Annotated in this window: 44 protein-coding genes and 3 tRNA genes; 29 read left to right on the plus strand and 18 right to left on the minus strand. The window is 63.5% G+C overall.

The genetic code is table 11. The annotated features are described in order from the left end of the window. Nucleotides 1-112 precede the first annotated feature (112 nt). Nucleotides 113-529, plus strand: a complete 417-nt coding sequence (locus ABNU97_RS03635) for a VOC family protein (protein ID WP_348765392.1) — start codon at nucleotides 113-115, stop codon at nucleotides 527-529. Nucleotides 530-560: 31 nt separating this feature from the next. Here the strand turns inward: ABNU97_RS03635 and pilB are convergent, their stop codons facing one another. Beyond that, the gene (gene pilB, locus ABNU97_RS03640; protein ID WP_348765393.1) at nucleotides 561-2,294 is read right to left on the minus strand and encodes a type IV-A pilus assembly ATPase PilB; all 1,734 of its coding nucleotides are present in this window, start codon (nucleotides 2,292-2,294) and stop codon (nucleotides 561-563) included. A gap of 154 nt (nucleotides 2,295-2,448) precedes the next feature. Between pilB and ABNU97_RS03645 the strand changes: the two genes are divergently transcribed. Next, nucleotides 2,449-2,892, plus strand: coding sequence for a hemerythrin domain-containing protein (locus ABNU97_RS03645; protein ID WP_348765394.1), 444 nt, complete (start codon nucleotides 2,449-2,451; stop codon nucleotides 2,890-2,892). A 149-nt stretch (nucleotides 2,893-3,041) separates the two neighbouring features. Here the strand turns inward: ABNU97_RS03645 and ABNU97_RS03650 are convergent. Both ABNU97_RS03650 and ABNU97_RS03655 read right to left on the minus strand, forming a co-directional pair. Beyond that, nucleotides 3,042-3,118, minus strand: a tRNA-Pro gene (locus ABNU97_RS03650). A 2-nt stretch (nucleotides 3,119-3,120) separates the two neighbouring features. Next, a complete protein-coding gene (locus ABNU97_RS03655) occupies nucleotides 3,121-4,089 on the minus strand; it encodes a polyprenyl synthetase family protein (protein ID WP_348765395.1) in 969 nt (322 codons plus the stop codon). 163 nt (nucleotides 4,090-4,252) lie between these two features. Between ABNU97_RS03655 and rplU the strand changes: the two genes are divergently transcribed. The 4 genes from rplU to proB all read left to right on the plus strand — a co-directional run bounded on the left by rplU (nucleotide 4,253) and on the right by proB (nucleotide 7,223). Then, nucleotides 4,253-4,567: a 50S ribosomal protein L21 gene (gene rplU / locus ABNU97_RS03660; protein ID WP_293626433.1), complete on the plus strand. Its 315-nt coding sequence runs from the start codon at nucleotides 4,253-4,255 to the stop codon at nucleotides 4,565-4,567. Between the two features lie 64 nt (nucleotides 4,568-4,631). After that, nucleotides 4,632-4,892, plus strand: a complete 261-nt coding sequence (gene rpmA / locus ABNU97_RS03665) for a 50S ribosomal protein L27 (RefSeq protein ID WP_293626432.1) — start codon at nucleotides 4,632-4,634, stop codon at nucleotides 4,890-4,892. A gap of 122 nt (nucleotides 4,893-5,014) precedes the next feature. Further along, nucleotides 5,015-6,100, plus strand: a complete 1,086-nt coding sequence (gene cgtA, locus ABNU97_RS03670; protein ID WP_348765396.1) for an Obg family GTPase CgtA — start codon at nucleotides 5,015-5,017, stop codon at nucleotides 6,098-6,100. Next, on the plus strand, nucleotides 6,084-7,223 hold the full coding sequence (proB, locus tag ABNU97_RS03675; RefSeq protein ID WP_348765397.1) for a glutamate 5-kinase: 1,140 nt from the start codon (nucleotides 6,084-6,086) through the stop codon (nucleotides 7,221-7,223). The genes cgtA and proB overlap by 17 nt, the downstream gene beginning before the upstream one ends. Before the next feature lie 113 nt (nucleotides 7,224-7,336). Here the strand turns inward: proB and rpsT are convergent, their stop codons facing one another. After that, complete coding sequence (rpsT, locus tag ABNU97_RS03680; RefSeq protein WP_293626427.1) at nucleotides 7,337-7,606, minus strand: 30S ribosomal protein S20; 270 nt, start codon at nucleotides 7,604-7,606, stop codon at nucleotides 7,337-7,339. A 240-nt stretch (nucleotides 7,607-7,846) separates the two neighbouring features. Here rpsT and murJ point away from each other — a divergent pair, with 240 nt between their 5' ends. Genes murJ through lspA form a run of 3 tightly spaced genes read left to right on the plus strand, consistent with a single transcriptional unit; the run spans nucleotide 7,847 to nucleotide 10,859 of the window. Next, entirely contained in the window at nucleotides 7,847-9,412 is a 1,566-nt protein-coding gene (gene murJ / locus ABNU97_RS03685) for a murein biosynthesis integral membrane protein MurJ (protein WP_348765398.1), read from the plus strand. Between the two features lie 2 nt (nucleotides 9,413-9,414). Beyond that, nucleotides 9,415-10,353, plus strand: a complete 939-nt coding sequence (locus ABNU97_RS03690; protein ID WP_348765399.1) for a bifunctional riboflavin kinase/FAD synthetase — start codon at nucleotides 9,415-9,417, stop codon at nucleotides 10,351-10,353. After that, entirely contained in the window at nucleotides 10,350-10,859 is a 510-nt protein-coding gene (gene lspA / locus ABNU97_RS03695; protein ID WP_348765400.1) for a signal peptidase II, read from the plus strand. Before ABNU97_RS03690 ends, lspA begins: the two co-directional genes overlap by 4 nt. A 416-nt stretch (nucleotides 10,860-11,275) precedes the next feature. Here the strand turns inward: lspA and ABNU97_RS03700 are convergent, their stop codons facing one another. The 8 genes from ABNU97_RS03700 to ABNU97_RS03735 form a co-directional block, all read right to left on the minus strand. Beyond that, nucleotides 11,276-11,689 carry a type IV pilin protein gene (locus tag ABNU97_RS03700; RefSeq protein ID WP_348765401.1) on the minus strand — a complete coding sequence of 138 codons (414 nt, stop codon included), beginning with the start codon at nucleotides 11,687-11,689 and terminating at the stop codon, nucleotides 11,276-11,278. A 14-nt stretch (nucleotides 11,690-11,703) separates the two neighbouring features. Further along, a complete protein-coding gene (locus ABNU97_RS03705; RefSeq protein WP_348765402.1) occupies nucleotides 11,704-15,417 on the minus strand; it encodes a PilC/PilY family type IV pilus protein in 3,714 nt (1,237 codons plus the stop codon). A gap of 14 nt (nucleotides 15,418-15,431) precedes the next feature. Continuing rightward, the gene (locus ABNU97_RS03710; protein ID WP_348765403.1) at nucleotides 15,432-16,049 is read right to left on the minus strand and encodes a PilX N-terminal domain-containing pilus assembly protein; all 618 of its coding nucleotides are present in this window, start codon (nucleotides 16,047-16,049) and stop codon (nucleotides 15,432-15,434) included. Next, entirely contained in the window at nucleotides 16,046-16,807 is a 762-nt protein-coding gene (locus ABNU97_RS03715) for a PilW family protein (protein WP_348765404.1), read from the minus strand. The genes ABNU97_RS03710 and ABNU97_RS03715 overlap by 4 nt, the downstream gene beginning before the upstream one ends. Next, the gene (gene pilV, locus ABNU97_RS03720) at nucleotides 16,804-17,316 is read right to left on the minus strand and encodes a type IV pilus modification protein PilV (protein WP_348765405.1); all 513 of its coding nucleotides are present in this window, start codon (nucleotides 17,314-17,316) and stop codon (nucleotides 16,804-16,806) included. The genes ABNU97_RS03715 and pilV overlap by 4 nt, the downstream gene beginning before the upstream one ends. Continuing rightward, nucleotides 17,316-17,846 (minus strand): GspH/FimT family protein, encoded by a 531-nt coding sequence (locus tag ABNU97_RS03725; RefSeq protein WP_348765406.1) that lies wholly within the window; start codon nucleotides 17,844-17,846, stop codon nucleotides 17,316-17,318. The genes pilV and ABNU97_RS03725 overlap by 1 nt, the downstream gene beginning before the upstream one ends. Nucleotides 17,847-18,013: 167 nt before the next feature. Then, nucleotides 18,014-18,089 (minus strand) — tRNA-Thr (locus tag ABNU97_RS03730). Nucleotides 18,090-18,235: 146 nt separating this feature from the next. After that, on the minus strand, nucleotides 18,236-20,008 hold the full coding sequence (locus tag ABNU97_RS03735) for an amidase family protein (RefSeq protein ID WP_348765407.1): 1,773 nt from the start codon (nucleotides 20,006-20,008) through the stop codon (nucleotides 18,236-18,238). 221 nt (nucleotides 20,009-20,229) lie between these two features. Here ABNU97_RS03735 and ABNU97_RS03740 point away from each other — a divergent pair. The 3 genes from ABNU97_RS03740 to ABNU97_RS03750 all read left to right on the plus strand — a co-directional run bounded on the left by ABNU97_RS03740 (nucleotide 20,230) and on the right by ABNU97_RS03750 (nucleotide 23,450). Next, a tRNA-Ser gene (locus ABNU97_RS03740) sits at nucleotides 20,230-20,319 on the plus strand. A gap of 212 nt (nucleotides 20,320-20,531) precedes the next feature. Beyond that, nucleotides 20,532-21,551, plus strand: a complete 1,020-nt coding sequence (locus tag ABNU97_RS03745; protein WP_348765408.1) for a class I fructose-bisphosphate aldolase — start codon at nucleotides 20,532-20,534, stop codon at nucleotides 21,549-21,551. A 78-nt stretch (nucleotides 21,552-21,629) separates the two neighbouring features. Further along, entirely contained in the window at nucleotides 21,630-23,450 is a 1,821-nt protein-coding gene (locus tag ABNU97_RS03750; RefSeq protein WP_348765409.1) for a patatin-like phospholipase family protein, read from the plus strand. Nucleotides 23,451-23,727: 277 nt separating this feature from the next. Here ABNU97_RS03750 and dapE read toward each other — a convergent pair whose 3' ends face one another. From dapE to map, 6 genes are all read right to left on the minus strand, one after another. Further along, the gene (gene dapE / locus ABNU97_RS03755; RefSeq protein WP_348765410.1) at nucleotides 23,728-24,861 is read right to left on the minus strand and encodes a succinyl-diaminopimelate desuccinylase; all 1,134 of its coding nucleotides are present in this window, start codon (nucleotides 24,859-24,861) and stop codon (nucleotides 23,728-23,730) included. Then, entirely contained in the window at nucleotides 24,861-25,211 is a 351-nt protein-coding gene (locus ABNU97_RS03760; RefSeq protein ID WP_348765411.1) for a Spx/MgsR family RNA polymerase-binding regulatory protein, read from the minus strand. The genes dapE and ABNU97_RS03760 overlap by 1 nt, the downstream gene beginning before the upstream one ends. A 5-nt stretch (nucleotides 25,212-25,216) precedes the next feature. Further along, nucleotides 25,217-26,038, minus strand: coding sequence for a 2,3,4,5-tetrahydropyridine-2,6-dicarboxylate N-succinyltransferase (gene dapD / locus ABNU97_RS03765; protein ID WP_348765412.1), 822 nt, complete (start codon nucleotides 26,036-26,038; stop codon nucleotides 25,217-25,219). Between the two features lie 66 nt (nucleotides 26,039-26,104). Continuing rightward, entirely contained in the window at nucleotides 26,105-27,310 is a 1,206-nt protein-coding gene (gene dapC, locus ABNU97_RS03770; RefSeq protein WP_348765413.1) for a succinyldiaminopimelate transaminase, read from the minus strand. Continuing rightward, on the minus strand, nucleotides 27,307-29,979 hold the full coding sequence (gene glnD, locus ABNU97_RS03775; protein ID WP_348765414.1) for a [protein-PII] uridylyltransferase: 2,673 nt from the start codon (nucleotides 29,977-29,979) through the stop codon (nucleotides 27,307-27,309). The genes dapC and glnD overlap by 4 nt, the downstream gene beginning before the upstream one ends. Beyond that, a complete protein-coding gene (gene map, locus ABNU97_RS03780; protein ID WP_348765415.1) occupies nucleotides 29,979-30,743 on the minus strand; it encodes a type I methionyl aminopeptidase in 765 nt (254 codons plus the stop codon). Before map ends, glnD begins: the two co-directional genes overlap by 1 nt. Nucleotides 30,744-31,000: 257 nt before the next feature. Between map and rpsB the strand changes: the two genes are divergently transcribed. The 17 genes from rpsB to tilS form a co-directional block, all read left to right on the plus strand. Beyond that, complete coding sequence (rpsB, locus tag ABNU97_RS03785) at nucleotides 31,001-31,915, plus strand: 30S ribosomal protein S2 (RefSeq protein WP_348765416.1); 915 nt, start codon at nucleotides 31,001-31,003, stop codon at nucleotides 31,913-31,915. 69 nt (nucleotides 31,916-31,984) lie between these two features. After that, a complete protein-coding gene (gene tsf, locus ABNU97_RS03790) occupies nucleotides 31,985-32,866 on the plus strand; it encodes a translation elongation factor Ts (RefSeq protein WP_348765417.1) in 882 nt (293 codons plus the stop codon). 125 nt (nucleotides 32,867-32,991) lie between these two features. Beyond that, a complete protein-coding gene (gene pyrH / locus ABNU97_RS03795) occupies nucleotides 32,992-33,735 on the plus strand; it encodes a UMP kinase (protein WP_348765418.1) in 744 nt (247 codons plus the stop codon). Further along, nucleotides 33,732-34,289 (plus strand): ribosome recycling factor, encoded by a 558-nt coding sequence (gene frr / locus ABNU97_RS03800; RefSeq protein WP_348765419.1) that lies wholly within the window; start codon nucleotides 33,732-33,734, stop codon nucleotides 34,287-34,289. The genes pyrH and frr overlap by 4 nt, the downstream gene beginning before the upstream one ends. Before the next feature lie 37 nt (nucleotides 34,290-34,326). Then, complete coding sequence (uppS, locus tag ABNU97_RS03805) at nucleotides 34,327-35,049, plus strand: polyprenyl diphosphate synthase (RefSeq protein ID WP_348765420.1); 723 nt, start codon at nucleotides 34,327-34,329, stop codon at nucleotides 35,047-35,049. A 5-nt stretch (nucleotides 35,050-35,054) separates the two neighbouring features. Beyond that, nucleotides 35,055-35,885, plus strand: coding sequence for a phosphatidate cytidylyltransferase (locus tag ABNU97_RS03810; protein ID WP_348765421.1), 831 nt, complete (start codon nucleotides 35,055-35,057; stop codon nucleotides 35,883-35,885). A gap of 129 nt (nucleotides 35,886-36,014) precedes the next feature. Next, complete coding sequence (rseP, locus tag ABNU97_RS03815) at nucleotides 36,015-37,376, plus strand: RIP metalloprotease RseP (protein ID WP_348765422.1); 1,362 nt, start codon at nucleotides 36,015-36,017, stop codon at nucleotides 37,374-37,376. 16 nt (nucleotides 37,377-37,392) lie between these two features. Continuing rightward, nucleotides 37,393-39,756 carry an outer membrane protein assembly factor BamA gene (gene bamA, locus ABNU97_RS03820; RefSeq protein ID WP_348765423.1) on the plus strand — a complete coding sequence of 788 codons (2,364 nt, stop codon included), beginning with the start codon at nucleotides 37,393-37,395 and terminating at the stop codon, nucleotides 39,754-39,756. Nucleotides 39,757-39,778: 22 nt separating this feature from the next. Continuing rightward, nucleotides 39,779-40,318 carry an OmpH family outer membrane protein gene (locus ABNU97_RS03825; protein WP_348765424.1) on the plus strand — a complete coding sequence of 180 codons (540 nt, stop codon included), beginning with the start codon at nucleotides 39,779-39,781 and terminating at the stop codon, nucleotides 40,316-40,318. A gap of 3 nt (nucleotides 40,319-40,321) precedes the next feature. Continuing rightward, complete coding sequence (gene lpxD / locus ABNU97_RS03830; protein ID WP_348765425.1) at nucleotides 40,322-41,371, plus strand: UDP-3-O-(3-hydroxymyristoyl)glucosamine N-acyltransferase; 1,050 nt, start codon at nucleotides 40,322-40,324, stop codon at nucleotides 41,369-41,371. Next, complete coding sequence (fabZ, locus tag ABNU97_RS03835; protein ID WP_348765426.1) at nucleotides 41,368-41,817, plus strand: 3-hydroxyacyl-ACP dehydratase FabZ; 450 nt, start codon at nucleotides 41,368-41,370, stop codon at nucleotides 41,815-41,817. Before lpxD ends, fabZ begins: the two co-directional genes overlap by 4 nt. After that, entirely contained in the window at nucleotides 41,807-42,580 is a 774-nt protein-coding gene (gene lpxA, locus ABNU97_RS03840; protein ID WP_348765427.1) for an acyl-ACP--UDP-N-acetylglucosamine O-acyltransferase, read from the plus strand. Before fabZ ends, lpxA begins: the two co-directional genes overlap by 11 nt. 3 nt (nucleotides 42,581-42,583) lie before the next feature. Beyond that, a complete protein-coding gene (lpxB, locus tag ABNU97_RS03845) occupies nucleotides 42,584-43,744 on the plus strand; it encodes a lipid-A-disaccharide synthase (RefSeq protein ID WP_348765428.1) in 1,161 nt (386 codons plus the stop codon). Continuing rightward, nucleotides 43,741-44,364, plus strand: a complete 624-nt coding sequence (gene rnhB, locus ABNU97_RS03850; RefSeq protein WP_348765429.1) for a ribonuclease HII — start codon at nucleotides 43,741-43,743, stop codon at nucleotides 44,362-44,364. Before lpxB ends, rnhB begins: the two co-directional genes overlap by 4 nt. 298 nt (nucleotides 44,365-44,662) lie before the next feature. Next, nucleotides 44,663-48,163: a DNA polymerase III subunit alpha gene (gene dnaE, locus ABNU97_RS03855; RefSeq protein ID WP_348765430.1), complete on the plus strand. Its 3,501-nt coding sequence runs from the start codon at nucleotides 44,663-44,665 to the stop codon at nucleotides 48,161-48,163. A 30-nt stretch (nucleotides 48,164-48,193) separates the two neighbouring features. Further along, nucleotides 48,194-49,165 carry an acetyl-CoA carboxylase carboxyltransferase subunit alpha gene (locus ABNU97_RS03860; RefSeq protein ID WP_348765431.1) on the plus strand — a complete coding sequence of 324 codons (972 nt, stop codon included), beginning with the start codon at nucleotides 48,194-48,196 and terminating at the stop codon, nucleotides 49,163-49,165. After that, nucleotides 49,162-50,313, plus strand: a 1,152-nt coding sequence (gene tilS / locus ABNU97_RS03865; protein ID WP_348765432.1) for a tRNA lysidine(34) synthetase TilS, incomplete at its 3' end; no start/stop codon positions are given. The genes ABNU97_RS03860 and tilS, both read left to right, overlap by 4 nt.

The raw sequence follows: 50,313 nt of genomic DNA on the forward strand, positions 1-50,313 counted from the left end.
GTTGCATGGCTGGATCATAGAGTGGCTATGACGCGGCGCCATGCGCCTTGTATCGTGGCCTTTTGGGACTCAAACGCGACCGTGGATGAATAGATCAGAGGTTCCCTAAGCCATGCCCAGACTCAACGGCGTACTTGAAACCGTTCTCTATACCCGCGACATGGCGGCCGCGCGCGAGTTTTTCGAATCCGTGATGGGGCTTTCCGCGCATACGGCCGATCATCGCTTTACCGCCTATGCGCTGGACTGGAACATGCTGCTGCTGTTTGCTGTCGGCGAAACCAGCGAGACGGTGCAGTTACCGGGCGATATGGGCACCATCCCGCCGCACGATGGCGCGGGCCGGCAGCATGTGGCCTTTGCCATTGAAGACGAGGCGCTGGCGGCCTGGGAGCAACATCTGGACGCGCGCGATATCGCCATCGAAGGCCGCACCCGCTGGCCAAAGGGCGCGGTGAGCCTTTATTTCCGCGATCCGGATGGCCATTTGCTCGAACTGGTCACCCGCGGCATATGGCCTAACTACTGACCCGAGCGCGACAGCGCGCCCGCGGGCGCCACTAGTCGACGGTGACGCGGTTGACTTCGGCGAGGCTGAGCACGCCGGCGCGCATTTTCTGCAGGCCGGCTTCGCGCAGGTCGATCACGCCATCGAGCTTGGCCCGGCGTTCGATATCGGCCGCGTTGCCACCTTCCATGATGATCTGTCCGATTTCGTCGGTCACGGGCATCACCTGATAGATGCCGATACGCCCCTTGTAGCCGTTGGTGCAGTTGTCGCAGCCGTCCGGGTTGGCTTCGTACAGCTCCAGCTGGTCGAGTTCGTCCTCGCGAAAACCTTCTGCGACGAGCTCTTCACGCGGGATCTGTGCCGGTTGCTTGCACTGGGGGCATAGCCGGCGCGCCAGACGTTGCGCAATGATCAAAGAAACCGAGGCGGCGATGTTGTAGGCCGGCACGCCCATGTTGACCAGACGGGTGAGGGTCTGCGGCGCATCGTTGGTATGCAGGGTGGACAGCACCATATGGCCTGTTTGCGCGGCCTTGATGGCGATTTCCGCGGTTTCGAGATCACGAATCTCGCCCACCATGATCACGTCCGGATCCTGGCGCAGGAAGGCGCGCAGGCAGCTCGCGAAGGTCAGCCCGACCTTGGGATGCACGTTGACCTGGTTGATGCCGGGAAGATTGATTTCGGCCGGGTCCTCGGCCGTCGAAATATTACGGTCGGCGGTGTTGAGCATGTTCAACGCCGTATACAGCGACACGGTCTTGCCGCTGCCGGTGGGGCCGGTCACCAGCACCATGCCGTAGGGGCGGTGAATGGTTTCCTCGAACAGCGCGCGCTGTTCGTTCTCGTAACCGAGGGCCTCGATACCCATCTGGGCGCTGGTGGGATCGAGAATACGCAGCACGATCTTTTCGCCGTGAAGGGTCGGGCAGGTCGAGACACGAAAATCGATGGCGCGATTCTTGGTCAGATTGAGCTTGATGCGGCCGTCCTGCGGCACCCGGCGTTCGGCCAGGTCCAGCCTTGCCATCACCTTCAGGCGGGCCGAAAGCCGCATGCCGAGACCTGCCGGCGGGGCGGCGACTTCGCGCAGCACCCCGTCCTGGCGCAGGCGTACGCGATAAGTCTTTTCATAGGGCTCGAAATGTATATCCGAGGCGCCCCGATTGATGGCGTCGAGCATCACTTTGTTGACGAAACGCACCACGGGCGCGTCGTCGGCATCCACCCGGCTGGCGTCGGTCTGCGCATCGGCGGTTTCGCCAGCGTCGTCGAACTGGATGCTGTCGAGGGAGACGTCGTCCAGGCCGGCCATCGCGCTGTCGATGGCGCTGAAAGCGTTGCCAATGGCCTTGGCCAGCTTGTCCTGCTCGACCAGGATCGGCTCGATATTCAGGCCAGTGCTGAACTTGAACTCGTCCAGCGCCTGCAGGTTGGTCGGGTCCGCCACGGCGACCATCAGATTACGGCCGCGCTGGTAGAGCGGCAGTACGCCATGCTTGCGGATCAGGTTCTCCGGCACCTTCTTGATCGGCATCTGGTCGACGTTGACCGCGCGCAGATCGAGCAGCGGCATCGAGAACTCTTCACAGGCGGCCTTGGCCAGTACCGCCGCCGACAGCACCCCGCTGTTGACCACGCGGGCCACGAAGGATTCGTCCTCCTGGTATGCCTGCTGCTGAATGTCGCGCGCCTTGTCGGCGTCGATCAGCCCATCCTCGACGAGCTGGCGAGCCAGGCCGCCCAGCGCCGGCGTGGCAAGCGTGTTCTTGTTTGTGGCCATAGGGTGTTCTCGAAATCGGTCGTATCCACCGTGCATGTTATCGGCAGGCGCGCGAATCGCGGCAGGGCGCCGTCACGGCAACAGGATTTTATGGCGTATGCCGCCAAGGTACCATCAACGCCGTGAAGACCACCGAGATAGATAAGGATCAATAGTGAAAAACATTTTCCAGGCCCTGCGTGAAAGCCACGACAAACAACGACGCCTGCTCGACGCGTTGACGGATACGCACGGGGATACCGACAAGCGCGAAGGCCTGTTCGCCGCGCTCAAGGCCGAACTGCATCACCATGCGGCCGCAGAAGAGCGTCACTTCTATGTGCCGCTGATGGAATACGACCAGACTCAGGAGAAGGCGCGTCACAGCGTGGCGGAACACCACGAAATCGACGAGCTCGTCGAAACGCTGGAGCAGACCGACTACAGCTCACCGGGCTGGCTGGCATCGGCCAAGAAACTGCAGCATTTGGTGACCCACCATCTTGAAGAGGAAGAGCAGGAAGTCTTCCAGGTGGCCGGTAAAGTGCTCAGCGACAGCGAGAAAACCGAGCTGGCCCGAACCTACGATGAGATGATGGAAGAACAGGCCGGCACGTAGAGCCACGCCTGCGAACCCGCTAGCACCGGGTGCCACGGCGCCCGGTGTTCATGCATGCCACGACCGACCATGCAGGGGCACGGGTCGAGACAGCGGCCGGACAGGCCGTAATTAACGCAGGGGCTGAATGCAGCGGGAATGACGAATAATGGTCGGAGTAGCAGGATTTGAACCTACGACCTCCACCTCCCGAAGGTGGCGCTCTACCAAGCTGAGCTATACTCCGAATCAGTGTCGTCGCTGGACCGAGAACCGGGCCAGCTCGACGAGTCCTTGCTTTGCTTCGGACTCTTCGAAAGCGGCGAGTGAGGCGATGGCCTTGTCGGCCTCCTCCGCGGCGCGGCGGCAAGTGTATTCCATCGCTTGAGTGGATTCAATCGCTTTCATGATTGAATTCATCGCATCGAGGTTGCCGTCGCGAAGTGCGGTACGAATCGGCGCGGCACGATCGGCGTCGAGACAGGCCAGGGCACGGATGACGGGCAGGGTGGCCTTGCCTTCGGCGAGGTCGTCGCCGACGTTCTTGCCGTAGCCGCCATCGCCGCGGCCGTAGTCCAGCGCGTCGTCGATAACCTGAAAGGCCACGCCGAGGTGGCGGCCGTAGTCGGCCATGGCCTGCTGCTGTTCGGCGCTGCAGCCGCCCAGCTGAGCGGCCAAACGACAGCCCGCCGAGAAAAGGCTGGCGGTCTTGCGATCCACCACTTCCAGATAGTCTGCTTCGGCGAGGTCGGGATTGTGGGCATGCATCAGCTGCATGACTTCACCCTCGGCGATACGGTTCGTGGCATCGGCCAGTACGCGCATCACGTCGAAGCTTTCCAGCTCGACCATCATCTGGAAGGCGCGCGAGTAGAGGAAGTCGCCCGTCAATACGCTGGCGTCGTTGCCCCATACGGTGTTTGCCGTTTCCTGACCGCGGCGCATGGTGGATTCATCCACCACGTCGTCGTGCAGAAGGGTGGCGGTATGGATGAACTCGATGATCGCGGCCAGCAGATGGTGCTTGTCGCCGGCATAGCCGCTGGCACGCGCGGCCAGGAGCACGAGAGCAGGCCGTAACCGCTTGCCGCCGCTGGAGATGATGTATTCGCCCAGCGTGTTGATGAGAATGACGTCGGAATTCAGGCGTGCGCGTATGAGCGCGTCGACCGCGCGCATATCTTCATCGACCGGCTTGAGAAGCGGCTGGATACTCATGGGGCAAGGGCTTGGAAAACAGCGGCAAACTTAGGCGCGCGCCCGTTTGCTGTCAAGAACAGCGATCGCTGTATTCAGTCGTTGACCGGGGGCGTTCGAAAACGTATCATTCGCGCTCTTCAAACGGGCATCAGCCCTTGTTTTTACGCGATGTGGAGTGGTCATGCACGCGGTTATACGCACCGGCGGTAAGCAGTACAGAGTTGCAGAAGGCGATATTCTGCGCGTCGAGAAGCTGGATGTTGAAGCCGGCAGCACCATCGATCTGAGCGACGTGCTTCTGATTTCGGACGGCGACAACGTCCAGATCGGCACGCCGGTACTCGATGGCAAGGCGGTTTCCGCCGAAGTGATGACGCATGCGCGCCATGACAAGATCCAGGTGATCAAGTTCAAGCGTCGCAAGAAGTATCGTCGTACCCACGGCCATCGCCAGCACTACACGCAGCTCAAGATCAAGTCGATCCCGGGCGCTTAAGCGCCGGTCGATTTGACAGCGCTTTCGCGCTAGGCTCACCCGATCAGGTTAGAGGACAGCACTCATGGCACATAAAAAGGCAGGCGGCAGTACCCGCAACGGTCGCGATTCCGAATCGAAACGCCTGGGCGTGAAGAAATTCGGCGGCCAGAAGGTCAAGGCCGGCAACATTATCGTGCGTCAGCGCGGCAACACTTTCCATGCCGGTGACGGCGTGGGTACGGGCCGTGATTTCACGTTGTATGCCAACGCTGATGGCATCGTGAATTTCGCCGTTAAAGGCCCGCGTAACCGCAAGTTCGTCTCGATTCAGGCTGTCGAGTAAGGACGCGCGCGTAAATCGCGAAAAAGGCCTCGCCGAGCGCGGGGCTTTTTTTTGTCCGACAATCGGGGTGTTGTGGTTGTAGCGCGCACGCCCTTTGCGGTCACCAGCCAAGAGAGAACGGCATGAAGTTCGTCGATGAAGCCAATCTGCGTGTCGAGGCAGGCGATGGAGGCCATGGCTGCCTGAGTTTCCGTCGGGAAAAATATGTCCCCCACGGCGGGCCGGACGGCGGCGACGGCGGCGACGGCGGCAGCGTGTACATGGTGGCCGATCACAACCTGAATACGCTCTACGACTACCGCGTCAGCCGCGTGTTCAAGGCTGAGCGCGGCGGCAACGGGGCGGGCAAGAACCGCACCGGCTCCAAGGGCGAGGACCGCTATCTGCCGGTTCCGGTGGGCACGCTGTGCTATGCGCGCGAAACCGGCGAACTGATCGGCGATCTCACCCACGACGGCGACACGCAGCTGGTGGCACAGGGCGGCTTTCACGGTCTGGGCAATGCGCGGTTCAAGTCGAGCACGAACCAGGCACCGCGCAAGACCACCGACGGCACGCCGGGCGAAATCCGGGAGCTGCGCCTCGAGCTCAAGCTGCTCGCCGACGTGGGTCTGGTGGGTATGCCCAATGCCGGCAAGTCCACGCTGTTGGCCGCGGTTTCCGGCGCGCGCCCGCGTATTGCCGATTATCCGTTCACGACCCTGAACCCGCAGGTAGGCGTGGTGAGCGTGGGCGCGCTGCGCAGCTTTACGCTGGTCGATCTGCCGGGTCTGATCGAAGGCGCGGCCGAAGGCGTCGGCCTGGGCCATCGCTTCCTGCGCCATATTCAGCGCACCCGCTTGCTGTTTCATGTCGTCGATCTGCTCGATTTCGATCAGGGCGACGTGGCCGAAAACGTGCGCATGATTGCCGACGAGCTGGCCCGGTTCAGCCCGCAGCTGGCCGAACGTCCGCGTTGGCTCGTACTCAACAAGATCGAAGTGCTCGACGCCCAAGAAGTCGCGTCGCTGCGCGATCGCATCGTGCAAACCCTGGGCTGGGACGGACCGGTGTATACCGTATCGGCGATCAAGCCCGACACGCTGCGCGTTCTGCTGGGCGATGCCATGGATCATCTTGATGCCGAGCAGGCGCGTCGTGAGTCCGAGCCGGAGGCAGCAAGCGACGCGAACGATAGCGACGGCGAAGGCGATGATTTCGACTCGTGAGGATCTGGCCGGCGCCCGGCGCTGGGTGGTCAAGATCGGCAGCGCGCTTCTGACCGCTGACGGTCGCGGGCTCGACCGCGAACGACTGGCCGGCTGGGCGGCTCAGATCGCCGCGCTGCAGAAATCCGGCTGTCAGGTCGTGCTGGTATCGTCCGGCGCGGTGGCCGAAGGGCTGGTACGGCTGGGCTGGCGTGAACGCCCATCGAGTCTGAGCGCGGTGCAGGCCGCTGCGTCGGTCGGCCAGGCCGGTCTGGCGGAAGCCTATGCCCGCTGTTTCGAAACCCACGGGCTGCGCACCGCGCAGGTGTTGCTCACCCACGAGGATGTCTCCGACCGGCGGCGTTATCTCAACGCGCGCAGTACGTTGATGACGTTGCTGGGGCTGGGCGTTGTGCCCATCGTCAACGAAAACGATGCGATCGCGACCGACGAAATCCGGGTGGGCGATAACGACACCATGGCCGCGCTGGCGGTGAACCTGCTCGACGCCGACGGGCTGATCATCCTCACCGATCAATCCGGCGTGTACGACGCCGACCCACGCCAGGTGCCGGATGCAAAGCGCATCGGCGAATGCGATGCCCACGACGCCGCGCTACTGGCGGCCGCTGCCGGCACCGGTGGCGCGCTGGGCCGCGGCGGTATGCGCACGAAAGTGCTCGCCGCGCGCCAGGCAGCCGATTCCGGCGCGGCGACGATCATCGCCGATGGCCTGGCGCCTGACGTGTTGGCACGCATCATGGGCGGAGAGTCGATCGGCACGCTTCTTACGCCCGGCCAGGGTGCCCGTCGTGCGGCGCGCAAGAACTGGATCGCCGGCCAGCGCCAGGTGCGTGGTTCGGTCCATCTCGATGCCGGCGCGGTCAAAGTTTTGCGCAGCGCCGGGCGTAGCTTGTTGCCGATCGGGATCACGGCGGTCGATGGCAACTTCCGGCGGGGGGATCTGGTCGCCTGTATTGGACCGGCCGGCGAAGAAATCGCCCAGGGGCTGGCCAATTACGATGCGAAAGAGGTGCGCCAGCTGGTCGGCCAATCCAGCGATCAGATCGAGGCGCTGCTGGGTTACGGCGGCGACGCGGAGTTCATCCACCGCAATAATCTCGTCCTGTCTCGCGAGGGTTAGCAGCGGCGATCGGCACGCTCAGCGCACGGCGGCCGCAATTCTCGCAGCCACAAAAAAGCCCGCGCTCGGCGGGCTTTTTCATTACGGGCCGAGTGGCGGCCCATAGGGTTCTATCAGGCGCTTGCCAAAGCCTTGATCTGCGCGTTCAGGCGCGACTTGTGGCGTGCGGCCTTGTTGCGATGGATCTGGCCCTTGCCGGCCATACGATCAATGATCGGGACCGCGGCCTGGAAAGCAGCACGGGCGTCGGCTTCGCTGCCGGCGGCGATGGCTTTCTGCACCTTCTTGATGTGGGTGCGCACGAGCGAGCGCTGCGCCATGTTGCGTTCACGACGGGTAACGGCCTGTTCGGCGCGCTTGCGGGCTTGCGGAGAGTTCGCCACTGAGCGGCTCCTCGAATTCGTTGAATGTAAGGTTGGCAGGCGCGCGATTATTGTGATTCTTGGCGCGTTTGTCAACTATTGCGGCGCGGGCCAAGAACAGGGCGGGACGGTTGCATGGCGACCACGGCCAATTCCCGCGTTTTGCCGGGCACAGCACGGCGCGGGCTGTGCAGGCCGCTTTCACAGCATTCGGCAATACCGCTATAGTGCGCCGCACTTTGGCGCATTCCTAGGATATCCATGGCTTCGTCGCTGGCGCGATCCACGAGTACGGTCGGTGTGATGACGCTGTTGTCGCGCGTGCTCGGGTTCCTGCGCGATGTGATTTTCGCGGTGATGTTCGGCGCGGGCGTGGGCATGGACGCGTTTCTCGTCGCCTTCAAGATCCCCAACTTCATGCGCCGGCTGTTTGCCGAAGGCGCCTTCGCGCAGTCGTTCGTGCCGGTACTGTCGGCGACCAAGAGCCGAGATACCGGTGCGGATGTCCAGCATCTCATCGATGTGGTCGCCGGCACGCTGGGGCTCATTCTTTTTGGCATTACCGTGGTGGGCGTTTTGGCCGCGCCGGCGTTGATCTATGTGTTCGCGCCGGGCTTTGCACAGCAGCCGGAACAGTTCGAGCTTGCCGTCGATCTGCTGCGATTCACTTTTCCCTATCTGCTGTTCATCTCGCTGACCGCGCTGGCGGGCGGGATTCTCAATACGTATGGGCGTTTCAGCGTGCCGGCGTTCACGCCGGTACTGCTTAACGTATGCCTGATCGGCGCGGCCATCGGTTTGGCGCCATATTTCGCGCGTCCCGAGATGGCGCTCGCCCTTGGCGTGCTCGTGGCGGGCGTGGTGCAGCTGGCGTTTCAGGTGCCGTTTCTGTTGCAGATCGATCGCTTGCCGCGCCCGCGCTGGGGTTGGTCGGAGCCGCAGGTACGACGCATTCTGTCTCTGATGCTGCCGATTCTGTTCGGTTCGTCGGTGGCCCAGCTCAATCTGCTGCTCGATACGGTCATTGCCTCGCTGCTGGCCGCCGGTAGCGTGAGCTGGCTCTATTACGCCGATCGATTGATGGAGTTTCCGCTCGGCGTTTTCTCTATCGCCATCGCCACCGTCATCCTGCCGAGCTTGTCGGCGCGTCATGCAAGCAAGTCGGCACGTGAATTTTCCGATACGCTGGACTGGGCGCTGCGGCTGCTGGCCGTGGTGGGGCTGCCGGCGATGGTGGGCATGTTCGTGCTTGCCGGGCCGCTGGTGACGACGTTGTTCAATTATCACTCGTTCGACGGGCACGACGCGCTGATGAGTCAGTATGCGTTGATGGCCTATGCGCTGGGATTCATGGGGTTTTCGTTGGTCAAGGTGCTGGTTACCGGATTTTTCTCGCGCGAGGACTCACGCACGCCGGTGCGCTGCGGAGTGATATCGCTCATCGGCGCCATGGTGATGAATCTGTCGTTCGTGGGATTGTTCACCTATATGGGCTGGCCGGCGCCGCATGCAGGACTGGCGCTGGCGACATCATTGGGCGCGTTCATCAACGCCGGGTTGCTCTACCGCTATTTGCGTCAGGCTGACGTCTACCAACCGAGTGCGGCCTGGGGCCGGCTGATACTGCAGGTCGGTGTCGGCTGTATCGCCATGGGCGGCGTGCTTTGGGTCGGCGCGGCGGATCTGTCCGTCTGGGTCGCGCGCGGCGCGCTGGCCCGGGTTGAATGGCTTCTGATATGGATTGGTGCCGGTATCGGCGTGTACTTCCTCGTACTCGCGTTGCTTGGGGTACGCCCGCGCCAGTTCATCATGCGGGAAACGGGTTAAGCATGCGTATTGTCCGTAACGTTCGCCGCATGAGCGCACTCGACCAGGGCTGCGCGCTCACGATCGGTAATTTCGATGGGTTGCATCGCGGTCATCAGGCGATCGTGCGTCAACTGCGCGAGCGCGCCCAGGCGCTGGGTGTACCGAGCGTGCTGATGAGCTTCGAGCCCATGCCGCGCGAATTTTTCGCCCCGGAGCGCGCGCCGGCGCGGCTGTCGTCGCCCCGCGAAAAGATGCGTATGGCTCAGGCACTGGGCGTGGATATCTTTGCCTGGGCACGTTTCGATGCCGAGTTTGCCGGCATGTCGCCGCACGCTTTTCTGGAAGACCTGCTCTCGGCGCGCCTGAATGCACACTATCTGTTGGTGGGCGAGGACTTTCGCTTTGGCCAGAAGCGCGCCGGCGATATCGAAACCCTGCGGGCATTCGCCCACGACCGCGAAATGGAGGTGGCACCGCTGCCGGACGTTCAGGTCGACGGTGCGCGCGTCAGCTCCACGCGGGTGCGCGATGCGCTCGCCGCCGGCGACGTGGCCCAGGCCAACCGTCTACTTGGCCACGCCTACTGGGTGAGTGGCCGGGTGGTTCAGGGCGAGCGGCTCGGGCGGACGCTGGGTTTTCCCACAGCCAATATTCGGCTCGCCCGTAAGCCTGCGCCGCGCTATGGGGTCTATGCGGTCTGGGTGTATATGGCCGACGGTGTGCGCCGGGCCGGGGCGGCGAGCTTTGGCATACGTCCGACCGTGAACGGCCGCGAGCCGCTGCTGGAGGTCTTCGTGCTCGATTTCGAGGGCGATTTATACGGCCAGCGGATTGACGTATCCTTCGAAGCGTTCATTCGTGCCGAAGAGCGCTATGATTCGCTCGACGCCTTGACCGCCCAGATGCATCGCGATGTCGCCCGCGTGCGGTCGCATCTGCAAGAGCCGGAATCCCCATGACGTTATCGACCGACAAGACGCGTACGTCCGACGAGCGCGGCTTCCAACTACAGAACGTGCACTGGCTGTGGCTATCGGCGGCGGTAATCGCCGTAGACCAGATCACCAAGCAATTGGTGGTGAACAACCTCGAGCTGTTCGACCGCATCCCGCTGTTCAGCTGGCTGAACCTCACCCTGATGCACAACACCGGCGCCGCATTCAGCATATTCGCCGGCGCCACACCGTGGTTCTTCGTGGGGTTGAGCGTCGTCGTGGCGGTCGGCATTCTCGTATGGATGCGCCGCCACCCCCACGGCGAGCGGCTGGTTGCCAGTGCGCTGGCCCTGATCATGGGCGGCGCGCTCGGTAATGCCATCGACCGCGCAGCGCGAGGCTATGTCGTCGACTTCGTCGATTTTCATATCTACGGCTGGCACTACCCGGCATTCAACGTGGCCGATAGCGCGATCGTGCTCGGTGCGATTCTGATGGGTATCGATATGCTGCGTCCCCGGCGGCATTAGAAGATCGCCAGGCATACGCCGCGCTGGCAGCCAGCGCGGCAGTCCGATAATTCCCGTCTTGCAGTGAGCCATGCCGACTTCGACAGCCGGTCGACAAGAGCGTTTGCTCGCTGGAAATCGTGGGCTCGGACGACGCTTGTGGCAGGCAAGCGTCGACCGCCGGGGCGCGTGGTCGCCTAACCATTGGGGCTGGGTGTTGTGTTTGCCTAAAGCCCCGACCGGTCGGTAGAAGTTAATGGCAACGGGCTAGGACTTCTTACAGGTCCCCCGCCTCACGACCGTTTGCTTGTTAGGCAAGCCGCAGCCGCGCCCCGCTGCACTTGGGCCTGATTGCTATCCCAGACTGCCTTGACCGCTCGCTGACGATGAACGATATCGTGCTGCTATAGCTTTGCGACAGGCGTCTGACTTCCCATTTACCAGCATTGTTGGCTGATCGCAGCGCCAACAGCGGCACCGTTCGCGGTTTTTTGCCCACGCTGGTTGATAGTCAGAGTTGTGCAGTCGTCGTTGGTTTGATCGTTCTGCGCGTTGGCGGATATCTGAAAGCCGTTCGCGTCGGCGCTGTCGATGTTGAGCGTATAAGCCTCATTCTCTGTTTCCGCGGCCATGCCGAGATCGGCGAGGTTCTGGGTATAGGTGTACTGGGTGGTGTAGAGGCGCTCCTGGCGATTCGCGGCTTGCAAGAGCGCGCTTTGCGCATCCGCCCGTCGCGATTTGCGCACCTGGTCGAGATAAGAGGGGTAGGCGATCGCGGCCAGAATGCCGACGATCGCCACCGTGATCATGAGCTCGATAAGCGTGAAGCCGTATGTTTTGCGTTGTCGCATGGTCTATCGCCTATCTATCGCCTGATCTCGCGCCAGCTGACGCGCTGGTTGGTGTTCTGGCCGGCATCCAGCAGCCAGGCGATATTGCCTCCGTCGCTGGTGTTGGAATTCACCTGCACAGTCCCGTCGTCGTTGAAGCTTAGCCCTAGGCCACCGACGGGCGACGACGTGCCGAGCACGATGCCGGAAGGGGCGACCTTATCGTTATCCCCGCCGATCAGATCGGCGCTATCGTGCTTTCGGTTTCCGTCCAGATCGAATATGGGACGTTCTGTCCGTCCGCCCGTATCGGCCCGCACGGCCATGATCGCGCCGGTCGCTTCCAAAGTGCACGTCTGCTCCGGCGGGACCAGGGTAGTGAACACTACCAGATCACCTACAAGCGTTGGCGTGTTGATCAGCAGCTCCCCGCTGCCGGAAGGCATGTCCATAAACCAGCCGCGCTGGCCGTCGCCGCCGCTGCTGCCGGTGTCGTAGCTGACCGGGTTATCGCTGACGACACGGTAGGTCGTGTCGCCGGATTTGACGTTTGTCACCGTCTGCTGCTGAAGGTTGGCGCGCGTGAAGTTGGCGGATGGGCTCGGCTTCTTTGCAGCGCTGCTTTCACGGTAGCTGAATACGTCGGCGTCCCAAACACCGTAGAAGGTGTTGTTTGCGTCGGCGTTGAACAGGGCGTCGGTTTTCTCCAGGTACTTGCCGGTGCCGAAGTACACCATCACGCCATAACCGGGGCCGTAGGGATGGACGCCGACCTGGGGTGCCATGGTGATGGGTTGTACGCTGCCGCCGGGGCCTCTGGCCGTGAACAGCTTTTTCACGGACCAATCGGAGGTGGATTTGGACGTCAGATCGAACCGCCACATGTTGCCGTACAGATCGCCCGCGTAGACGTAGTCGATAATGAAATCGTTATCGACATCGATCGGCGTGACCTCGCTCAGACCGTTCGGGTAGGCACTGGCCGCCGGCGCGGAATTTGTATCGATGGCGCTACGAATCGGTTCGCCATCGGCCATCCGTACGATATGCAGGGATGCGCTGCGGCCAGCGCTGTTGTAGCCGTTGCCGAACAGCGCGGCCCAGTCGCCGTTATGAAGACGCGAGATGGAGGGCTTGCCGTAGGTCTGGCCGAGTGCGCCGGACGCGGTGTACTCCCACAGAACCGTGCTTGAGGCGTTGGCTTCGCTGAAGTTGTCCGGATCGGTGATGTCTAGCGCATAAACCGCGTTGCCGCCGTTGTTCATGCCGCCGACGAGCACCGAGTGCCACTTGCCGCCGAAAAACGCGTCGCCGGTCGCAGGGGAACCGTCGACATAGTAGCGGTGCGTATAGTCCGGCTGGGTCAGCGCACCCACGTCGTCGAGCAGGGTGCCCGGCACATACGCCAGACGCTCCACGCCGCCGTCCACGCCGCTGCTTGCCTCGAATCCGTGCAGCATGCCGTCGTTGGCACCCACATAAACCATGGGTGTGCGATTGGCTTGTTGCTGGGCGAAGCCGTTGCCGCCCGGCTTGCTGTACGCGCTCCCGTTTTCAGGAAAACGGGCCGCGTTTCCTTCCAGGTGTTTGTCCTTCCAAACGGTCGGGTAGCGGACGAACTTCGGTTCGGCGACATAGGCCGGGGTGGATTGGACGATATCGCCCAGAACGTGGTCGCCGCGATTGCGAAACGGCCCGCCCTCGCTTCTTTCCTGAGTTCGGTCGCCGCGCAGATAGTTGATCTTGTCGGCGTTCAGATTGAGCGTGGCGTACAAGGATTCGAGTACGCTGGGACGAAATGCCTTGCCGGTGTATTTACCGCCGTTTGCGGTCGCGGTCAGTACGACGCGATTGCCGGGGCTGGGCATTTTTTCCGATGCCTTCCATACCGGCGTTTGTGCGACACCGCTGTTGGAAAGCCGGAACGCCCTGAGATCGCCTGACCAGTCGCTGCCCGAGTACGTGGCCTGAAAAGCCAGGCTCTCGGACGAAAGGCTGCGCGAATTAAGCGCAACGCCGCTGAACGAGCCGTCCTGGTTGAGAATTTCGTCCAGGGCGCCGGTAAAGGCGCTTGCGACCTCCACCGGCGTGCGCGCGTTGAGCAGCTTGCCGCGCGAATTGATGGTGGCGTGCCAAAGGTCGTCGATCTGCTCGCTGCCGAAGTTGTTCAGGCTGGGCAGGTCGGACCAGTTAGGCTTGTTGTCCCGATAAATCCGTTCGTCGGTGTAGTCCTGGCTGGGGTCGAACAGAACGCCGCGCTGGCCGAGGGTCACGCCGAGCGTGACCATATGCAGGTCGGTTTCGCAATCAAGCCAGGGGTCCGGACGGGCATCGCCACAACCGGCGGGCACCCGGAGTTGGTTGCGCTCAAAGCTGCCCACGCGGCCAAGGTTTTCGTAGTACTGCATCGCAACGTCGGCGATCGAGTTCGACTCATTGTCGCCAAAGGGCGCGCCGTAGCGGGCATTGGCACGACTGTTGAGGTCGGCATTGTCGACGCCGCTAACCGAAGAGTTGTTGTAACCGTCGGTGAACAGAATGGCGAAATTGCGCTGACAAGCGGATTGAATGATGTTCGAGTTGTTGCGCAGCTGTTCGCCCAGGTACTTCAACGCCGGCCGGTTCGGCGTACCGCGGGCCTGTGAAAAATCGGTATTGAAGATCTGGCTGTAGAAATCCGCGCGGCCATCCGGCTGAGAGCTGTTTTCGATACCCAGATTGCGCATGACCAGGTTGGCCGAGCTGTTCTGGTTGGCCTGGTTGATTGTGCAGGCACCGACATGCACGCCGCTGATCTCGTCGAACGCAGCGACTACGCCGGCTCGGGTTGCCAGATGACGCTTGCGGTAATAGGTATACCAGTTGGCGAAATTCTGGATGGCCTTGTTATAGGCCGCGGTGCTGACGAAATTGCCGGGTTTGATCTCGTAGCCTACAAGGGTCTTGTCGCCGTTGGGGGCATGGCCGACGCGGGTGGGCGAGCCGGATTTCCAGCCGAAAGAAGCAGGCAGAGGCGTGTTAGAAGGCAGGTAGAACGTCGCGGGAAAGTAGGAGATCGGGACAAGCTGGTTGTTGTTGAATGTCGCCGTGCTCGAGCTGGTCTTCCATTCGTAGCCGTATTCACGACAACTGAACAGGCCAAAACGCACGCAGACAACGTCCGCATATCGGACGTTGCCGAACGGGGTGTTGTTGAATACGGCGAAGGTATAGCCGTCGTCCGTGCGCTCCAACACCTGGGTCAGGTTGAGCCTGTGGCTGCCGGTGACGGGATCGGCCGGTGCGTTCGTGGGGCTACTATTCGGCTTGCCAAGCCACGGATCGTAAGTAGGCACCGACGGGTCAAAATAGGCGCTGTTGTAAGCCGGGGAGCGCGCGAACGCGAAGGCCGGAATGGGCGGCGCCGCGTAGTAGTTCGAATAGATACGACGGTCGCGATCGGAGCCGTTATAACCGTTCGGGAAAAGATAGGCGTAGGCGTTGTTGCTGCTCTGGACGAAGCCGCTGCCGGTCCAGGTCGAACTGCGGTTGCCATCCCAGTACAGCAGGCCGCTGTCAGTGGGAAACAGCGTTTCGAAATCCATCGAGCCCGAGTCGTCGACCGCGACCAGGATATTGGGGGGCACATTCACGCCGGACAGCAGTGGGCGATCCGCCAGATCGAGGTTCTGTGCAAACACGGTGCTCGTGCTGAGCGCGAATGCGATCGAGAAGAGGCCCAGGCAAAGGATGCGAGATTTGGTAAGCATGAGATCGCCTCGACTCAACGGGGGGTTCGTTCGTAGATGCTCTGGGTAACAGCGATGGCGGCCGGATTGGCGCCGCGCGCGAATGCCGTGATGCGGTAGCGAATCGAGCCGTCCCCATCAGCCCCCGCACATCGCTCGGGGTTCACGCTGTTTTCGCAGTCCTCGACGTCTTCGATGACGTAGCGCACCGTCGGCGCCGGTGTGGAACTGCCGCCCGCTGCGGCAGGCGGAGAATAGGTCTGGATCGCAGCAGAACCCGAATCCCATATCGCCGGGTCGAAGTAATCCGCCCCGCTGTTGCCATCGAATACGCGCGCCTGACAGACCACGAGCGTGTTCGGATTATTCGCGCTGTCGTTATTGCCGCTGTTGGCATCGAAAGAGCAGGCGCGCGTCTGCAGGTCGGGCGTCACTGCGGGCGACAGCCGGAGTTCGGCGGCGCGTAGGGCCGCATCCGCCGCCTGACGGGCCTGCGATTTTTCGCGCAGGTTGGAGGCCATGCGCTCCTGCAACGTCGAAGAGCTGATCGCCGAAACGGCGAGCAGGGTAATGACCACTAGAAAGATCAGGCTCGTCACGAGCACGAAGCCGTTTTCGGTGCGGGGTTTCGGTAGCTTGATCGTATGTTTCATGGGATCGCGTTGCGTAGAGCGACGACCTGGTCGACCAGCTGGTATGCGTGACGGTTGGTCGCGCTGAAATTGTTGCCGTAGGCGAAAGCGAAGTTGTGACTCGTCGCGGTGGGCGTGATGTTGTCCTCGCTTTCCAGCAACAGCTGCAGACGAACGCTCACCACGTTGTCGGCATTGGCGCCGCCCACCGAGTTGGCGTAGGTATTGACCGAACCATCCCGGTCGGTATCTATGCCATAGGTCACCTTGAATCGGGCCACGTTCTCTACGATCGGCTGCGGCACCGAGCCGGACGAACGATCACGGCACAGAAGGCTGTTCTGGTCGTTCACGTACAGCTCCAGGTCGGCCATCCTCAGGTTGCTGAGTGGCAATTCGGCCACGCCCGCGTCCGGACCGTTACAGCCGTCGTGGCTGGAGCCCGCCTGGAAGCGCAGACGCAGCGAGTCATTCCCGTCCGCGCCGCCGCTGGTAGAGCTTACGAATGCAAGGTTGGCGAATGGTGAACTGGCGCGGAACAGGTCGCGGGTGTCGATCTCCACGCGATAACCGGCGTGTGCCACCACGTTTTCGATCACAAACGACGCCAGCCGAGCGTTTTCCTGCAGGCCGGCCATATCGCGCTGAAAGCTGAAGCTGTTGCGGTTGCTTAAAAGAATCTGCAGCACGCCGGCGAGCAGCACGAGCGAGACGACGAGGGCCACCATCAGCTCGACCAGGCTGAAGCCCGCGCTGCGGTTGGGTTGCAAGGGCTTCATGGGCGCACCTCCGTTACGAAGGAGCGGCTCGTCGGCGCAGTAGAGCCGCTGGTGTCGTCGCGCTCCTGCCAGGTGATGGTGACCTGGTAGCGCAGGCATGCGGTGCCGTCGTTCTGTACACAGTTGATCGCGCCGCGCCCGTCCGGTAGCAGGCCCTGTCCGCTTGCGCTCTGATCGCCCAGCGATCGGTCCCAGACATAAGCGTCGTAAGTGGCCATTTGCGTGGGCGTGCAGGCGGTGCCGTTTTCACAGAGTGTTGGTGGCGAGCCAGCCGAGGGATTGTTCACGTTGTTATATGCATTGGCAGCAACCCCGGCCCGGTTCGCGCGCATGCGGTCGGCGATATTATCGGCGGCGAAAGTGGCCTGGGTTCGGGCCGAAGACACCTGGGTATTGACGATGCTCACCGTCTGCAGGCCGAGCAGGCCAAGCAGGCCTATGGAAACGATCACGATCGTGACCAAGGCTTCCAGCAGGGTGAATCCGGCGTTATGAATAGGATGATTCATCACGAGCCCCGGGCTTCCAGACGTTCGATACGTCCGCTGGTCGCGATACGGATTTGCGTGCTGTCGCTGGTGTCGTTGGAGGTGACGGTGAAAGTGCCGTTGCTGGTACGGGCGAAGCCGTTGGCGTCGAAGACCACGGGTGTGCCGGTGCCGCGGCTGAAGCCCACGTTGATGGTGCCGTCCAGGCGGCCGTGCACGCGAAGAATGTTGTCGTTCGTGGGCGCTGTTGTGCCCGCAGCGGGTGCGAAGATGATCCAGCCCTCATCCCAGTTGCCGCCGCCGCAGCTCGTCTGATTGGAACTTGCGCAAACATTGACCGGCTGTCCGCGGGTCACGGCTTCGCTACGGGCGTAGTTGAAGTCGCCCACCAGGTCGTTCGCGTTGGCCGCGATCGTATTTCGCTGCACCATGCCCAGATAGGAGGGGATGGCGATCGCCAGCAAAATGGCGGCCACGGCGATGGTCACCAGCAGTTCCAGCAGGGTGAAGCCGCGGTTTGAGGTCGGAGCAGACGAACGCAGATTACGCATGATTGCAGTATCGGCGTTCCGAAGAGGTTTATTGCGGATGCGCCGACCGGCGTAAAAGAGGGGCCGATGAACGGCAGCGGCTGTCGCTGGCAAATCTCAGGTCGGTCGGCCATGGGTCGGTTTCGACCGGCCCGTCAACGCATGGGGAATGCGTCATGAGAGGCCGATGGTGCCGGGGAGAGGAATCGAACCTCCGACCTACTAATTACGAATCAGTTGCTCTACCGACTGAGCTACCCCGGCTCCGAATTCGGCAAGGCGCGGATTATAGAGAAAGGTTTGCCCGCAAACAATGCTTGCTTTGACTGCAGGCGGTGCAGCACCGTCTACAACTGCAACGGATGGCGGCCCGCCGTCATGGCGGGCCGTCTTTATCGAACGAGGCAGGGCTAGTCGTCGTTAGCCGCAAGTTCCGGCGTGAACGTCGGTGCACTACGCGGCCGCACTGTCTGCTGATAGCCGTAGGCAATGCGAATGAGCATCGGCTCATCGAACTCGCGGGCCAGAAGCTCCATACCTACCGGCAGGGCCGGGGCGCTGTCGTTACCGGCGGGCTGCACCATACCGGCCGGCATGCTCAGCGCCGGAAAGCCGGAGAACGGGCTCAGTCGATTATTGCGACCCGTCGTCGGCGAGGCGCCCAACCTGGGTGCGAGGCTGAGTACCGAAGGGTAGAGCAAGACGTCGTAGGGGGCGCCGAGGGCGTTGGCGTTGGGGCCGTCTCCGTCGCGATTGTCGAGGATGCGCATCAAGCCGCTACGTACGATCGTCGGGCGCTGTTCGAGGTTGCGTTGATAGTCCTGTCGATACGCCACGGCCTGGGCGCTGGTATCGCTTTCGTCTTCTATCGCGCGGCCGATCTGACCATAGGATGCGAATGTGCCGGTATGACGCGCCTCGTAGCCGCCGCTGGCCTCCACCGCATCGAAACTGCGCAGGTGCCCGTCCAGATTCGACGGCCAGCTCATCAGGTAGGCGGTGAGATCGTTGCGGAACTCGAAGCGCGAATTGCTGGCAAAGCCGGTGAGATTGTCGAGCGCAACGCTGCGCGCGGTCAGGTCGTCGGCCGTGAGCACGTCCACGGTCGCGCCGGCCGCGCGCATGGCGTCGATGGCCTCGCGGATCTTGGCCTGGACCTGGACATTCTCGTCGGTGTTATCGCCGAACAGCGGTTGGAGCGCTGCGATGCGTACGCCCTCGAGACCGTTCGGGTCGAGATAGTCGGTGTACGTGGCGGGAACGTTGGTAATGACTTGATACGCTTCGGCGGTCTCGATCGCGGCCGAGTCGTAGGCGAAGGCCTGGCGTTGGTTGGCATAGGCCCCGTCGTCGAAACCGACCATGGCGTCGAGCATGAGCGCGCAGTCCTGAACGGTTCGGCACATGGGCCCGCCGGTATCCTGGGATGCCGCCAGCGGCACGATACCGTCCTGGCTCACCAACCGCAGGCTGGGCCGTATACCCACAAGGCCTTCAAGGCTGGAGGGCACGCGAATGGAACCGCCGGTATCGCTGCCGGTGCCGGCCATGGCAAAGCTGGCGGCGATGGCCGCACCGGTACCCGACGACGAACCGCCGGGGCCTTTGGTTGGATCGTAGGCGTTCTTTACCTGGCCTTCGATCGCGCTGCTGCCGATAAAGCCGAATGCGAATTCGTCGAGGTTCGCCTTGCCAAGGATGATGCCGCCGGCGTCGACGATACCCGTGACCGAGAAGGCATCGTCGGGTGAGCGGTTGTACTGCATGGCGGTACCGCCGGCGGTTGTGGTGACGTCGGCCGTGTCGAAGTTGTCCTTGAGTAGAACCGGCACGCAATGCAGCGGTCCACTCGGGCCGTCGACGGCATAGTTGCGGTCCAGCATACGGGCACGATCGAGTGCGCGCGGATTGAGATTGATCACCGCGTGCAGGCTCGGCCCGGCGTCGTCATAGGCCTCGATACGGTCGATATAGCCTTGTACCAGCGCCTCGCAGGTCAATGTGCCGGCCCGCATCGCGGCATGGGCCTGGTCGATGGTGCCTTCGACGAAGTTAAACGTGGCGGGTTCGCCGGGCGTCGCGGTGCCGTTATCGTCGACGGTGACGTTATCGCCGTCCGAATCACTGCAGCCAGACAGTAGTGCGCCCAGCAATAACAGGCTGAACGAGAGCCTTGATTTCATGGTGTCCCCAAAAGGTGTATGGATCCGCTCGACATCGAGCGCAGGGCGGTCGACGGGCTGTGCCAAAGCAGTGCGTAGGCCTGTGCCCGCGTCGCGCCTGGTGGGCGTAAGCAAGACCAATGCCATTGCATGGCAGCTACAGATTGCGCAGGCCCGGATTGGCGGACGGGCTTGCGCTGGGCCTGTGCTGTCTCGGACAATGCGCAGCGCGCGAGCACTGCGGAGAGGTGGCAGAGCGGTTGAATGCACCGGTCTTGAAAACCGGCAGGGGTTCACGCCCCTCGTGGGTTCGAATCCCACCCTCTCCGCCATCGCCGTGCTCCCTACCTGCAATGACAGCCCGCGCCGCCCGCGCTTTTCGTGCTGGCCTGTGCCATTGCCTGGCAACGGGGCATGCGCCGGGGCCAGTTCATCGCCGCGGTAGCCACGCGCGATCGAGGTCGTGAGAGGCAATTGAAGCGTTTCTCCATTGATGACGATTTGCGGTAAAATCGCGCCAAATTGGCCCAACAAGGATTCGCGCATGCACGAACAAGCACTTATCGATACGGCGAAAGCACTCGTTGTCGACGGCAAAGGCATTCTCGCCGCCGACGAATCGACCGGCACCATCAAGAAGCGTCTCGATAGCATCGGGGTGGAGTCGACCGAAAAGACTCGGCAGACGTATCGCAATTTGCTGTTCACCGCCGACGGCGCGCAGGACTACATCAGCGGTGTAATCCTGTTCGAGGAAACGCTGTTCCAGAAGGCCGACGACGGTACGCCGTTTCCCAAACTGTTGGCCGATCAGGGCGTCATCCCCGGTATCAAGGTCGACAAGGGCGCCAAGCCGCTGGTCGGCAGCCCGGAAGAAAAGGTAACCGAAGGCCTGGATGGCCTGCGTGAGCGCCTTGCCGATTACGCTAAGGCCGGTGCGCGCTTTGCCAAGTGGCGCGGCGTGATCGATATCGCCGACGATCGGCCGAGCGATTACTGCATCCACGTCAACGCCCATGCGCTGGCCCGCTATGCGGCCCTGTGTCAGGAAGCCGGCATCGTGCCGATCGTCGAGCCGGAAGTGCTCATGGACGGCGCGAACTCGATCGAACGCTGCGAAGAAGTCACCGACCGCGTGCTCGATGCCGTGTTCGCCGAGCTCAAGGCCCAGAACGTCATGCTCGAAGGCATGCTGCTCAAGCCCAACATGGTCATCGCCGGCAAGCAGTGCCCGCAGCAGGCGGGGGTCGAGCAGGTGGCCCAGGCCACGCTGCGCTGTCTCAAGCGTCGGGTGCCGGCGGCCGTGCCGGGCATCGTTTTCCTGTCCGGCGGGCAGAGCGACGAACTCGCGACCGCGCATCTGGACGCGATGAACCGCATGGGCCCGCAGCCCTGGAAGCTGACCTTCTCCTACGGGCGTGCGCTGCAGGCGCCGGCGCTGGCGGCCTGGGGCGGCAAGGACGAGAACATTGCCGCGGCCCAGAAGGCCTATCTCAAGCGTGCCCGCAATAACGGCGCGGCCGCGCGCGGCGAGTACAGCGCGGACATGGAAGAGGCGGCCTGAGCCCTGATGTCGGCGTAGCAAAAAAGCCCGGCCGCGGCCGGGCTTTTTTGTGCGCCGAATAAGTGCATGATGCGCCGCATGGATATCGTTTCTGCACTCAAGGCCAGCGCTCTGTTCCGGGAGCTGGATCGGCGCGCGCTGCGCTCGGTCGCTGCCAGCGCGCAGTGGCTCGAGCTGGGCGGCGGTCAATATCTGTTCCGGGTCGGCGAAACCAGCGACTCGCTCTACCTGGTCGTCTCCGGGCGCATACGGGTGGTCCAGCCCCAGAACGACGCACCGCCGCTGCTGCTGGGCGAAAGCAGCGCCGGCGAGACGGTAGGCGAAATCACGTTGATTACCGCCGAGCTGCATTCTTCCGATGCCTTCGCGCTGCGCGATACTGCGCTGATACGCGTTTCCCGCGACGTATTCGAAACCCTGGTGGAGCGTTACCCGAAAGCGATGCTGCGGGTCACGCGCCAGATCGTACAGCGCCTGCGCGCGGTCAAACCGGCGCCGCAGCGCGAAAGCGTGCGCAGCGCGCGTACCTATGCCGTGGTGCCGGCACATCCCGGTATTGATGTGGCCGCGTTTTCGCGGGCGCTGGCGGGTGAACTGGGGCAGGCGGCCTCGACACTGCGTCTGGATGCCGGTCGCGTCGACGCCGCGCTGGGCGGCGGTGCCGCCGCGGTAGACATGGGTATCGGCGAGCGCAACCGTGCCGTGTCCGGCTGGCTCACGCAGCTGGAAGAGCGGTATCGCTATATCGTCTACGAGGCCAGCACCGAGCCCGACCCCTGGACCCGGCGTTGCCTGCGCCAGGCTGACCGCGTGATTCTGATCGCCCACGGCGACCAGCGCCCGTTCGCCTCACGAAACCTGGTCTGGATTCGCGAGCAGGCGCTGCGCGCGCCCCAGGAAATGGTCGTGCTCGTGCCCGAACAGGGCGGCTACTCCGCACGGGCATGGCGCGATGCCGCCGGCGCCATTGCGCAGCACCGGGTGGCGATCGGCCTGCCGGGCGCACAGATGGCCCGCCTGGCGCGCATGATTTCGGGGCGGGCGGTGTGTCTGGTGCTGGGGGGCGGTGGCGCCCGCGGTTTTGCGCATATCGGCCTGATTCGGGCGATGCAGGAGAAAGGCCTGCCCATCGATGCCGTGGGCGGTACCAGCATGGGCGCGATGGTGGCTGCGATGGTCGCCATGGGGATGGATGCCCAGCAAATGCTCGCCCGCATGCGCGAGACGTTCGTGACCGGGCGTTTTCTCAACGATTATTCGCTATCGCGCATTTCGCTGATTAGCGCGGAAAAGTTTCGGCGCCAGTTGAAGACGCTGTACGGCGATCGCCATATCGAAGACCTCGACATACCGTTCTATTGCCTGAGCACCAACCTAACGCGCGGCGTGCCGGTGGTGCACGATCAGGGCGAAGTGGCAACCTGGGTGGGGGCGAGTATGGCCGTGCCCGGCATTGCGCCGCCGCTGGTGCACCGCGGTGATCTGCTGGTGGATGGCGGGCTGCTCAACGCCATTCCCTTCGACGTGATGGCCGCAATGGGTCGCGGCCAGGTGATCGTATCCGACGTGAGCCGGGCCACCGATCTGCGGGTGGAAATGGCCGAAGATGCAGAAACGGCCTCATTGCTCTCCCTGGGGTCGAGCGCGCGCCACCTGAACATGTTCAAGATTTTGTTCCATACGGCCACGCTCACCAGCGAACGCGAAAGCCGGGATATCGACGCCCGTGCCGATCTGGTGCTGCACATGCCGGTGGGCGGTATCAGCATGTTCGACTGGGACGAACTCGACGAGATCGTGTTCCGCGCCTATCACCATGCCGACCAGAAACTCGACGAATGGCTCGGCAGCCACCGCGAGGCGTTTCGTGCACGGGTGGTGGCCAATCGTTTGGATTAGCGCGATGGCCCGCCCAGCCGGTGCCGGTGCAGCGCGCATGGTTCCACGCCGCGGGCTGCGTTGATCTGCGGATAATCACGGTCGCATGCCGTTGCGCCAACGCGCAGAGTGGCGCTCTAATCTCCGGGCGACCGTTTATGGCTTCATGGCCGCTGGACGTTGTACGCATGCTTTCGCACACGCCCGTTATCCAGCCCGAGAAATCACCTGTTCCTATGCCGGGTGGGTAAGCAGATCGGACTTTTTTGAAAAGCGCCAGCGGGGTGGGCGCGCAGCGCTAGCTCAGAATACGGGCGACAATGTCTTCGTAGATACGGCTTAAACGCGCCACGTCTTCGGCTGCGATCCGTTCATTGGCCTGGTGGATCGTGTCGTTGAGCGGGCCGAGTTCCAGCACTTGGGCGCCGGTCGGCGCAATAAAGCGTCCATCCGACGTGCCGCCGGCGGTCGACAGCTGCGTCTCGATGCCCGCCTGGCTGCGAATCGCCGCTCGCGTGGCGTCGATCAGTGCCCCTTCGCGGGTGATGAAGGGCGCACCGGACAGCCGCCACTGAATCGATTCCGGATCGATGCCGTGGGCCACGCAGCGTTGCTCGACGTGGGCGCGGATCGAGTCTTGATTCTGGCGCGGGTTGAAGCGCCAGTTGAAGCGTGCCGCGGCGACGCCGGGAATGACGTTTTCGGCGCCGGTGCCCGCATCGAGATTAGACACCTGGAAAGAGGTGGGCGGGAAGAACTCGTCGCCGTCGTCCCAGTGATGCGAGGCCAGATCCGCCAGCAGGGCGAGCAGCCGGTGCAGGGCGTTATCGGCTTTCTGTGGATAGGCCACATGGCCCTGGCGGCCTCTGACTCGCGCATGTCCGTTGAGGCTACCGCGCCGGCCGTTCTTGACCGTGTCCCCGAGCGCCTCCGACGACGACGGCTCGCCCACCAGACAGTAGTCGATCGCGATATCCCGTTCGCCGAGCCATTCCATGACCGCACGGGTACCGTCGACCGCTGGTCCTTCCTCGTCGCTCGTCAGCAGAAACGCCAGCCGTCCCGAATGATCGGGGTGACGGTCCCGAAAACGCTCGGCGGCGCATACCATGGCCGCCACGCTGGACTTCATGTCGGCCGCGCCGCGTCCGATCAGCCAGCCGTCTTCGACCGCGGCCTCGAACGGCGCCTGCGACCAGTCCTCGAGCGGGCCGGGCGGGACCACGTCGGTATGCCCGGCAAAACACAGCAGCGGGCCGCTATCGCCGGCCACGGCCCAGAGATTGTCTACCTCGCCGAAGCGCAGGTGCTCGATCGCGAAGCCGGCCGCGGCCAGGCGTTCGCCGATGAGTTTCTGGCAGCCGCCGTCCGCCGGCGTGACCGACTCGCGCCGAATCAGCGTGCGGGCCAGTTCAAGTGGCGCGTCGGCCATCAGTCCGCCCCGGCCAGGGCTGCCTCGTAGCGGCTTGCGGAAAAGCCGGCCAGGGTGGTGGTCGGGGTTTCCAGAATCGGGCGCTTGATCAGCGTGGGGTGGTCGACGAGTACCGGCACCGGATCGGCTTCGGCGGTCTGTTTCTGCTCGGCATCGAAATCACGCCAGGTCTTGCTGCGCTTGTTGATCAACGCCGCGTCGCCGAGTGCGTCGCGCCATTGTTCCAGGCGCTCGCGGGTCACGCCGTCGGCGCGCAGATCGACCCACGCGTGTTCGATGCCGGCAGCGCTCAGCCATTGGCGTGCCTTGCGGCAGCTGTCGCAGCTGGCGATGCCGTAGATACGAATCATCGTGCTCAGGCGCCGCGCAGCAGCTCGTTGATGCCGACCTTCGCACGCGTACCTTCGTCGACTTTCTTGACGATGATGGCGGCGTTGATGCTGTAACGGCCGTTGTCGCGCGGCAGGCTGCCGGCGACCACCACCGAACCGGCGGGGACCTCGCCATGCAGGATCTGGTCGGCTTCGCGGTCGTAGATCGGGGTCGAGGCGCCGATAAATACGCCCATCGAGATCACTGAGCCCTTGCCGACGCGTACGCCTTCGACGATCTCCGAGCGGGCGCCGATGAAGCAGTTGTCTTCGATGATGGTGGGCGCAGCCTGAAGCGGCTCGAGTACGCCACCCAGGCCCGCACCGCCGGACAGGTGCACGTTCTCGCCGACCTGAGCACAGGAGCCGACCGTGGCCCAGGTATCGATCATGGCGCCGCTGCCGACATAGGCCCCGATATTCACATAGCTGGGCATGATCACCGCGCCGGCGGCGATATGGGCGCCGCGACGAACCATGGCCGGCGGCACGATACGCGCGCCCTGTTTCTGGAAGTCGTCGGCGTCGTAATGGGCATACTTCGACGGCACCTTGTCGAAGTAGCGCGTGTGGGCGCCGTCGATGGGCGCGTTATCGCGCAGACGAAACGACAGCAGTACCGCTTTCTTGAGCCATTCGTTGACCACCCAGCCATCGGCGCTGGGCTCGGCCACGCGCGCGGCGCCGGAGTCGAGCAGGTCCAGTGCGCTCTGTACCGCGTCGCGCACGGCATCGTCGGCGTTCTCGGGCGAAATATTGGCTCGGTTTTCGAAAGCGTCTTCGATGATCTGCTGCGTATCGGCCATGGCGGCTCCTTGCTGCGCGGTCGGCGAGCGCGCGGTTTGAATGGGTGTGGGGCGCGAGAGTTTAACTCAGCGGGGCAACGCTTCGCACACCCGCGCCAGCCGGGTGGCGGCCTCGACGCAGTCTTCGGTCGAAGCGACCAGCGACAGCCGCAGCCGGCCCACGCCCGGGTTGGCGCCGCCGGCCGCGCGCGCGAGATAGCGTCCGGGCACCACGCGCAGGTTTTCTTCGCGCAGGGCAGCGCGGGTCAGATCCTCATCGCTGGCGCGGAAAGCCGGCCACAGGTAGAACGAACCCGCTGGCCGCACCACGTCACATAGCGGCTCGAGCAGCGGCATGACCGCCGCGTATTTTTCCCGATAAAGGTCGCGGTTGGCGCGAACATGGGTTTCGTCGCGCCAGGCCGCAATGCTGGCCGCCTGTACGTGCTGGCCGAGCGTGGCGCCGTGATAGGTGCGATAACGCAGATAGTCCGCCAACACCGAGCCGTCACCGGCCACAAAGCCGGAACGCAGGCCCGGCAGATTGGAGCGCTTGGACAGACTGTGAAAAACCACGCAGCGAGAGAAATCCTCGCGTCCCTGCGCATAGGCGATGTCCAGCAGGCCGGGCGGCGGGGCGTCCTCGTGCGCATAGATTTCGCTGTAGCACTCGTCCGAGGCGATGATGAAGTCGTGCTTGTCCGCCAATTCCAGGGCACGTTCGAAATAGGCGCGGTCGGCCACGGCGCCCGTGGGGTTGCCCGGCGAACACAGATACAGCAGCTGAACGCGATCCCAGTCGGCCGGGCTGAGTGCATCGAGGTCGGCAAGAAAACCGGTGTCCGGCAGGCAGGGCAGGTACAGGGGTTCGGCGCCTGCGAGCAGAGCCGCGCCTTCGTAGATCTGATAGCCAGGGTTGGGCATGGCGACTGCTGCGCCGGGTCGGGTCGGGTCCACGACCGCCTGCGCGAACGAGAACAGCGCCTCTCGAGTGCCCGCCGCGGGCAGAATATGTCTCGTATCGTCAATTACTTGTCGATCAACGTTAAAGCGCCACGACAACCAGTCGCCGATCGCGGCACGTAACGTGTCGCTGCCTTTCGTGGGCGGGTAGTGGGCGATACCGTCCATTGCTTCGATCAGCGCAGCCCGTGCCACCTCGGCGGGCGGGTGCTGGGGCTCGCCGATCGCTAGCGAAATGGGTGCGCGAGCACTGTTGGCAGGCGTGTCACGTAACAGCGCGGCCAGTCGTTCGAAGGGGTACGGCTGCAGGACGTCTAGGCGAGGGTTCATGGGCCGTTCTTGTCGAGTTCGTTGGTCAGGGTTTCGCGCAGGCGTGCACGGGTGGCGCGATCGCGAATCGGAGCATGGTCGCGATCGGTAATGAAGAACACGTCTTCGGCGCGTTCGCCGATGGTCGCGATCTTGGCGGTCTCCAGCAGGATGCCGTTCTGGTAGAACATATCGCCGATCACCGAGAGCAGGCCCGGACGGTCGGCGGTGACGACCTCCATGATCGTACAGGCCCGCTCGGGGGTTTCGCTGAAATAGATCTGGGTCGGGACGTTGAAATAACGGCTGCGTCGCGAGGCGCGTCTTGTGACCTCGATGCTTTCGACCTCCGGGTTGGCGATGGCCGCGCGTAGCGTCTCCTCGATTTCCTGGCGCCGATAGGCTTCCTTGATGGGTTGGCCATCGCTTTCACAGATTACGTAGGTGTCGAGCGTGTAATCGTCGCTGGTGGTGTTGATTCGGGCATCGAGAATCGACAGCCCGAGCTGTGCGAGTACGCCGGTCGCCACGCCGAACAGATAGTTGCGATCGCGGGTATACACGAACAGCGTGCTGCCCTGGTCGGAGATTTCGGCTACCGACACCAGCGGGCCGTCGCCGTCGTGGGTCACGATGGCGCGGGTCTGGCGGGCAATTTCTTCCGGGCTGTGACGCAGGAAATATTCCGGATCAAAACGTGACCATACCGCCTTGAATTTAGGCGTATTAACCCGTGATCGCGTGAGCATGGCGGCAGCCGCGCTACGGGTTTCGGCGACCAGTTCCGCTTCGCTGAGCGGATCGTCGAGGCCGCGCTCGAGCGCGCGCCGCGTGTTCGTATACAGGTCCAGCAGCAGGCTTTCCTTCCACGAGTTCCACAGATTCGGGTTGGTGGCGCGGATATCGCAGACCGTCAACAGGAAAAGCCGGTCCAGGCGTTCGCGGCTGCCCACTTCACGTGCGAACTCATTGACCACCTGTACATCGTTGATATCACGACGCTGAGCGGTCATCGACATGAGCAGATGCTGGCGCACGAGCCAGCAGACGAGTTCGGTATCGTCCGAGGAGATGCCGTGGTCCGCACAGAATTTGCGAGCGTCCCCGGCGCCGAGTTCGGAATGATCGCCGCCACGGCCCTTGGCGATATCGTGCATCAAGCCGGCGATATAAAGAATCTGCGGCTTGTTGAGCGACTGCATCAGCTCGCTGGCAAACGGCAGCTCGTGCTGAAAGCGCGGCAGCACTAGGCGGCGCAGATTGCGGATTACGAAAAGGGTGTGTTCGTCGACGGTGAGCGTATGGAAGAGGTCGTACTGCATCCGCCCGATGATCTTGCCGAAATTCGGCAGGTAGCGGCCCAGGATGCCGTAGCGGTTCATGCGGCGCAGGGCCCGGGTCACGCCGCTGCGCTGGCGCAGTATTTCCGTGAAAAGACGGCGACAGTGGATTGAATTACGAAAGCTTTTATCGATCAGGTGGCGGTCGCGTCGCATCAGTCGCAGGGTATGGGCACGTATGCCCGTCAGCCGCGGCCGGGTCTGCATGAGATAGAAGATCTCGAGCAGCGCGCTGGGATGTTTGACGAACACGTCATCGGCGGTAACTTCGATGAAGCCGTGTCGCGACTGGAAGCGTTCGTTGATCGAGCGCGGCCGTTCGTCGTCGCCGAAATGCAGAATCGCCTCGGAGAAAAGCTGAAGCAAAATATCATTTAAGGCAGTCAAAGCCTTGATATTGCGGTAATATTTCTGCATGAACTGCTCGACCGCGAGGTTGTTTTCCTCGTCTGTGTAGCCGAGCAGTTTGGCGATCTGGATCTGATGGTCGAACAGCAGCCGGTCTTCGGGACGATCGGTCAGGGTGTGCAGCGCAAAGCGAACCCGCCAAAGAAACGCCTGGCCGCGCTTGAGTTCGGTGAACTCGCGTTCGCTGAGAAAGCCATAGTCGACGAGGCCGTCCAGGGTCTGGGCAGCAAACTGGCGCTTGGCCACCCAGGCGATGGTCTGGATATCGCGCAGGCCGCCTGGCGACTCCTTGGTGTTCGGTTCCAGCTTGTAGGCGGTTTCGTCGTAGCGTGCGTGACGGGCCTGCTGTTCCTCGATCTTGGCCTTGAAGAATTCGGCGGACGGCCAGATATGTTCCACCGAGGTTGCCGCGCGCATGGCCGCGAAGAGTGCCGTATCACCGGCGAGCGCGCGCGACTCCATGAGGTTGGTCATGATGGTGATATCGGCCTCGGCCTGTTCGGCGCACTCGGCCGGCGAACGCACGCTATGGCCGACTTCCAGGCCGATGTCCCAGAGATGGGTCAGAAACCGCTCAAGCGCCGGGCCCACGGCGTCGAGCGTGCCTTGGCGATATAGAATCAGTACGTCGATATCCGAATGCGGCAACAGTTCGGCTCGGCCGTAGCCGCCGACCGCGACCAGGCAGGCGCTGGACGAATCGGCCAGGGCGCGCCATGCGCTGCCCAGCACGGCATCGACGAGGGTGCTGCGTGCATCGACCAGTACATCCACGTGAGCGCCGGCACGAAACGCCTGTTCGATGCGTTGGCGCCCGTCATCCAGATACTCGCGCGCCTGCGCGATCGATGCGCCCTCGGCATTGGCCGCCCGGGCGATGAACGCCTCCCAGTCGCCGAGATCGGGGTGTGCGCGGCGACGGGCATCAACGGACTGTCCCATCAGGCGCCCAGCTGGCTGGGGGTAAGGATTTCAGCGCCGTCTTCGGTGACCAGAATCGTGTGTTCCCACTGAGCCGAGAGTGAGTGGTCTTTGGTGACCACGGTCCAGCCGTCGGGCAGTACTTTCACGTGGCGTTTGCCGGCGTTGACCATGGGTTCGATGGTAAAGGTCATGCCCGCTTCCAGGCACAGCCCCTGACCGGGCTTGCCGTAATGCAGCACCTGCGGCTCTTCATGAAAGCCCAGGCCGATACCGTGCCCGCAGTATTCACGTACCACCGACGCACGCTGTGACTCCACATAGGTCTGAATCGTGGCGCCGATATCGCCCAGCGTCGCGCCGGGGCGTACTGCATCGATGCCCTTGTAGAGCGCGGCTTCGGCAATATCCGACAGGCGCCGGGCCTTGATGGAGGGCTCGCCGGCGAAATACATGCGCGAGCTGTCGCCGTGGTAGCCGTCCTTGATCAGGGTGACGTCGATATTCATCGCGTCGCCTTTCTTGAGCGCCTTGTCGCCCGGTATACCGTGGCAGACCACGTGGTTGATCGACGTACAGATGGATTTGGGGAAGCCGTGGTAATTCAGCGGGGCGGGCGTGGTGCCCAGCTCGTTCACCATGTAGTCGTGACAGAGCGTATTGAGTTCGTCCGTGGTCACCCCGGGCTGTACGTGCGGCGTGATCATGTCCAGAACCTGCGCGGCCAGGCGGCCGGCTTCGCGCATCTTGTCCTGTTCTTCGGGGGTCTTGATGGTCACGCTCATGCGTTTCGATCCTTGAAAGTCGTCGTGAAATGCCGGTCGAATCGTGACCGGCGCTAGCCTGGAAACGGTCGCTATGGTATAAACCGCTCGCGTTCGCGGCAATCAGAGGCCCAGAACGCGCTAAAAATCGGTCGATTGCGACCGTATTCGATATCGAAAATCCGCACGCGTGTCGGCACATGAAACGGGGTGCCTGTCTGCAATCGCAGGCCGGTTGTTTCATGGGATGCGCGTAAGCCACAACCCGGAGACAATCCATGAGTCAGATCAGCATGCGCCAGTTGCTCGAGGCGGGTGTCCATTTCGGCCACCGTACCCGCTACTGGAACCCCAAGATGGCCCCCTACATCTTTGGCCAGCGCAACAAAATTCATATCATCAACCTCGAAGAGACTCTGCCGCTCTTCAAGGATGCCTACAACTACATCAGTCGTCTGTCGGCCAATGGCGGCAACGTGATGTTCGTGGGCACCAAGCGCGCCGCGCGCGAAGCCGTGGGCAAGCAGGCGCAGCGCTGCGGCATGCCGTTCGTCAACCATCGTTGGCTCGGCGGCATGCTCACCAACTTCAAGACGGTCAAGAACTCGATCCAGCGTCTGCACGATCTGGAGCAGATGATCGAAGACGGTTCGATTCGCAAGCTCAACAAGCGCGAAGCGCTCGATCTCTATCGTGAGCGCGACAAGCTCGAACGCGGCATCGGCGGCATCAAGGAAATGACCAGCCTGCCCGATGCGCTGTTCATCATCGACGTCGGCTTCGAAAAGATTGCCGTCGACGAAGCGCGCAAGCTGGGTATTCCGGTCATTGCGGTGGTGGATACCAACTGCTCGCCGGAAAACATCGATGTGGTGATCCCGGGTAATGACGACGCCATCCGCGCGATTCGTATCTACACCGAGATGGTGGCCGACGCCGTTCTCACGGGACGCGGCAGCAAGGGCGACTTCACCGGTCAGGACGATGGCACGGTGGACGTTCAGGCGCAGGGCGCCGAGCACGAGCCGGGCAAGCCCGCTGCGGCCCAGGCTGCGAGCGAAGCGACCCAGAACTCCGTCATCCAGGAGTCTCAGGGTGAAGCCGAGCCGACCGCCACCGCCTCGCTGGGCGACGTTGCCTCGGTGCCGTCGGAAAATCCCGAACAGGCCGACCCGAAGCAGGCCGACAAGTAATCTCGTCCGGGCCGGTGCGTGATCGACGCGCCGGCCCGGCCGCTATCCAAACTTTGCGGAGAACGAATCATGGCAATTAGTGCTGCTCTGGTTAAAGAGCTACGTGAACGCACCGGTGCCGGCATGATGGAGTGCAAGAAAGCGCTCACCGCCACCGATGGCGATATCGATGCCGCAGCCGACAACATGCGGCGTGAAGGCCTGGCCAAGGCCGACAAGAAGGCCGGCCGCGTCGCCGCCGAAGGCCGTATCGCAACGGCCGTGTCCGATGACAATACGGTTGCGATCCTGCTGGAAGCCAACTGCGAAACCGATTTCGTCGGCAAGAACGACGATTTCGTGAATTTCGCCGAACTGGCCGCCCGCGCGGCGCTCGACAACGCCCCGGCCGACGCCGAAGCGCTGGCCGCGATTGAGGTCGACGGCGAAAGCCTCGACGCCAAGCGCCGTGCGCTGGTGGCCAAGCTGGGCGAAAACATCACCATTCGCCGCTTCCGTCGCATCGAAGCCGGTGAAGGCAAGCTCGACGTCTACATGCACGGCGCGCGTATTGGCAGCGCCGTCGCAGTGGTCGGCGGCGAAAGCGAACTGGCCCGCGATCTGGCCATGCATGTGGCGGCCACGGCGCCGGCTCACCTGTCGGCCGACGATGTGCCGCAGGAACGTCGCGACGCAGAGAAAGAACTGCTGATGGCCCAGGCCCGCGATAGCGGCAAGCCCGAAGACATCATCGAGAAGATGGTGGAAGGGCGCCTGCGCAAGTATCTGGGCGAAATCACGCTCATGGGTCAGCCGTTCGTGAAAGACCCCGATACCACGGTCGAAAAGCTGTGCAAGCAGCAGAATGCGACCGTCACCGACTACGCCCGTCTGGAAGTCGGCGAAGGCATCGAGAAGAAACAGGAAGACTTCGCTGCCGAGGTCAAGGCGCAAGCCGAAAAAACAGCCTGAGGGCAAATCGGCCGGCTGCCCAGGCAGCCGGCTTTTTTTTGACCTGCCCGTATCGCACGATCGGGCGGTAAGTTATCGTTGCCGGCCAGGAGCCGCTTCATGTTGTCGTACTGCAGCGCCACTCGATGAGCAAGAACAAGCCGACCACCAAACGCATTCTGCTGAAACTCAGCGGTGAGGCCCTCATGGGGCAAGCCGATTACGGTATTTCCGCCGAGGTGGTCGAACGACTTGCCGCCGAAATCAAGGCGTTGATCGAGTCGGGCGTTCAAGTCGCGCTTGTGGTGGGCGGTGGCAACATCTTTCGCGGCGTCGGGCTCGCTGGACGCGGCATGGATCGGGTTACCGGCGATCAGATGGGCATGCTGGCGACCGTCATCAACGCCCTGGGTCTGCAGGATGCAATCGAGCATGCCGGCATGACCGCACGGGTGATGTCGGCGATCCGGATCAATCAGGTCTGTGAGGACTATATCCGTCGTCGCGCGATTCGCCATCTGGAAAAGGGGCGCGTGGTTATCTTCGCGGCCGGTACCGGCAACCCGTTTTTCACCACCGATTCCGCAGCCAGTCTGCGCGCGGTGGAAATAAACGCCGATCTCATGCTCAAGGCGACCAAGGTCGACGGTATTTACAGCGCCGATCCGATGCGCGACAGCAGCGCGAAACGGTACACGCATCTCACCTACGACGAGGTGATCGATCAGCGCCTGAGCGTGATGGATACCACAGCGATCGTGCTCTGCCGCGACAACGGCATGCCGCTACGGGTGTTCGATATCAACCGGGCCGGCGATCTGGCACGCATCGTCGCGGGCGATGACGTGGGCACGCTGGTCGACAACGACACGACGAGAAGCAACGGATGATTGACGAGATATACAGTGACGCACAGCAGCGCATGGACAAGACGATCAACGTCATGCGCGAGAACTTCGGCAAGATCCGCACCGGGCGGGCGAGCACGACCCTGCTCGATCATGTGACGGTCGACTATTACGGTTCCGAGGTTCCGCTCAACCAGGCCGCGAATATTTCGCTGGAGGATGCGCGTACGATCACCATCCAGCCGTGGGAAAAGAGCATGGTTCAGCCGGTCGAAAAGGCGATCATGAAAGCCGATCTCGGCTTGAATCCGTCGACGGCAGGCCAGGTCATTCGGGTGGTGCTGCCGCCGCTGACCGAGGACCGCCGCAAGGATCTGGTCAAGGTCATTCGTGCCGAGGCCGAGGACGGCCGCGTGGCGATTCGCAATATCCGTCGCGACGCCAACTCCACGCTCAAGGAGCTGGTGAACGAAAAGGAAATCAGCGCCGACGACCAGCATGGCGGCGAAGCGCGGATCCAGAAGCTGACCGACCAGCATATCGACCGGATCGACAGTCTGCTCGAGGACAAGGAAAAGGAGATCATGACGGTTTGAACAAACCGTCGATCTGACTCGAGCGCCAGGTGCGAATATGACTGTGCCCGACCACGTCGCAATCATCATGGACGGCAACGGCCGCTGGGCGAACCGGCGGGGGCTGCCGCGCGCGGCGGGTCATCGCTCGGGCGCGCAGGCCGTTCGCGCGATCGTAGAAAGCGCGCGAGAACAGTCGGTCAAGACTCTGACTTTGTTCGCGTTTTCCAGTGAGAACTGGCAGCGTCCCAAAACCGAGGTGCGCGTGCTCCTCGATTTGTTCCGGCGCACCATCCGGCGTGAGATCGATTCCATGCACGACTCGGGTGTTCGCCTGAGTTTCATCGGCGAGCGCGAGCATTTCTCGCAGGCGCTACAGCAGGAAATGGCGCAGGCCGAACAGCGTACCCGCGACAATAATGGCCTGAACCTGATTATCGCGATCGACTACGGCGGGCGTTGGGATCTGGTGCAGGCTGCGCGGCAACTGGCCCGCGATTGCTGCGAGGGCCGCCTCGGGCCCGACGACATCGATGAGCACAGCCTCGGCGCGCGCATGGCACTGGCCGAGCACGCGCCGCCGGATCTGTTCATTCGCACCGGCGGCGAGCGCCGGATCAGTAACTTTCTGCTCTGGGATCTTGCCTATAGCGAGCTGTATTTCTCCGACGAGCTGTGGCCGGATTTCGACGGTAACAGTCTGGCCTGCGCCATCGAATGGTTTGGTCAGCGTCAGCGCCGCTTCGGTCGACTGCCGCAGGCCGCGGCCACGGGCGTCTGAGGCGCATGCTAGCCACCCGCATCGCAACAGCGCTGGTCCTCGTACCGCTGGCGGTACTGGGCATGCTGTATCTGCCCACGTTCGCCATTACCTTGTTGTTCGCGGTGCTCATGTTGCTCGGTGCCTGGGAATGGGCGGGCCTGTTGCGTATGGGCGATAGCGGGCATGTGCTGCTCGTGCTCGCCACGGCGCTGCTGATTTTCGTGTTCGCGCTGGTACGCAGCCAGCTCTGGGTGGTGGGCGCCGACAACCTTCTGATTGGTGCGGCCTGTCTCTGGTGGCTGATCGCGATCGGTTGGATCGTGCGTTATCCCAACGGCTGGGCACGGGTGATGGGGCGTACCGATATCGGCGTCGCGACCGGTCTGCTGACCCTGGTGGCGGCCGTGGCAGCGGTGACCTATCTGCACCAGAGCGATCAGGGCGCGCTGCTGCTGCTCGCCTTCTTCTTTCTTGTCTGGGCCGCGGATACCGGCGCTTATATCGCCGGGCGTACGCTCGGGCGGCACAAGCTGGCGCCCGCCGTCAGCCCGGGCAAAACACGGGAGGGCGCCGTCGGCGGCGTGATCGCGGCGATGGTTTTTGCAGGCCTGGGTGCCTGGGTGCTCGGCTTCGGCGAAGCCCGGCTGGTGGGGTTCGTTGTGCTCGGAGCCTGGGTCGCGGTGATCTCGATCGTGGGGGATCTGACCATCAGCATGTTCAAGCGTCATGCCGGCATCAAGGACAGCGGCACGCTCTTTCCCGGGCATGGCGGAGTGCTTGACCGGCTCGATAGCGTGCTGGCGGCCGCGCCCTGGTTCGTGGCAGGGCTGCACTGGCTTCCCAGCAGCATCTAGGCGCGTTCGCCGTATTGAGCGGCGACCCAGGTAAACTGGCAGCGCATCCGCGGATCGGCGCCTTGCGCCCGATCCGGTGATCCAATCCACGCCGGCGGTATGCGCCGACGCTCGGGAGAAACGAATTACATGTCTGACTGGCTGATGTCGGTTCCGGCGTTCATCGTGGCCATCGGTCTGCTCGTGGCCGTGCACGAATACGGCCATTTCTGGGTCGCGCGCCGTATGGGCGTGAAGGTGCTGCGCTATTCGATCGGTTTCGGCAACCGCGTCTGGGGCTTTACCGGCCGACGCAGCGGCATCGAATACTGGCTGTCCGCGATCCCGCTTGGCGGCTACGTCAAGATGCTCGACGAGCGCGAGGGCCCCGTTGCCGAGGCCGACAAGCCCTATGCCTTCAACCGCCAGCATCCGGCACGCCGCATCGCGATCGTGGCCGCGGGTCCGGGGGTCAATTTCCTGTTTGCGATCGCAGCCTACTGGCTGGTGTTCATGATCGGTGTGGCTGGCATCAAACCGATGATCGGCGCCGCGCCTGCGGACAGCCTTGCCGCCCAGGCCGGGCTGCGCGCGGGCGACGAAATCGTGGCCATCGACGATCGCCGCATCGAAAACTGGGAAGATCTGCGGCTCGGCCTGATCGAGCGCGGCCTCGATGGCGATGCGGTGGATTTGCAGGTACGTAACGACGAAGGCTCGGTACGCCGCGTCGGGCTGGATTTGAGCAACGTTCCTGCCGACCCGGAGAAACTGTTCGACCGGCTCGGGCTGATGCCGTACCAGCCGCCCGCAACGCCGCTGATCGCGGATGTGGTGGCCGATAGCGCGGCCAGTCGTGCCGGCCTGCAAAGAGGCGATCAGATCCAGGCCGTCGACGGCGACGCCATGGACACGCCGCAGGCGCTGGTCGAGCGAATCCAGGCAAGCCCGGGCGAGCGCGTTCGGCTCACCGTGGTGCGCGACGGAGAAACACTCGATATCCCGGTCACGCTTGCCTCGGTCGAAAATGCCGACGGCGTCGCAGAGGGGCGCCTGGGCGCGCAGATCGGCGTGGATGCGGCAGCCTGGCAGAGCATGCGCACCACGCGCCAGCTCGGTCCGCTGGCAGCGGTTCCGGCGGCGGCCGCGAAGACATGGGAAGTCTCGGCGCTGACCGTACGCCTTATGGCGCGGATGGTGACGGGCGAGGTTTCGCTGCGTAACGTCAGCGGTCCAATCCAGATTGCCAACTATGCGGGACAGACCGCGAGTATCGGTCTGGAAGCGTTTGTTGGCTTTCTTGCCCTGGTTAGCGTCAGTCTAGCGGTGCTCAACCTGTTGCCGATTCCGGTGTTAGACGGGGGGCATCTTCTGTATTATTCGATCGAATGGATCAGGGGCCGACCTCTTTCGGAGGCGGTACAGGTCGCAGGTCAGCAGGTCGGCATGGTCGCTCTCCTGATGCTGATGACCCTGGCTTTCTACAACGATATCCTGCGCTTGCTCGGGTAAGTAAGGTTCTTGAAATATGCCTGTATGTGTGTCGCGCGCGCTTGCCGTGCTCCTGTGTCTTTTTGCTGCAAGCGCCTGGGCGCAGACTCAATCGTCGGATTCGGGTTACGACTTCCGCGTGGACGACGTGCGCGTGGTCGGCGTACAACGCCTCGAGCCCGGCACCGTTCTGACCTATCTGCCCCTGTCGGTGGGCGATCGTCTGAGCGAGGCCCGTGCCCAGCAGTCGATTCGTGCGCTATACGACACCGGACTGTTCGAGAACGTCGCGCTTCAGCGTGAAGGCAACACCCTCGTTGTTGACGTCACCGAGCGCCCCGAGATCGCGAGCTTTTCAATCGAGGGCAACAAGAACATCGGCGGCGAGCAGCTCAAGGATGCGCTTGCACAGCAGGGACTGGCGAAGGGCGAGCTTTACAAGCGCTCGCTCGTCGACCAGCTCGAACAGGAGCTGCGCCGCCAGTACTACGCCAACGGCTATTACAGCGTGGCGATCGATACCGAGGTCAAGGAGCTCGACAACAATCGCGTAGCCGTCGATATCGACGTGACCGAAGGCGAGGTCGCCTCGATCAAGGACATCAACATCATCGGCAACGAACACTTCAGCGACGATGAGCTGCGCGACGTGTTCGAGCTAAAGGCCAGTTCGCCGGCCTATACCCATCCGTTGACGTTCTGGCGCAGCCGGGACCGCTATTCGCGCGAGAAGCTGCTCGGTGACCTGGAGTCGCTGAACTCCTTCTATCAGAACCGCGGCTACGTGCGTTTCAACGTGTCGTCGATCCAGGTGTCGCTGTCGCCGGATAACCGCAACATCTTCCTCACCATCAACGTGGACGAGGGCGATCAATACACCATCAACGACTACGAATTCGCCGGTGACATGATCGTGCCGCAGACCAGCCTGCAGCGGTTGGTCACGGTCGAGCCGGGCCAGACGTTCTCGCGCGGCGATGTCGACGCCTCGGCCAACAGCATCAGCTCCGGCCTGGCGGATTTCGGCTATGCCTTCGCCGACGTCGACCCGCTCACCCGGATCAACGATGAAGACAAGACGGTCGACCTGACCTTCTTCATCGACCCGGGCAAGCGTGCCTATGTCCGTCAGATCACCTTCAACGGCAACGACAAGACCAACGACGAAACCCTGCGTCGGGAAATGCGCCAGTTCGAAGGCGCGCCGTTCTCGCGTCGTGGCGTGGAGCGTTCGCGCACCCGCCTGGCGCGGCTGCCTTACGTGCAGGACGTGCAGGTCAACACAGAAAAGGTCGCCGGCAGCGAAGATCTGGTCGATGTCGATTACGACGTGACCGAACGCGCCGCAGGCACGCTGCAATTCGGTGTGGGCTTCTCCGATGCCCAGGGCTTTCTCATCAACGGCAGCGTCTCGCACAGCAACTTTCGTGGCACCGGCAACCGTCTGAGCCTGCGTGCGGAAACCAACGACTACGCCAAGAGCGTGGGCGCGAGCTGGACCGACCCGTATTTCACCGACGAGGGCGTATCGCGTACCATCTCGGCGTTCTACCGCAATACCGACCAGCTGATCCGTATCGGCTCCGGCTTCGACCTGAACTCGGTCGGCGGCGCGGTAACCTTTGGTTTGCCGATCACCGAATACTCGCAGCTGCGGGCCGGTCTCGGCGTCGAGCGCAACGAAATCAACTCGGCCGTCAACCGCAACGGCGAACAGCGTCTTTCCGACGAGCTGGCCGAGTTCATCGACGAAAACGGCAAGGAAGCCACCACCTACGAACTGCAGACCGGCTGGTCGCGGGATACGCGTAATCGCACTTTCTTCGCCACCCGCGGCAGCAACACCGAGTTCCAGTTCAACATCAAGGGCCCGGGCTCGGACCTCGAGTATTACGATACGAGCCTCGAGCATGAGCGCTACTTCCGCGTCGGCGCCTGGGTTCCCGGGCTGTCGGACAAGATGGTGCTTTCCGTGGATGGTCGTGTTGCCCAGACCGATGTCTGGGGCGACGGCGAGGATGTGCCGCCCTACGATAACTTCTTCGCGGGCGGTGCCCGGTCGGTGCGCGGCTACTCGAACGGTGGTCTCGGCCCGCGGGATTCGCTAGACAATCCGTTCGGCGGCCAGTTTCTGACCACGCTGCAAAGCGAACTCGTGATTCCGACGTTCCTCGAGTCCGACAACAAGTCCACGCGCCTGACCGCCTTCTACGACATCGGTAACGTCTACGAGGACGCGAGCGCATTCGAAGCCTCGGACCTGCGCAAGTCCGCGGGCGTGGCTTTCTACTGGTTCACGCCGTTCTTCGGCCTGCTGCGCGTGAGCTATGCGGCCTACGTGGACGATCCGGACAACGACGACGTCGATCGCTTCCAGTTCTCCTTCGGCGTCGGGCTCTAGCCGGGCAGGGTTCGACAGCGACATGTATTCGATACGACGCATTCCGCTCGCGCTTGCCCTGACGTTCATGCTCGCGTTTACGGGGGCGCTGCAGGCGGCGCCGGCGGCCAGTGACGGCGCGAACAAGGTTCTGCGTATCGGCGTGGTGGACGTATCGCGGGTGGTTAACGAGTCGCCCCAGGCGGCACGAGCCAAGTCGAGCATGGCCACACAGTTCGCCAAGCGAAAGAATGCCCTCGAGGCGAAAGCGAACGCGCTACGCCAGGATATGGACCGCCTTGCCCAGGACGGCAGCGTGATGAGCGATGAGGATCGCGACAGGCTGCAGAGCGATATCCGCGATCGGCAGCGGGAACTGCAGCTCGAACGCAGCAAGTACAACGACGATGTCTCCGACGCGGAGCAGAAGGAATTCGAGCAGATGCGCGGCGATATACTGGATATCATCAACCAGTATGCCGAGGACAACGGCTACGACCTGATTCTGGGCGAAGGCGTGATCTACAGCAGTGATGCAGTCGATGTGACCGACGAGATCCTGGCCGAACTCGGGGACGGTTAAGCCATGGCGACGAACACGTCGCCCGCGCTCACGCTCGCGGTGCTGGCCGAGCGATTCGATCTGGTCGTGCCGCCGGAGACGGCACAGACGGCTATTCATGGCGTATGCGCCCTCGAGCCGGGCAAGCCCGACTGTATAGGCTTTGCCGAAAACCCGTCCCAGATCGAAACGGTGCGCCGCAGCGCGGCCGCGGCCGTTATCTGCCCGCCGGCGGTGGCCGAAGCCGTCGATATACCGGCCCTGGTTGCCAAACAGCCGCGGCTGGCGTTCGCGCGTGTCGCCGCGCTGTTCGAGCGTGGGCCGGCCTCGGCCGGCATTCATGCCCGTGCCGTGGTCGCCGAAAGTGCCCGCGTCGACGAGCAGGCCAGCATCGCCGCCAATGTGGTTATTGGCGCGAACAGCGTCATCGAGGCCGGCGCGGTCATCGGCGCGAATACGGTGATCGGCGCGGACGTGTATATCGGCGCGGATACCCGTATCGCCAGCAATTGCAGCATCGGCGACCGGGTTCACATCGGCGCGCGTACCACGATCGAAGCCAATGCCGTGATCGGCGGGCGCGGGTTCGGGCTCGTTCATAACGGCGCCGGCTGGGAGCCGATCCCCCAGATGGGTGGCGTGCGCGTGGGCGACGACGTGGAAATCGGCGCCGGCAGCACCATCGACCGCGGCGCGTTGGACGACACCGTGATCGAACGCGGCGTGAAGATCGACAACCAGGTGCATATCGCGCACAACTGCCGCATCGGCGCGCATACGGTCGTGGCTGGTTGTACCGGTATCGCGGGTTCCTGCACGATCGGCTCGAACTGCATGATCGGCGGTGGCGTAGGCATCGGTGATCACGTCACCATCGCGGATGGCGTCATCGTGACCGCCGCCAGCCAGGTCCCCAAGAACATCGACCGAAGCGGCGTATACTCGTCGACTTTTCGCGCCATGCCGGCTACCGGCTGGCGCAAGCGCCTTGCCCTGTTTAGACAGCTCGACAAGATCGAGCGGCGCCTGCGCCGGGTGGAGCGCGCGGCCCCTTCCTCGGAGAATAACGAATGAGCGACCAAGACGATATCAAGGCGATCATGCGGCAATTACCGCATCGGTTTCCGTTTTTGCTGGTAGACCGGGTGCTTGCCTGCGAGCCGGGCAAGTCGATCACCGCAATCAAGAACGTCACCATCAACGAGCCGTTCTTTCCGGGCCATTTCCCGAGCGAGCCGGTCATGCCGGGCGTGCTCATCCTTGAAGCGCTGGCCCAGGCCGGGCTGATTCTGGGTATGCGTACGGTGGAGTCGGAAGAGGGCACCATCGTCTATTTCGCAGGCATCGACAAGGCACGCTTCAAGCGCCGCGTTGTGCCGGGTGATCAGCTGTTGCTCAAGCTCGTGGTGGGTTCGGCCAAGAAGCGGATCTGGCGTTTCGATGCCGAAGCCTGGGTTGGCGACGAGCTCGCCTGCCGTGCTCAGATGATGGCGGTACCGGGCAAGCCCGATGCCAATTGATCCCAGCGCACAAGTTCATCCCGAAGCCGAGATCGCCGACGATGTCGATATCGGCCCGTTCAGCGTCATCGGCCCGCACGTCAAGATTGGTGCCGGCACGCGCGTCGGTCCGCATGTGGTCATTTCCGGCCATACCACCATCGGCCGCGAAAACCAGATCTTCCAGTTCGTATCGCTGGGCGCGGAACCGCAGCATCGTATATATGCCGGCGAGCCCACGCGGCTGACCATCGGCGATCGCAACACCTTTCGCGAATACTGCAGCGTGCATCGCGGCACCGTGATCGACCAGAGCGAGACCATCATCGGCGACGACAACCTGCTGATGGCCTATACCCATATCGCCCACGACTGCGTGCTTGGCAACGGCATCACCATGGCGAACGGGGCCAGCCTCGCAGGGCATGTGCGTATCGGCGACTTCTGTATTCTGGCCGGGTTCGCGCTGGTGTATCAGTTCCGGCGCGTGGGCACGATGGCGTTTTTGGCCTATTGCAGCGGCGTACAACAGGACGTACCGGCCTTCGTTCGCAGCGCCGGCGCGCCGGCCGTACCGCACGGGGTCAACTCCGTGGGCATGCGTCGTCGTGGCTATAGCGAGGAAGAGGTCACTGCCGCCAAGCGCGCCTATCGCACCATCTACCGCTCCAAGCTGCGTCTGGAGCAGGCGCGCGAAGCGCTGCGTGAACCGGCCGAGTCGAGCGAGGCTGTACGCCTGATGCTGGAATCGATCGAGTTGGCCGAGCGCGGCATCATTCGCTAGCACGTGGTCGATGCGCAGCCCCGTTTTTTCATCGTGGCCGGAGAACAGTCCGGCGACGTGCTTGGCGCGGGGCTGATCCGCGCGCTGCGACAACGCTACCCCGGCGCCCGCTTCGAAGGCGTGACCGGGCCGCTCATGCGCGAGGCCGGCTGCGAAACGCTGGCAGATATCGAAGCGCTATCGCTGTTCGGCATCAGCGAAGTGATCGGTCAGATTCCGCGGCTGCTGCGTCTGCGACGGCGCCTGTTCGAGCACGTCGTCGCTACCCGGCCGGATGCGTTCATCGGTATCGACGCGCCGGCGTTCAATACCGGCCTCGAAATGCGGGTACGCCAGCGCGGTATCGCCACCGTCCACTATGTCTGTCCGACCGCCTGGGCCTGGCGACAGGGGCGCACCAAGAGCATTCGCAAGGCCGTCGACCTTTTGCTGGCGATATTTCCGTTCGAAGAAGCGTTCTTTCGCCGTTTCGATATCCCGGTGACGTTCGTCGGCCATCCTCTGGCCAACGAATTGCCCCTGCACCCCGACAGCACCAGCGCCCGGCGTGCCCTGGAGCTGGACACCGATGCGCCGCTTCTGGGTCTGCTGCCCGGCAGCCGTCGCTCCGAGGTCAGCCGGCTTGGGCCGGTGTTCATCGAAACCGCGCGCTGGCTGCAGGCGCGCCACCCGCAACTTCGGTTTGTGGCACCGATGGCGACACCCGCGGTGCGCGAACTCTTCGAAGCCCAGATTGCCGAGACGGGTGCGGATCTGGATATCCGGCTCATCGACGGGCGGTCGCGGGAAGTCATGCGCGCGGCCGACGTGCTGCTGCTGGCCTCGGGCACGGCCACGCTGGAGGCGCTGCTGGCAAAAACGCCGATGGTGGTGGCCTACAAGCTGTCGGCGATGAACTATGCGATCGCCCGTGTGTTCAACCTGATCAAGACCGAGCATGTGAGCATGCCCAATCTGCTCGCCCAGCGTGCGCTGGTGCCGGAGTGTCTGCAGCAGCAGGCCCGGGTTTCGGTACTGGGCCCCGAGGTCGAACGGCTGCTGGAATCCGGCCCGGCACGCGCGGCCCAGACCGATGCCTTTGACGCGATCCACCAGCAGCTGGCCTGCGACGCCGATGAGCGCGCTGCGAATGCGGTCGCCGCCCTTATCGAGGCGCGCCGATGAGGCGTCGAAAGCGTCGCTTTGCCTGTCCGTTGGTCGCCGGCGTGGACGAAGTGGGGCGGGGCCCGCTCGCCGGGCCGGTGGTCGCGGCCGCGGTCATTCTGCCGGCGCGGCCGCTGCTGCGCGGCCTGACCGATTCGAAGGCGATCGGGGCGGCCGAGCGCGAACGCCTGGATGAACGGATTCGCCAGCGCGCCCTTGCTTATGCCATCGCCGAAGCCTCCGCGGCCGAGATCGATAGTCTCAATATTCTGCAGGCGAGCCTGCTGGCCATGCAGCGTGCGGTGGCGGCGCTTTCGCTGACACCCTTTGTGGCCTGGGTGGACGGCAACCAGCCGCCGCCGTTGAACATGCCGCTGCGTACGGTGGTCGGCGGTGACGGCAGCGTACCGGCGATCAGCGCCGCCTCCATCATCGCCAAGGTGGCCCGCGATCGGCAGATGAGCGAGTTCGATGCCCGCTATCCGGGCTACGGCTTCGGCCAGCACAAGGGCTATGGCACGCGTGCCCATCGCGATGCCATCGACGCCCACGGGGTGACGCCGATACATCGGCGCAGCTTCGCGCCCGTGGCCCGGGCGCTGCAGCCGCACCAGATCGACTTCATCGATCAGCCCGGCTAGGGCCGAGCGCCCTGATGCCCACCGACCGCAGTATGGCGGTTCGCGGCTGCGCGCAGGGCCGTAGAAACACGGTCGCTGCAGCGCAGGGTCGCGTTGACGCGACGACGCCGAAGGCACGCGTGGCGTGCCTTGTCGACACAGACGAATGGTTAGTGCCCGAGCGTTGCGACAATCGCGCCGCATAGCTCGTTAGAATGATGAGCGACGCCGGCCGCGCCCCCTGCTGGGCGTGCCTGCCCGGCGCCACGTTTGCCCATGCCGGCGCCTGCTTCGAGGCGCTCGACCGATAGAAAAGCCTATGCCCGCTGAATTCGTCCATCTGCGTGTCCATACCGAATACTCCCTGTCCGACGGCATCGTGCGGATCAAGCCGCTGCTGGCGCAGACGCGGGAGGCGAACATGCCGGCGGTGGCGATCACCGACAATGTCAACCTGTTCGGCATGGTCAAGTTCTATAAGGCCGCGCTTGGCGCCGGCATCAAGCCGATCGTGGGCGTCGACCTGCATATCGACGAAGGCCCGCAGGAGACGCCGTCGCGGCTGACGCTGCTGGCCCAGAACCGGGTCGGCTATCGCAACCTCTGCGATCTGCTCACCCAGGCCTATCTGCACGGCCAGCATCGTGGGCAGGTGTTGTGCCAGCGCGAATGGGTGGCCGACAAGGCCGAGGGGCTGATCGCGCTCTCCGGCGGCATGGTCGGCGATACCGGCATGGCGCTGATGGCCGGCAAGCCGGAAATAGCCGATTCGCGCGCGCTGGCCTGGCAGCAGATATTCGGCGATCGCTACTATCTGGAAGTCACCCGCTGCGAGCGCAGCGGCGAGGCGGCCTGGCTTTCGGAGACGGTGGGGCTGGCCCTGCGCCACGATATTCCGATCGTTGCCACCAACGACGTGCGCTTTCCCCAAGCCGACGATTTCGATGCCCACGAAGCCCGCGTGGCCATCCACGGCGGCTACACGCTCGCCGATCCGCGCCGGCCGAAGAACTATACCCCCGAGCAGTATCTGAAAACCCCGGAACAGATGGCCGAGCTGTTCGCGGACCTGCCGGAAGCGTTGGAGAACAGCGTCGAGATCGCACGCCGCTGCAATCTCGAACTCACCCTGGGCGAGAACGTACTGCCCGAGTTCCCGGTGCCGGAAGGGCACGACGCTGCCACGTTCCTGCGCGCGGAGTCCGAATCGGGCCTGGCCGAACGCCTCGAGCTGCTGTACCCGGACGAAGACGAGCGCGAACGCCGCAAGCCGGAATACGATGCCCGCCTCGATCACGAACTCGACGTGATCAAGACCATGGGCTTTCCCGGCTACTTTCTCATCGTCGCCGACTTTATCCGCTGGGCGCGCGAGAACGGCGTGCCGGTGGGCCCGGGCCGTGGTTCGGGTGCCGGCTCGCTGGTGGCGTATGTGCTGGGTATTACCGACCTGGATCCATTGGCTTACGACCTGTTGTTCGAGCGGTTTCTCAACCCCGAACGTGTATCCATGCCCGACTTCGACGTCGACTTCTGCATGGACGGTCGCGACCGGGTCATCGAATACGTCGCCCAGCGCTACGGTCAGGAAAAGGTCAGCCAGATCATCACCTACGGCACCATGGCCGCGAAGGCGGTGGTGCGCGACGTCGGCCGTGTGCTCGGCCATCCCTACGGCATGGTCGACCGCATCGCCAAGCAGGTGCCGTTCGCGCCCGACATGACGCTCACGCGTGCGCTCGAGGAGTCGGAAGAGCTGCGCCAGTCGCGCGAGGATGAAGAGGTCGGCTATCTGCTCGATCTGGCGCTGGCGCTGGAGGGGCTGTCGCGCAACCCCGGCAAGCATGCGGGCGGCGTGGTGATCGCGCCGTCCAACCTCATCGATTTCACGCCGCTCTACTGCGAAGCCGGGGGCGGCAACCGGGTGACCCAGTTCGACAAGGACGATGTCGAAGCCGTCGGCCTGGTGAAGTTCGACTTTCTGGGCCTGCGTACGCTCACCATCATCGATCGGGCCGTGCAGGTGGCCAACGCACGGCTGGCGAAATCGGGCAAGGATCCGATCGATATCCGTTCTATCCCGCTGGACGACAAGAAGCCCTACGAACTGCTCAAGGCCGGCGATACCACGGCCGTGTTCCAGCTCGAATCCTCCGGTATGCGCCGGCTGGTCAAACAGCTCAAGCCCGACGAGCTGGAAGATATCGTCGCTCTCGTCGCCCTCTATCGTCCGGGCCCGCTCGAATCGGGCATGGTCGAGGACTTCATCGATCGCAAGCACGGCAAGGCCCGGGTCGTGTATCCGCACGACAGTCTCGCCGAGGTGCTCGAGCCCACCTACGGCGTGATCCTGTATCAGGAACAGGTGATGCAGATCGCCCAGGTGCTGGCCGGCTACAGCCTGGGCAACGCCGACCTGCTGCGTCGTGCCATGGGCAAGAAAAAGCCCGAGGAGATGGCCAAGCAGCGCGAGGGCTTCGTCCAGGGCGCGGTGGCGAACGGTATCGAAGAGAACACCGCAGCGTATATCTTCGATCTGGTGGAGAAGTTCGCCGGCTACGGCTTCAACAAGTCGCATTCGGCCGCCTATGCGCTTGTGTCTTACCAGACCGCCTGGCTCAAGGCCTATTACCCGGCCGATTTCATGTCGGCGGTGTTGTCGGCGGATATGGATCACACCGACAAGGTCGTGATCATGATCGACGAGTGCCATCGATTGAATATCGATGTGCTGCCACCGGACGTGAATTCTTCCGAATACAATTTTTCCGTGGTCGACGACAGCGCGATCCGCTACGGCCTGGGGGCGATCAAGGGCCTGGGCCGCGGCGCGATCGAAACCGTGATCGAGGAGCGCCGTGAGAACGGAACATACGCCAACCTCTACGACTTCTGTCGGCGTATCGATACCTCCAAGGCAAACCGTCGCGCTCTCGAAGCGCTGATCAACGCGGGCGCGCTGGACCAGCTGGGCCCGAACCGGGCCAGCCTCATGCAGGGGCTTACGCGGGCGCTGGCGGCCGCCGAGCAGGACCGCAGCGCGGCCAGCGCCGGCCAGAACGACATGTTCGGGCTGGCCGAAGATGCCACCGACAACGTCGGCCCGCCGTTGGAAGAACGCCCGGAATGGCCGGAGGACGAACGCCTGCGCGCCGAGCGCGATACCCTCGGTCTGTATCTGACCGGTCACCCGATCAAGGCCTGGGAAGACGAGCTCGCGCTTATGACCCAGGGCAAGATCGCCGAGCAGGTCGCGGCGATGCCGCGCCCGGAAGAGGGCGGTCGCGGGCGGCGCGGCGGCAACAAGCGCAGCGCGGTGGTGGCCGGCCTGGTGGTGGAAGTACGCCGGATGAAAAAAGGCCGCCGCATCATCGTGGTCCTGGACGACGGCAGCGCACGTATCGAATGCCCGCTGTTCGAGGAAAAAGCCGCCGAATACGGTCATCTGCTGGCGGCGGACAAGCTGGTGGTCGTCGAAGGCAAGCTGCAGTACGACGATTTCAGCGACGGCTTCCGGCTGAATGCAGAAACGGTCATGGACTTCGATACCGCCCAGGCGCGCTTCGCCCATCGCGTGCTGCTGCGGGCCACACCCAAGGTTGATGTCGATGCGCTGGTCGGCTGCGTGGACCGCCACCGCGCCGAGGAAGCCGGCTGCGACGTGGTCGTGCGCTACAGCAACGATCAGGCCCGCGCGGTGCTTACTCTGGGGGAAACGCGGGTGCGTCTATGCGACGAACTGCTAAGCGATCTGCGCCAGCTTGTGGGTGCGGATCACGTGCAAGTACGTTATCGTCGCGAACAGTCAATTACCCAATAAGCCGCGCAGCGGGCGAAGCAGCAATACACGATGGCGCAGAAAAACCTCGACTACCTCGATTTCGAACAGCCGATTGCCGAGTTACAGGAAAAGATCGAGGAGCTGCGCTTCGTCGCCGACGGCAGCGAGGTCAATCTCAGCGAAGAGATCACCAAGCTCGAAGGCAAGCGCCGCAGCCTGACCGAGCAGATCTTTTCCAAGCTGTCGACCTGGCAGGTCGCGCAGATGGCGCGTCATCCCCTGCGTCCGTACATGCAGGACTATATCGACGGCATGTTCACGGACTTCGTCGAGCTGCACGGTGATCGTGCCTATGCCGACGACCCGGCCATCATCGGCGGCACGGCCCGGCTGGGCGGGCAGTCGGTGATGGTGATCGGCCACCAGAAAGGCCGGGACACCAAGGAAAAGATCTATCGCAACTTCGGCATGCCGCGCCCGGAGGGCTATCGCAAGGCGCTGCGCCTGATGAAGCTCGCCGAGCGCTTCAACATGCCGGTGCTCACCTTCATCGATACGCCGGGCGCCTATCCGGGCATTGGCGCGGAAGAGCGCAATCAGTCCGAGGCCATCGCCCGCAATCTTTTCGAAATGGCCCGTCTACGCGTGCCGATCCTGTGTACCGTGGTCGGCGAGGGCGGCTCCGGCGGCGCGCTGGCGGTAGGCGTGGGCGATCACCTAATGATGCTCCAGTACAGCATCTACTCGGTGATTTCTCCGGAAGGCTGTGCCTCGATTCTGTGGAAGTCGGCCGAGCGGGCCGAGGAAGCGGCCGAGGCGATGAAGGTGGGCTCCGAGGATCTGCACCGGCTCAAGCTGGTCGACGAAGTGGTCGAAGAGCCGCTCGGCGGTGCCCATCGCGACCCCAAGCAGCTGATGAAGCAGATGCGTGAACGCCTGCTGGCGAACATGACGCGGCTCAAGCGCATGGGCGTCGACGAGCTGCTGGAAGCCCGCTACAACCGCTGGATGGCCTTCGGCGACTTCAAGCTCGTGGGGTGAAGCAGCGCTTCGCCTGCCTGCAGGCCGCGCTCGAGCGCCCGCCGGCGGGCACGCGCGGGCTCGTGCTGGCATTCAGTGGCGGCCTGGATTCCACCGCGCTGTTGCATGCCCTGGTCGAATCCGCGCCGGCGCTGCCCGTGCGTGCCATTCATGTCTGCCATCACCTGCAGCCCGACGCACAACGCTGGGCCGCGGACTGTGCGCGCCGGGCGGCCGCCTGGAACGTGGCATACACCCGTGTCGATATTCACGTGGCCACGGCCGGCCGCGGCCTCGAGGCGGCCGCACGCGAGGCCCGCTACGAGGCGTTATGCGCGGCGCTTGAGAGCGACGAAACGCTGATCACCGCACACCACGCCCGTGATCAGGCCGAAACCTTCCTGCTGCAGGCGCTGCGGGGTGCCGGCCCGCAAGGCCTGGCCGGCATGCCGCATAGCGCGCGCCTGGGCGAGCATCGGCACTGGCGGCCCTGGCTCGATATCGACCATGACACCATCGCGGCTTATGCCGAAGCACAGGGTCTGCAGTGGATCGACGACCCCAGCAATCACGACTCCGCGATCGCACGCAGCTTCCTGCGCGAATCGATCATGCCGCAGCTCAGACGCCGCTGGCCACAGGCCGACCGGTTGCTGGCCCGTAGTGCAGCGCATGCCCAAGAGGCCGCCGCCGCGATCGACACCCTGGCCGCGATCGACCTGGAACAGGCGCTGGCACAAGACGACGCGCTTGAGACGCACGTGCTCGACGGGCTGGGGCCGGCGCGTGCCAAGCAGGTCGTTCGCCGCTGGCTGGTACAGGCCGGACACGATCGACCCGACCACCGCCACGTCGCGCAGATTATCGAACTGGGGGCATCGCGCCTGGTCGCCAGTCCGGTGGTGGCGTTCGCGGATACCGAAGTACGGCTTTTTGACGGCCGGCTGTATGCGATGGCGCGCTTGCCGGCCGTGCGCGCCGACTTCGAGCAACGCTGGGATGGGCGCACGCCACTGTCGCTGCCAGCGGGCTGCGGGACGCTTGCCCTGGCGCCGGCGCCGCGCGTGGGTCTGGCTCTGACCGTCGCCCTGCGGCGCGGCGGCGAGCGCGTACCGGCGCGGTCGGGCGGGCATCGGCGCGTCAAGGACGTACTGCGCGAGGCGCGCCTG

It is taken from the genome of uncultured Salinisphaera sp. (assembly GCF_964012375.1).
Taxonomy (GTDB): domain Bacteria; phylum Pseudomonadota; class Gammaproteobacteria; order Nevskiales; family Salinisphaeraceae; genus Salinisphaera.

Excerpts from the sequence above, each read along its gene's own strand:
- ABNU97_RS03635 (WP_348765392.1), top strand. The coding sequence starts at position 113 with ATGCCCAGACTCAACGGCGTACTTGAAACCGTTCTCTATACCCGCGAC.
- pilB (WP_348765393.1), bottom strand. The coding sequence starts at position 2,294 with ATGGCCACAAACAAGAACACGCTTGCCACGCCGGCGCTGGGCGGCCTG.
- ABNU97_RS03655 (WP_348765395.1), bottom strand. The coding sequence starts at position 4,089 with ATGAGTATCCAGCCGCTTCTCAAGCCGGTCGATGAAGATATGCGCGCG.
- rplU (WP_293626433.1), top strand. The coding sequence starts at position 4,253 with ATGCACGCGGTTATACGCACCGGCGGTAAGCAGTACAGAGTTGCAGAA.
- rpmA (WP_293626432.1), top strand. The coding sequence starts at position 4,632 with ATGGCACATAAAAAGGCAGGCGGCAGTACCCGCAACGGTCGCGATTCC.
- cgtA (WP_348765396.1), top strand. The coding sequence starts at position 5,015 with ATGAAGTTCGTCGATGAAGCCAATCTGCGTGTCGAGGCAGGCGATGGA.
- proB (WP_348765397.1), top strand. The coding sequence starts at position 6,084 with ATGATTTCGACTCGTGAGGATCTGGCCGGCGCCCGGCGCTGGGTGGTC.
- murJ (WP_348765398.1), top strand. The coding sequence starts at position 7,847 with ATGGCTTCGTCGCTGGCGCGATCCACGAGTACGGTCGGTGTGATGACG.
- ABNU97_RS03690 (WP_348765399.1), top strand. The coding sequence starts at position 9,415 with ATGCGTATTGTCCGTAACGTTCGCCGCATGAGCGCACTCGACCAGGGC.
- lspA (WP_348765400.1), top strand. The coding sequence starts at position 10,350 with ATGACGTTATCGACCGACAAGACGCGTACGTCCGACGAGCGCGGCTTC.
- ABNU97_RS03700 (WP_348765401.1), bottom strand. The coding sequence starts at position 11,689 with ATGCGACAACGCAAAACATACGGCTTCACGCTTATCGAGCTCATGATC.
- ABNU97_RS03705 (WP_348765402.1), bottom strand. The coding sequence starts at position 15,417 with ATGCTTACCAAATCTCGCATCCTTTGCCTGGGCCTCTTCTCGATCGCA.
- ABNU97_RS03710 (WP_348765403.1), bottom strand. The coding sequence starts at position 16,049 with ATGAAACATACGATCAAGCTACCGAAACCCCGCACCGAAAACGGCTTC.
- ABNU97_RS03715 (WP_348765404.1), bottom strand. The coding sequence starts at position 16,807 with ATGAAGCCCTTGCAACCCAACCGCAGCGCGGGCTTCAGCCTGGTCGAG.
- pilV (WP_348765405.1), bottom strand. The coding sequence starts at position 17,316 with ATGAATCATCCTATTCATAACGCCGGATTCACCCTGCTGGAAGCCTTG.
- ABNU97_RS03725 (WP_348765406.1), bottom strand. The coding sequence starts at position 17,846 with ATGCGTAATCTGCGTTCGTCTGCTCCGACCTCAAACCGCGGCTTCACC.
- ABNU97_RS03735 (WP_348765407.1), bottom strand. The coding sequence starts at position 20,008 with ATGAAATCAAGGCTCTCGTTCAGCCTGTTATTGCTGGGCGCACTACTG.
- ABNU97_RS03745 (WP_348765408.1), top strand. The coding sequence starts at position 20,532 with ATGCACGAACAAGCACTTATCGATACGGCGAAAGCACTCGTTGTCGAC.
- ABNU97_RS03750 (WP_348765409.1), top strand. The coding sequence starts at position 21,630 with ATGGATATCGTTTCTGCACTCAAGGCCAGCGCTCTGTTCCGGGAGCTG.
- dapE (WP_348765410.1), bottom strand. The coding sequence starts at position 24,861 with ATGGCCGACGCGCCACTTGAACTGGCCCGCACGCTGATTCGGCGCGAG.
- ABNU97_RS03760 (WP_348765411.1), bottom strand. The coding sequence starts at position 25,211 with ATGATTCGTATCTACGGCATCGCCAGCTGCGACAGCTGCCGCAAGGCA.
- dapD (WP_348765412.1), bottom strand. The coding sequence starts at position 26,038 with ATGGCCGATACGCAGCAGATCATCGAAGACGCTTTCGAAAACCGAGCC.
- dapC (WP_348765413.1), bottom strand. The coding sequence starts at position 27,310 with ATGAACCCTCGCCTAGACGTCCTGCAGCCGTACCCCTTCGAACGACTG.
- glnD (WP_348765414.1), bottom strand. The coding sequence starts at position 29,979 with ATGGGACAGTCCGTTGATGCCCGTCGCCGCGCACACCCCGATCTCGGC.
- map (WP_348765415.1), bottom strand. The coding sequence starts at position 30,743 with ATGAGCGTGACCATCAAGACCCCCGAAGAACAGGACAAGATGCGCGAA.
- rpsB (WP_348765416.1), top strand. The coding sequence starts at position 31,001 with ATGAGTCAGATCAGCATGCGCCAGTTGCTCGAGGCGGGTGTCCATTTC.
- tsf (WP_348765417.1), top strand. The coding sequence starts at position 31,985 with ATGGCAATTAGTGCTGCTCTGGTTAAAGAGCTACGTGAACGCACCGGT.
- pyrH (WP_348765418.1), top strand. The coding sequence starts at position 32,992 with ATGAGCAAGAACAAGCCGACCACCAAACGCATTCTGCTGAAACTCAGC.
- frr (WP_348765419.1), top strand. The coding sequence starts at position 33,732 with ATGATTGACGAGATATACAGTGACGCACAGCAGCGCATGGACAAGACG.
- uppS (WP_348765420.1), top strand. The coding sequence starts at position 34,327 with ATGACTGTGCCCGACCACGTCGCAATCATCATGGACGGCAACGGCCGC.
- ABNU97_RS03810 (WP_348765421.1), top strand. The coding sequence starts at position 35,055 with ATGCTAGCCACCCGCATCGCAACAGCGCTGGTCCTCGTACCGCTGGCG.
- rseP (WP_348765422.1), top strand. The coding sequence starts at position 36,015 with ATGTCTGACTGGCTGATGTCGGTTCCGGCGTTCATCGTGGCCATCGGT.
- bamA (WP_348765423.1), top strand. The coding sequence starts at position 37,393 with ATGCCTGTATGTGTGTCGCGCGCGCTTGCCGTGCTCCTGTGTCTTTTT.
- ABNU97_RS03825 (WP_348765424.1), top strand. The coding sequence starts at position 39,779 with ATGTATTCGATACGACGCATTCCGCTCGCGCTTGCCCTGACGTTCATG.
- lpxD (WP_348765425.1), top strand. The coding sequence starts at position 40,322 with ATGGCGACGAACACGTCGCCCGCGCTCACGCTCGCGGTGCTGGCCGAG.
- fabZ (WP_348765426.1), top strand. The coding sequence starts at position 41,368 with ATGAGCGACCAAGACGATATCAAGGCGATCATGCGGCAATTACCGCAT.
- lpxA (WP_348765427.1), top strand. The coding sequence starts at position 41,807 with ATGCCAATTGATCCCAGCGCACAAGTTCATCCCGAAGCCGAGATCGCC.
- rnhB (WP_348765429.1), top strand. The coding sequence starts at position 43,741 with ATGAGGCGTCGAAAGCGTCGCTTTGCCTGTCCGTTGGTCGCCGGCGTG.
- dnaE (WP_348765430.1), top strand. The coding sequence starts at position 44,663 with ATGCCCGCTGAATTCGTCCATCTGCGTGTCCATACCGAATACTCCCTG.
- ABNU97_RS03860 (WP_348765431.1), top strand. The coding sequence starts at position 48,194 with ATGGCGCAGAAAAACCTCGACTACCTCGATTTCGAACAGCCGATTGCC.